Raw genomic sequence first — 54331 nt, forward strand, 5'->3', positions numbered from 1 at the left:
TTTATTCAAAAAATATCATTTTAAGGCTTGACTTTTAATAGTTAGTCTTTCGTGAGTAGTATTTCCATCTATCTTTATTATATGCAAATGTCCGCACAATAGCAATACTAATTTTATGCTCCAATAATCTTATTGAATAACTGTAACAATACATCTTTTACGCCGGACGCATTGAATACAAGACCAACGGCTACTAAGGCAACTACCAAGAATCCGATAAGTTTGGAAAACTCACGCTTACAGGATAATCGAACTACTGCATACTAACCGCCACAGGGAACTCCTAATCCCTTGCTCATGAGGGGAAGAATAGTTTATCATATTGTAAAAAAATATAAAAAAATATAAAAAGTTTTTGTGTTTTTAAATGATTTGTTAAACATCGGTGTACAAGGGGTACAAACAAGATAAAATAGAAATGAGGGGCGATAGAGCGGAAATGTCAGATTTTCCACTCTATCAGAACACGGTCGCTGGTGGCCTTGATCGTAGAGATCAAACCATCGGCGGCTTTTCTTTTGTCGTCAAAATCTATGCTGTCCCAGTTGTCGAGATAATAGGATAACTTCTTTATCTGCTGGGGAGATATGGTTTCAACGCTCAATTCGGCGATTGCCTTTGAAATGGTCTGGCGTCGGGTGTCCAGTTCTTCAATTTTTTTGTTGGCGTAGGCAAGCAAGGTCGCATTGGCTCCGGTCAGCATATCCAGCAGCTTTTCAATTTCTGCCTCCACCTGTGCCAGCTCCACTTGATAGGCGGTCAGCTTCGGATTGACTTTTTCCTCCCTGCCGTGGAGTATCTGAAAGTCTTTGAACTTCTCCTGCATGGCCGAGAAAATGAATTGCTCAAATTCTTCTTTGCGGATTTTCCCGCAGCCCGGACAGCCTTTGTTTTCCGTCCGTTTGGTACAGCGGAAATATCCGGTGCTGTTTGGTACATGGGTGGCTTTCAGAGCATACCCACAATGCCCGCATTTGACTTTTCCGGCCAGCCAAGTATTTTTCGGTTTCCGTCCCTGCTGGAAGGTGGTATTTGCCATAAGTTTTTTCCGGCATTTCAGCCATGTGTCAGAGGAAATGAGTGCTTCATGGGGAGCGATAACAAGTATCTGGTCTTTTAAGCACCTGTCCTTGTCCTCCTTCACATCCCGCCCCTGATAGAGATAGCAGCCGTTTGTTCCGGCAAAGTCGGAAGCATCATTGACAATCGCTGCGCCCTGGCTCTTGAAAAATTCGTACAGCTCCAAATCGGCCTGTGCGTAAACGGGGTTTCTTAAAAGCTGGGAAAGAAATGTACGGAACATGGATTTGCCATAAATTTTTATGTCATGTTCCTCGAAGTATCGGGTAATATCTCCGAAGGAGGTTTCCGGTTCAGCGTACATTTCAAACATCAGCCGAACATGGTCGGCGGCTACGGGGTCGGCAACCATTTTCTTTGTGCGGATACCCTCTACCACAGTAGGCTCTAACTGATAACCGTATGGCGCCTGCCCGCTCATGTGGAAGCCTTTCAGACACCGGGAATAGTAGGCGTCTGTGACACGCTTCTGAATTGTCTCACGTTCAAGCTGGGCGAATACAATGCAGATATTCAGCATGGCCCGGCCCATCGGGGTCGAAGTATCAAACTTTTCCGTGGATGATACAAACTCCACATCGTACTCTTGAAACAGCTCCATCATCGTTGCAAAGTCCAGAATAGAGCGGCTTATACGGTCCAGCTTGTACACGATGACCCGCCGGACCTTTCCTTTGCGGATCTCGCCCAGCAGCTTTTGAAACTCCGGTCTGTCCGTATTCTTACCGGAATAGCCTTTGTCCTTAAATACCCGGCAGCTCCCGCCTTTCAATTCATACTTGCAAAAGTCGATCTGACTTTCAATGCTGATACTGTCCTTGCGGTCTACTGACTGTCTTGCGTAAATACAATCTTCTCTGATAAATTCCATATTGGGCTCCTTTCCTTGCTGGAATGGAGCTACCAACCTTACAACTATATTATACCATCAGCAGCCCCGGACAACAATGTTGCGAATGATTAGGGAAATCTGTCCCCATATTTGCGGAACACCTCAAAAAGGCAGCGCTCAATTTCTTTTTTGCGCTGTTCTTTCTCCTTCGGTGGAAGCACCGGCGTGAGGCTTTCCAGCACAATGATCTTCCCTTGAAATGCGACAGACTTTGTTTCTCGTTCATAAGTGACAGCTTGCGTCATTGAAAACCTCCTTTGCGAAAGTGCGTGTATATGCCTGCCTTTCCCACTTGTCCCGTGGGGAAATGTCAAAAGACGGCACCCAGCAGGTGCCGCCCTTTGAGCTTTCTCCACTTCGGGTCGATGTGACCCGAGGTCAGTAAGGACTGGAATGGTACTTTTCTTTGGCGTCCTCCACGCTGTTGAGGTCAAATACTTCATAAAGCTGCCCCACAACACGCCGTATATCCTTCTTTGAAAATCCGCAGTCCTCCATTGCCATAATGACATAACCGCGGCAGGCGTCATTGCTCCATTCGTCCGTTTCCAAGCCGGGGATCATTCCAAACGCATTTCCCATAAAGTGCTCCTTTTTTGAAAAGATGGGGAGCCACGCCGGATCGGTTGGCCTATCATCAGACAGCATTGCCGGGGGCTCCCCATAGGTTTTCACTTCATTTCAGACACACCGGACGGGCATAGGCTTCATGCCCCATAGTATTTCAACTCTCCCCATTCTGATGGCAAGGCGTTCTCATTGCCTGCGACGGCTCACGGCTTGCAAGACCGCTTCAACGCTCGGACTGTGACTAAACGCAAGTATCCGGGTTCTGCGCCTGTTCCGGTGGAGCCAGCCTTGCCCCACCTATGGCATGGACCTGTTCGCTCGCTCAGTTTTACAAAGACTGTATTCTCTGAAATCCGAGGTCATGGCGGGTCTGTCACACAGCGCGTTTCCCTTCGTATCCGGGTGTCTTTTTATTCAATTTTCAATCTGCATGAGGCTTGTCTGAACCTCGGGCCATTGTGACCCGAAGTGTTTTGCCTCTCATAAGCCATTTCATTTTCCGGCCTAAATCGGTACGCCTTACAAAGAATTTTTCAAAATTATTTCTAAGCGTCGCAGACCTCGCTCGATTGCGACACGAACCACTTTTTCATGGACGCCCTCTGCCCGGGCAATATCCTGTTTGGTCATGCCGAGAATGAAATGAGCGTAAATCCGTTTTGCCTGTTTGTTCGGCAGACTGGCAATCGCCGCATGAAGCTCCTGCATGGTCACTTTCCGCTCATACAGTTCATGGGGAGATAAAGCGACAAAGACAGCCTCATGCTCCAGCCCGTCATCCCGATCAAGGGAATAGTAGGCTTTGTGGCGGTATGTACGCAGCCGATAAGCAGCCTCTTTACGATCAAACTCTTTGAACATTTCTGCAACTTCTTCCGATACTTCCATGAAGCAATCCGATGTATAGAATGGGTAATAGTCCCGCAAATTGATAATAGCCATATTGACCTCCGTTTCGGTTGTTGGTTGACGAGTGACCGAAACGAAGGCGGCGGGGAGCGGCACCGGGGAATGACTTCGGGCCAACATGACCCGAAGCAGCCCCATAAGAACACAAAAGCGCCCGGGCGGCATGAAGCCACACGGACGCATGAAATGACATGATAGTTAAGGTTCCAACAAATTTCGCATACATAGCCGGAATAACCCGGAGGGGGAGCTACGCTTTTTTTAGCTGGTGCAGATCATGGGTACTGTGAAAAAAGACAAAAATAGACACGGCGGCAATCCTCCTATATGCCGCCGTGGATTTACACGGTGTTAGGTCGTCGTTGGTTTAGGATAGACGAAAAGAAACGGCGGCTCTGAAAATCAAAGCCGCCGCTTCATAGGCGCGTGAAAATGTGTCTGCTTTACGACGGCTTTTTTTCTTTTGCCGTCGTCCGGCAGATCATTAGATATATTGCATTTATTTAGTCTTGCGGTTCAATCCTTTCAAAATTAACAATGACAAAATCACACAAACCATCAGAATTACAACGCCGATTAAAACCTGAAACATATTTGCATTATAATAACCAGAGATATTGAAAACGGCTGTCATGGGATATACCGTCTTTAACTGCTGGGACATACTCGCAAATAATCCAGCAAACGAATAAATTTCTGCAAATACCAGAGCCAGCCAATACCCCTTTTTCATCCGCGCTACCAGAGCGACAATAGGCGAAATTGCAAAGAATACGCCTACCCCATCCAGAAAATATATTTTCAGATTTTCTAACACAAGGCCAACGGAAAGTGCTTCTAAATGCAAAACTGCCTCGACAAGAAAGGTAATTGCAAAAAGTAAAAGGTAAATCAGAACGCTGAACACAAAGGCAAGTATCATTTTGGCAAGTGTCAGTTTCACTTCATCTACGGGAATGAGCCGCAGAGATTTTAAGGTATCCTCCTGTTCCTCCCGGCAAATCATATAACTTCCCAATAGGGCAATTACAGCAGGCAGAACATAAAAGGTAGCAAGGGATTGGGCCGCTGTCATAAACCATCCAGCCCCGTCAATATATCGGCGGTCATAGAATGTAAACTGTCCCTGTGCAAAGACGATCAACCCTACCATGACTGTTGCAAACCCAGCAATCCAGAGTATTTTGGAACGGTGGAGTTTCTGGCTCTCCGCCCAAAGCAAATCTTTCATCATTTTTTGCACCTCACTTTCTCCGAACCAATGCCACATTCGCCAATACAGCCGAAGCAGCAGCCCATACACCAATACACAGAAATGCGGCTGGAATATTTAATGGCTGATCGAATACAACACCCGGAATATCATACATAACAATAGCGGTCATACTGGACAGCGGATGTAGGTACATATTCACCATCAAGAGGATAAAGCCGAGGAATGTATAAATCAGCGTCAGGCAAACAGGGAGAATATAGCCCTTTTGCGCTGCGGCAACCGCCAGTACTGGTAACACCGCAAAGGCGGTCAACAGAGAAATTTCCATACACTTCCGCAAAAGATAAAGGACACTTTCACTGTCAAAGGGAATATAACCGGATAGTATGCCGGTCAGAATGGACGCCGTTGCGGTAACTAGCATAAAGCAAATGGAATACACCAGCACCACAGCAAACTTGCTGAAAAAGTATGCCATTTTATTGACCGGTACAATCCAAAGCTGTTTGAGCATATCATACTGGTTTTCGTTATACATCAGCATGGTACACAACATCCCCAGCACTACCGGTAGGATGATCCACGGGGTATAGCTGAACGCTGTCCATTTGTAAAACATAATGGGGTCCACACCGGTTCCTTTGACACTTGAAAAGTAAAATACGGCAGCCAGTGGCATAAAGAGCGCCGCCAGCAGCATGAGCCAGATAAACTTTCTCCGGCGCAGTTTTAGAAATTCAACTTGTATCAGTTTAAGCAATTCCCTCTCCCCCTGTGATCTGTTTGAAATAATCCTCAAGGGTATCATTGCAGATTTGGGAGCTGATAACAGCTACATCCTGCACCACAAGGGCCTTGTTGATTGCCGCCATATCCAGTGCGGTGTCATAAAGCCGCAGGTTGTGTTCGTCCTGCACCGCATAATCGGTCACATGGAATTGCCTTTCCAAAATTAAAGAGGCTTTTGGAATATCCGACACTTGAAGCTGGATGTATTTCCGATTTTTCTTTTCTAATTCTTCCATGCTGCTTTCTTCCAGCAGAACCCCGTGGTCGATAATGCCTATGTCATCTGCCAACAGTGAAATTTCGGAAAGTATATGGCTGGAAATTAGGATGGTTTTGCCACGCTCCACACTTAAATTCTTAATAAAGTTCCTCACTTCGGCTATACCGATAGGGTCAAGTCCATTGGTCGGCTCGTCCAAAATCAAAAGCTCCGGGTCATGCAGAATAGTGTTGGCAATACCGAGGCGCTGCTTCATGCCGAGGGAATACTTACTGAACAGCTTTTTGTCCTTGTAGGGCAATCCCACAACTTCCAGCGCGTTCTTGACGGCATTGGGCTGGGGTGTCCCTCGTAACTTCGCAAAAATTTCAAGGTTTTCTGTGCCGGTCAGATTCGGATAAAAACCGGGAGTTTCGATGATGGCTCCAATACGGGGATAAATGCGTTTCTCATGGCCTTTGATGTTCTGTCCGAACACATCTACTTCGCCGGAAGTGATTGGTGTAAGGCCCAAAATCATTTTCATAATTGTGGTTTTACCGGCTCCGTTGCGTCCTAAAAGTCCATAAATCCGGCCCGGTTTTACATGAAGATTCACAGAATTAACGGCAGTTTGTTCCCCGTAAATCTTTGTCAGCTTTTTGGTTTCAATCACAAGATCACTCATAAAAATGCCTCGCTTTCTCATTTTGTTTCGTTCTTCCAGATAACATAGTTGTAAAGGCTGCCATCCGGGAAATAGTTGATGAATACTTTGAAATTGCCTTTGTCACAAGGAATGACAAATTCAACACGGATTTGGTCAGAGTGTTCCGGCACATAGCAGGACACATCCGGGGAAGTGTTCTCCGGCAGCCCGCCCAGCTTATCGACTTCTTCTTCCCATGTTTCCTGTATCGTCTCCGCAGAAATATTGTCCTGTACGCCCTGCGGCAACGCATTGAAGAAAGTTTCAAAATCTCCATCCATCATTTGGTTAAAGTATTCGGTTGCTTCTTCCGTAATGGCCTGTTGGTCGGGAGCCTCGCCGGAAGATGGAGCAGCCTGCTGGCAGGCACAAAGAGAAAAAACAAGCAGAATACCGAGTAATAAACAACTCAATCGTTTCATAGGTCTTTCCTTTCAGTAAGATTGCTTTTTTAGAGCCACTACGGATGCGGCGGCAAATGTAGCACCGATCAAGAGCAGCGAACCGACACAAACAAGCGGCGAAGTATTGAATAAAACGCCTTGCATCAGGCTTTCTACCATAGCTGCGGCCGCTTCGGAAATATGGGGATAAATCCCCATCACGCTTGCCAGCGGGTGTATTCCCGTAAGATAAGCCGGGGCAATGACTACGGGAATCAGATAAAGCAGCGTTGCGCCAATGGGCAGGATATATCCCTTTGACAGCGTGGAAAGAAACACAATCGGAAGCATGGCTATGGGAATCAGAATACCACCTGCCAGATACAAAAGACCAGCGTCCATCAGTGTTTGGGCGTTCAGATCGGGAAAGCCTCCGGCAATCAGCCCACCGACAACACACAAAAGAAAAGTAATCAGGCACAGTCCTACGGACATCAGAATAACCACAGCGACTTTTGAAAAGTATAGCTGTGCTTTTGTAATAGGGATGATAAGCAGTTCTTTCATCGTGTCATTTTTGTGTTCATCGAAAAACAGTGTCGTTGCAAACATTCCCAGCACAATCGGCAGAAACAGGCTGGACAGATTCTTAAAGGCCAGTGTGTAAAGGTCGCCAAAACTATCCATAAAGGGACTGCTCCTTGAAATGCTGCAAGCCCTTTCAATCGCAAACGCTCCAAGCAGAAGTGTTAGAGCCAAAATGCACCAGACAATTTTATTCCGTTTCCATTTCTGGATTTCAGTTGTAATAATCGTCATACGGTTTCCTCCTTTCATGGTTCCAATTATAAAACGCAAACCTTGCCATAACCTTGCCGAGATAAAATTTTTTCAAAAAAAGCTCCGTGGGATCACAGAGCTTTCGGAAGTATGATGATAAAGGTTGTTCCGTTTCCGGGAACACTAGCGGCTGTAATCGTTCCTTTATGAATACTGACTAACTCTTTGGCAATCGAAAGGCCCAGCCCGTTCCCTTTGGCAGAACGGGAGTGATCGCATTGATACATCCGTTCAAAGATATGCGGGAGATCAGAGGCGGCAATCCCGTTGCCGTTATCAGCAACAACGATTTTTGCCTGCTGCTCAGTTTCAGTCACGGTCAGGAAAACTTTGCTTGCATCACTGTGCGTCAGAATATTTTGCAGTAAATTATTGAGAATACGAGTGTAGGCGGTAGAGTCAACCCGTGTCATGTATTCTGTTTCGGGTATCTCAATTTCATAGCTAAGATCGTGGTTTTCCAGCAGCGGCACCCAATCAGCCATGATGTCACGGGAAAGCTCATTCAGGTCGCAGACCTCAAAATGAAAAATCTGTTCCCCGGCATCCAGCTTCACCCATTCAAACAGGGCGGTCACAAAATCTTTCAGGTGGTGGGCTTTTTCCATAGCCACCCGAATGTATTCTTCCTTCTCAGCTCCTGTTACCATCTTGCTTTCCACAGCCTCCAAATATCCAACCAGAGAAGCAAGAGGGGTTTTTACATCATGGGAAAGGCTTGTCATAAGCCGTTTATAAGCCTGTTCGGATTGCTTTTGCTGTATAAGCCGAGATTGGCTGCTCATGGCAATCTCGTTAATATCATAACAGATTTGTTTTGTCAGGTCGCTTTCCCGCGCCAATACACGGCGGTTCAAATTCCCGGCTTTTATATCGTTTAGGGCATCCCTAATAAGAAAAAGCTGACCACGGACGCGGTGAAGTTTTCCCAAAAGATAGCTGATTACCAGCAAAGCAATCAATAAGGACAACAATAGATAAAGGTTAATTTCCATGCTCATGCCTCCTTGTTAAAGCGATACCCTACACCGCGGACAGTCTGAATATAAAAAGGTTGTTCTGGATTTGGCTCGATTTTTTTTCGCAGTTTACTGATAAATGCCATGAGGTTATTGTCGTCAAAATCATATTCTTCTGTCCACACCTGCGTATAAAGCTGTTTTTTAGTAAAGACCCGACCCTTGTTGGACGCCAAAAATAGAAGCAAATCAAACTCTTTGCCGGTCAAGTCTACCGGGAGATTTTGAACCGTTACGGTTCGGTTGATTTTATCAATTACCATATCTTTCAGAAGCATGGTGGCGGCTTCGTTTCCGGTCACAGGGTTTAAGGTGGTATAGCGCCGGATTAGAGAATTGACACGAGCCATCAGTTCGTTAATTCCAAACGGCTTTGTCAGATAATCGTCCGCTCCCAGCCGCAGACCAGAAACCTTATCTTCTTCGTCGCTTTTGGCGGTCAGCATCAGCACCGGCACATTGTTTTTCTCTCGGATTTTCTGCAATACTTGAAACCCGTTCATATCTGGCATCATCACATCCAGAATAATTAGTGAACAGGTATCCTTGTTTTTTTCCAGTAGCCTCAGACCCTCTAAGCCGCCATGTGCTACTACCGCAGATAAATTTTCTTGTTCCACACATTTTTTCATCAAGGCACAAAGTTTCTTGTCATCGTCTATAATCAAAACACTATTCATGTTTCAGCAACCTCCCTTGTTTTGTCCGGCCATCAATCGGCTTTTCCGCAGCTTTAGGGATCAGCCAAACACCAGCCATTTTCACAGCGCCGGGGATACGCCCACCGGCGCAATAATAATTTACCCTACGAGGTGTCACGCCCCACTTTTCGGCGGCCTCTTTCAATGTCATATAGTCCATTTCGCACCTCCACAGGATATATTATAGTTCTCTACCTCGAATAATACAAGTTAGAGCCCACATGGATGCGAAATAAAATACTACTTAATGTAAAATCTAATTACATTCTCATAATTCAACCAGAAATGTAGAATGATATAGGGTGATATGAGAATGAACCAAGATGAAAGAAGGTTTGACTTTCACGGCCTCGGGGCGGCTCTCAAAAGAGCCAGAGAAGAAAAGGGCTGGACACAAGCCTATGTTGCGGAATTAGTAGACCGTGACTCCCGTACCATTATGAATATTGAGAACAAGGGTCAGTATCCCAGCTTTGACCTTTTTGTTAAACTCATTACCATGTTTGACGTTTCAGTTGACCAGTTTATTCATGCGGACGGAGGGGCAAGGTCAAGCTCTTGCAGAAAGCACATTGATGTGCTTCTAAACTCCATGAATGAAAAAGAGCTTGTCGTAATAGAAGCCACAGCCGAGGGCATTAAGAAAGCCAGAGAAACGGAGGTTCCAGAATAAGGGCCTCTGTTTTTTTGCGTCATTTTAGGGGCTGTCGCTAAGTGGCAAGCAATGCCTCTGTGGCCACAAGTGGCACAAAGGCGGCTTGTTGGGGCTCGCCCCAAACCCGTATCTTCGGGCCAACATGGCCCGAAGTGTCAGCGTCGCTTTGCTCCTTATTTTCATAACCTTAACGCTCCTTTTCCTGCTTTCTTCCCGGCTCGGTGTAGCCCATCAGAGTGTCAATGTTCGCCTTGATCGTGACGATCTCCTGCATATCCCGTCGTGCCTTCTGGTATTCTCCATAGAGCTGTTTTTTCTTTGCTGTGAGCTTGCGGCCTTCCTCCTTCAGCACATCCATTTTAGGGAGCTTCGCCCCGCCCAGCAGAGAGCGCATTTCCGCTTGTGCAGCCCGGTACAGTTCAAGGTCGGCCTCATGCTCCGCAAGGAATTTCCGGCTGTACTTCGTCGCCTTATACTGCTCAAAGACTGGGCGGGTTTTGGCATACTGAACCGTTGCGGCCTTTAGCCCGGCATTGGTTTTCATGGCCTGCTCCGTCTGCTTGACCTGTTCGGAAATAACATGGAAACGGTCTGCCGCCTCGGTGGCTTTCTTCGCCAACTGCTCATAATCGGTCAGGTTATTGTCCTGTATATAGGCAAGAGCGGCGGCCATCTGCTTAATGTTAAATACCTTCGCCCAGCGTTCATATCCCGGCCCCTTACCGGCAGCCAGCTTTGCTTGAATATCCACCGCCAGACTGATTTTCCGCTCCGAGCGCCCGGGGCGTTTTTCTTTGCCCTCAATGGCGGACAGAACATCTTGCAAGTCGTAGCCGTCCCCCAGCGTGGAGGCACGCAGACGGGTGAAGCGTTCCTGTCCCTGCCCGGTCAGCCGGAAGCTGATACCGCCGCCCCGAACCGTCTTGACCTCATACCCGGCCCGCTTCATCAAATTGAGAAATTCGTCCAAATCAGCGGGGCGTTCCGCCAACGCAGTATCAACGGCAAGGCGCAGCCTGTCCTGATAGGAAAGCGGCCCTTTCCGGTCTTTCTGCCACTCTCCATAGTTCCGATACTTGCCCTTGCTCCGGGGCTTCGGGTTCTCCACGATGGATAGCCCGTTTTCAAGGCACAGCCTGTCAGAGAGCCGCCGAAGGGCGAAGCTGGAGCCCCAAAAATTTCGGAATTTCCGGGTGCAGTCAAGGGTGGTGGAGTTGTAATAAATGTGACAATGGATGTGCTGCTTATCGGTGTGCGTGGTAACGATAAAAGCGTGCCGCCCCTTTGTCCAGCGCATAGCCAGCTCATAGCCGATACGGTTCGCCTCCTTCGGGGTGATCTCGCCCGGATAGAAGGATTGTCGTATCTGATAGCACAGCACATTATTTTCTTTCTTCTGTTCCCGGCCCGTCATAGCGGCATAGCTGGCCTTTGCCAAAAGGAACTCGTCCGCCACGGTGGCCGGATCACATTCATAAGCGGAGATATACTTTCCGCTTTCTGTTTTCTCCGGGTCCTTGCCATAGTCCAGACAATCCCGGATAGCCTCAGCAATCGTTTCGCCTTCGCCCGCATGGCGCTGTAACAAAGTTGTGGTAGCCAAAAATCATTCCTCCTTTCCATGAGAAAGGGGCGGCCCATTCAGACCGCCCCGACTTCGGGCCAGTATGGCCCGAGGCTGCTTAACTTGCCAGAAACCGGTACAGAGCGGATTTGCCTCCGTCCAGCGCCCAAAGAAGGGAGCCCGCCGCCGCTTGCAGTCCATACGGCGAAAGAAGGAAGGCAAGAAACAGAAATACAATCCCGCCTATGGGCGTCGGCGTGAAAAAGAGAGCGACACCCAGCACCGTCAGGATCACAGAGGCAATCGTCAGCAGGACGGCACAAATATCAAATAGGAACACCAGCAGAGCCGCCAGAAGGGACAACGCTAAAGCAAAGGGAGCAACCAATATTTTCAGCAGTATCTTCATCTTCAAAACCTCCTTTATCTATCCTTCCTACCTCTATTTTATCATGCCTGCCCGGGGACATAAATGTTGCGAAAGATTAGTGAATCCTGTCCCAAACTTTTGGGCCATACTGGCCCGAAGTGGTAAAAAAAGAGCAGGGCGGCAAGCCCCGCAACGGAAGCCTGCCGCCCTCGTCTTACTTTGCCACCAGCTCGGAAAGCTCCCGCAGCACCTTTGACACCTCGCCCCACAGCTTTTCATAGTCCCGCTTCAATCCGTCGATTTCCTCCGGGTACACGCCATAGGTGTGTGCGTGTACGGCGACCTGATTGAGATTGTTGGAACAGCGCCGTTGCAGAGAGATCAGCTCTTTTACGGGCGTAAGGTCGATGTGCAGGATATACCCGTTCAGAGCCATTTTCCGTACATAAGCCCCGGCGTTGGAAATGCCCGCCTCGGCCATCCGCTCATGGATGGCCGCCAGCTCGTCCGGTGTTACCATGACGTGCAGATGGACATTCCGCTTGCGGTTCTCCATCAGCGTTCCAGCTCCCGGCCTTTCCGGCGTTCTTTGGGCTCCTTTACCTTATCCAGCGGTTTTGCGTCCAACTCCGGGGGCGTGGGCGGGATGGGCGTGTTGTTGGGTACGCCGTCGATCATGTTGCAGTTCTGCTCTGTGGAGAGCTCGGCGGTTTTCAGATAGTTGTCTTTTTCGTGCATGGCGATCCTCCTTTATCGTTCCTCATGGTTTTTATGGTTTCGCTTCTGGCCGGGTTCATTCGGGGGTTCCTGCCCTCTGGTTTCATCTTTGAGCCGGGCAGTAATGGATGGGCGCACCCGGTCAGGATTGCCCGGTGCTGGTTTCAGCTCATAATCCTCCATCTGCTTTTCGGTCAGCGGCTTTGCGTAGGTCAGTTCGCCCCATGCCATCAGCCTGCCGTCTGCCACAGGACGCCGCCTGTCATCATCGTAGTTGACGATGGAAAGAGGCTGGTTATCCGGCGGCTTCGGGTAAGTTCCTATGTCCACGGGCCGCTGGGTGGAATAATAGCGGTAAACGCCCTCCGGTCCCAGCTCGGTATGCTTGACCGCCGCATGGTAAAACTGCTGATAGTCGTCCACCCGGCGGTCAAAGTCCCTCTGCGCCCACGCCTGACTGGTTCCATAGCGGCCCCAGTAGTAATCCCGATGGCCGTTTTCCCCCTCGGTAAACTGCCAGGTCACAAAGGGGCTCGGCGCTCCCGGATTATGCCCCAGCGCAAAGCCGTGTCCGGTTTCAAAGGTGGCAGCTTTCAAAATCACATATCCTTGTACTGTCTCCAAGAGATTCCTCCTTTCTGTGCCTCGGGCCAACATGACCCGAAGTGCTGGATGTTACGAAATAAGAGGGCAGACCGGGGAGGAATGTAATAAGATATTCCCACCCCGGAAACACCCTCAAAAAAGCCCGGAATGTCAAGCCTTTGGAGGCGGCAAATCGTAACAGCCGCCCGGCCTTTTCTCCCGCATTTTCCTCATGCGTTCCCGGCTTTTCCGTCGGTTCCCTTCGGCCTTGCAGGCGTCGGAGCAGTAGGCTTGACGCCCCTCGGGCAAAAATGCCTTTCCGCAGACCGCACAGGCCCGCAACTCCGGGGAGATGCCTTCCGTTGTCAGCGCCGCTTGAAGCTCCGGGTTAAGGGGCAGGACAGCCTCACGGAAGTAACGGCAGTACGCCCCTGTCCAGCACTTGTGCAGCATATAGCAGGCACAGTCAAGAGGAAGGCACAGGCCGCTTTCCCGGTCATAGTTGGCGCACATCCCCGTGACCAGAGTGCGGATTTTCTTCTTCTCGTCACGGGTCAGCTCCCGGGCGTCCATTTATGACTTCGGGCCACGATGGCCCGAAGGGCGGGGCTCCACGATCAGCGCCCGGAACTTCTTCCGGCACTGTTTTTTCTTTCCTTTGCACTCCTTGTAATAACGGCATCCCTTACAAGGGTCGTCATTGTCCCAGCCGGGGTGCGGTACTTCCTTCATCATTCGTTCAAAAGGGCTGCTTGTAAAATTCATTCTCATTCCTCCGTATCTTCCTCCCATAGCGGGGTATCTTCGTCCTCGGGTTCCTCTGCGATCTCCTCCAGCTCCCCGTCCTCATATTCGCAGTAATCATCTTCCAAATCCGGGGCTTCATGCTTCGGCTTGTAAATCTTGAAATAGTAACCAATTCCACCGCCGGCCAGCACCACCGCACCGATCAGGAGCAGAGAGAGAAGGGGGCTGTCCTTTTTCTCCGGCTTGGGTTCCGGTACTTCCTCCACCGGTTCGGTGGGCTTTGGCTCTGGCTCAGGGGTCACTTCTTTGGGCGGTTCCTTACCCTGTTCAGCAAGAGGCAGAAGGTCGTCTGTGGTAACGGTATTGAGGAAATAGACGTTCTCGCTGGTTTTCTGTTTGTCGATCACCAGATAAAACACGCTCTCGTCTGCTGTGGTGATGGTGTAGAACTCCTTTCCATCCTCGTCGGTGGCGTTGTCCACCACGGTTCCCGTCCCGTCCGGGGTAAAGGGGTTCTGGGTTTCCGGCTCTGCTTCGGTTTCTGCCGGGGAGGGAGCTGTCTCCGGCTGCGGCTCGCTGCTCTGTGCATAAGCCGGGACTGTAAAGATCAGGCAACACAAAAGGCTGGCAGCCATCGCCGCCAGCCTGCGAAATTTAGTTTTCTTCATGGGCCGTGTCCTCCTTTTCGGGTGCCTCCGGCTTCGGGTCAGTATGGCCCGAAGCGGTAAGGCTGTTTTTGGGGTCATTCAGAAAAGCCATAAGCTGGGCGGGCGTCAGTTTGAGGGAGCGCACCGCCTGCACGATCTGGCTGTTTTCTTCCTCCTGTTTCTGCTTTTCCAGCTCCCGGATTTTGGCCTGCCATTCGGCGGCCTTCTCCCGGGCTTTTTCCAGTTCCTTATCGAGCTTGTCGATTTTGTTCATGCAAGGACTCCTTTCCTTTGGCTCACAAACGCCCGAAGGCATAGAAATGTGTCTGCCAGTAGCTTGAATTGATGTTTGCGTATTGGATGGGCGAACCACAATGGAGCATCATCCCGTCGCCCACATAAATCCCCACATGGGATACAGGGCCGGGGCTGTCATAGGTTCCCGTGAAAAAGATAATGTCGCCGGGCTTTGCCTCGGAGGGAGAAATGATAGCACACTGGTTGTAAATGCCCTGCGCCGTGGTACGGGGCAGGTTGTGGACGCCGCTGGCCGTGTACACCCAGCAGACAAAGCCCGAACAGTCAAAGGAGGTGGACGGGCTGGAGCCGCCCCACACATAGGGCCAGCCGATGTACTTTGTGGCTTCTTCCATGAGCGCCGCAAAAGCCGGGTCATCCAGCGCCTCGCCGGGTATCTCATAGCTGGGGCCGGTATCTTCGCCACCGTTGTAAATCCCTTCCCACAGATAGGGTTTGTTGCCTTTGAGCTGCTGCATAACGGTGTAGATTTCCCGCTGCTGTTCGTTAAGCCTCGGCAGGATCACGGCAGGCAGCGTCTTGTTTGTGAGGGTCACATTGAGAATGTAATACTCATAGGGAACTTCCTCGGTGGTGGTTTCCCCGGTCTCCGGGTCGGTGCTGGTTTCGGTGCGGTAGCGTATCTCGACTTCCTCCGTCAAGGTCAGTTCATACTGTGCCTCGAAAATCTCCCGCAGCTCGTCCTGCACCTGTTCACGGAAATACACATGGTACTTTGCCGAGAGATAGGACGCTAACTCATAGGGGTTATGGCCGATCTCGTCCACGGAATAGCGGTACTCGTCATAGCCGGGATGGGTGCTTTCGATGTTCGCTACCGTCTGCGCCAGCTCGTTTTCCAGCGCTGTGTAGTCCTCGTCCACCCCCAGCAGGTCCGTATCCTCCGAGGCGTAGGAGGTGCCGGATAACGCATTGGCGAGGCCGCTGCCAAGCGTGGGGAAGATGGAACTTACCGCCGACACAAGAAAACAGAGCAGCAACAGCAGGAGCAGGACCAGCACCGCCACGGGATGACGGGTCACAAACTGCGCCGCCCGACGGGTCGCAGTTCCCGAAGCGGCAGCGGTTTTCTTTGCGGCCTTTGCGCCCTGTTTTGCAGCCGCCTTTGCTTCTTTGGAATACCGGCGTTTCAGTTTCCATTTCTGCTGCACACGGGAAAGCGGATTGCTGGCAAGTTCCGGGTGCTCGGAGGCCATCTTCTGAAAATCCACATTGGCCCGGGCTTTTATGTCCTTCCGTTCCCACTTTGCCACCTTCCGGGCCGGGTGTTCCTGCCAGCGGCGTTTGGCATAGCGGGTCAGTTTCCGGGTTCCGGCCTCTGCGGCCAGCTCGGATTTATGGGTTCCTTCCACACCCACATTTTCATGCTCGACCTCGTGTATCTTGTTGTGGACATAGAACCATGCTTCTGTACGGGCTCCCCGGACTGCCTTTTTTGCAAGCCCCGGCGGCTTCTTCGCTGCCCGTTTTGCCTCGGTCTTGTCCAGTTTCTCCCGGGCCTTTCCCAGCTTTCCCCCGGCGTGTTCCGCTTTTGCCTGTGCTTTCTGGTACTTGTCCTTTTTGCTCCCGGCCTTCTCGGCGGAGCCCTCCGGCTCCTGTGCCTTGCCGGTATCCTGCGGCCCGCCCGCTTCATCTTCCTGCCTCATGCGGTCAGAGGGACGGCTTTTCCGGCTGTCCTCTTGAAACTTGCCGCTTTTGGACTTCGGGCCATCGTGGCCCGAAGGACTGTCCTGCCCGGTATCCTCGTCCTCAAACCGCAGGCGTCGGGATGGTGCGGGGGAAGGCCCTTCCCGTTCAGCCGGTCCGGGGCGATTGCTCCCGGTATCCTCCGTCGGCCCCGGCCTTTGAAAATTCTGTTTGTCCGGTTTCTTTCCGATGATGTATCCCTCCTTTCCAAACCTCGGGCCATCATGGCCCGAAGTGTGTTATGCCCGGTTCATTTCCTGTTTTTTGTCCTCCGGGCGGGTGGTCATAATGGCGTACAGCTCTGTGTTCTGCGGGAAGCGGTCAACAAACGGGATGGTGGTGTTCCCGAAGAACAGCAGCCCTTCGCCGGAATTGGTATGGGTCACATAGGAAAGCTGATGGGGGCTGATCCCAAGCTGTTTGGCTAAAATCTGCCGGTCGCCCTGTGCCTGCGAGAGAAGCACAAGGAAGTCCGAGTTTTCAAAGATGTTCTCGATCTCCGGGCTTGCCAGAAAATCCTTCACGTTCTGCGTTAAAGCACTGGGAACGCACCCTTTTTTTCGCAGCATTTTCCAGATCGCCACACAGTAGCTTGCCGTCAGCCGGTCACGGAGCAGCACATGGAACTCGTCGAAGTAGCACCATGTAGCGATACCACGCAGGAAATTCATAGACACCTGCGAGTTTACCAAGTCCTGCATAATGAGCATGGCAATCGTCCGAAGCCCGGCCCCCAGCTTTTTCAAGTCAAGGCATACCAGACGGCGGTTCAGGTCCACATTGGTTTCATGGTTGAACACGTTAAGGGAACCCGACACATAGATTTCAAGGGCAGTTGCCAGCCGTACCGCCTCGCCCTCCGGCTGGCAACAGAGCAGGTCATACAGGGTTTGGAGGGTCGGCATTTTGCTTGTTTCTGGGTCCTGCAAGTGTTCCCGGTACATCTGGCGCACACAGCGGTCAATGACGGTACGCTCCACCGGCTGCAAGCCGTCCTTGCCGCCGACGATCAGCTCCATCAGCGACAGGATAAAGTCGGCTTTCAGCGCCATCGGATTTTCCTCGTCGAAGCTCAAATCAATGTCCATCGGATTGATGTGGTGGGGGCTGTCCGGGGCGATCTCGATGACCTGACCGCCCAGCCGCTTGATAAGGGACGAATATTCGCCCATCGGGTCAACCACAATGATCCGGTCACGGGTGGCAAGGAACACGTTCACAAGCTCTCGCTTTGCGGCAAAGGATTTGCCGGAGCCCGGCACGCCGAGGAACAGGCCGTTGGGGTTTTTGAGCTTTTTCCGGTTTGCCATGATGACGTTATGGGAAAGTGCGTTGAGCCCGTAATAGACGGCTTCGCCATCCATGCGGAGCTCCTGCGTCATAAAGGGAACGAAAATGGCCGTGGAGCTGGTCGTCATGCCGCGCTTGATCTCAATGCCGTTATGGCCCAGCGGAAGGCTGGAAAGAAAACCGTCCTCCTGCTGGAAGTCCAGCCGCTTCAAGGTGCAGTTGTATTTCTGGACGATACCGGACACCGTGAACAGGTCATTGTCCAGCTCCCGGCGGGTCGGGGCCATGTTTACCACAAGGAAGGTCAGCAGGAACATTCTTTCATTCCGGCTCTGTAAATCTTCCAGAAGGGTCTTTGCGTCGTTGCTGTACGTTACAAGATCGGGTGGAAGTATGTCCATGTCGTACCCTGACCGGGCTGCCTTCTTTTGTTCCTCCACCTTCATCTTGTCAATGTCGGAGACTTTGGCCTTGATAGATTTTACGGCGGCGGCCTGATCGACGGTTTGGATATGGAGAGTGATGGTCATTTCCGCATCCATTTCCAAAAGCTCTGCCAGCAGCTTGTCCGAGAGCTCCGAGGCCAAAATCTGCAAGTAGGAGGCAGCGCCCCAAGTCGTCCCCACCCGGAACAGACGGCTGAAACGAAAATCGAAACTGTCCGGGGCGATAAAGTCTTTGGTGGAAAGCCCGGTTTTGGGGATCATATCCCATGAAAACCGGAAGGGGGAGCCGCTGCCGGGGTGGAGCTGCCCGTGAAGAAGCTCCAGCCGTTCCAGCCCCGAAAGGGAGCGGCACTTGACGCCCAGCTTTTTGAAGTTCCCGCAAATGTCCGCCTCTACACGTTCCAGCCTTGCCCTGGCGGTGGGAAGGTCGTCCACGTTCACGCCGAAGGTCAGGAGCTTTGTGCGGACAATGCCGTTGTTGCTTTTGGCGATCTGGTTTTCCAGCATTTCCACATACTCACACCGGACGCTGTTGTAATCGTCATCCTGCATGGGGATGTTCACGCTGTACCGGCTGCCCGGGCGGCTTCGGTGGTTGAGGAAGGAAAGCTGGAACGGAAGGCTGCTGTCAAAGTAGTTGAGGCAGGCGCTCCACCCATCAAAGATGGCTGCCTGATCTTCGGACTGTGCGAGCTGGTAGTTGATGTCCTCATATTCAATGGTTTTGGTGTAATAGCGGTCCGCTACCCGGCACACCCCGTCCCGGTACATTTCCCGGTAAGGGAGGGTCTGCTGGGCGGTGGTGGGAATGTTCTTTCCTTTTGTGAACAGGCCGGTAAGGCCCTGCTTTTCAGGCTTTCTGCCTGCGGGCTTTCCGGCCCTTCTGCTGTTTCGCAATCGGCTGCGCCTCCTTTCTGGCGCTAAGCAGCGCATAGAAGTTTTCGGTTTTGTAAGGCCGCACCCGGGGATAGAGGAACCGGGTGCGGATGATGTTTTTCAGCACTTTTTCCAGCGGAAGGCCATCCCGTTCATACATAGCCAGAAAGAAGAACGGGAGCATGAGGCCGATCATCAGGAACATGGCGGCGCTGTTCCCGATACTGCCACGGGAAAACAGGTAGGCCGGGAGGCCCACCGCCGCCGCGCTGGAAAAACAAACAAGCTGGCGCTTCGTCAGATTGAAGGCCAGCTTTGTCTTGATTTTGGAAAGGTCTTTTGGTACTGGTACATAGGCCATTTTGGTACACCTCCTTTATTGCTTCGGGCCAGCATGACCCGAGGTTATCTTGCGGCCTCTTTGGCCGGGGCTGTGCTGCGGGCAGCTTCGGCGGCCTCTCGTCCGCTCTGCCTTGCCCGCCAGTATTCGGGGTGATACTGCCGGATGGACTGATTGAGTTTTTCTTCAAACTGTCCTTTGTCCTTAATGCGGTCAGGGATTTTCCACAGCTTTTTGTCCAGCAGCTCCCGGAGCACTACGCTTTCCTGTGCGTCCTCCTCATAGCAGATATAGCCCTTGTCCTTGAAGCCGCATTTTTTGGCCGCTGGGGAGAGAACGGCGGCTACCTCGTTTGCCACCATCGTTCCGCCGTGGCTGGCGGTAGATACCAGAAACACCCCCGGACAGAGGGTTTCACAATTCTGCACCTCGCCCCACGGGGAGCTTTTCGGCGCATGGAACATTCCGCCCGTCCGGCTCCGGTCCGCCTGCATGAGCGCCGCCTTTTCCAAGATGGCTTTCAGTTCTGGGGAAAAATAGGCATATTCCCGAAGAACGCGGGCAGCCTCCCCGCCGCAGGCGTTCATCAACAGGGTATAGGCGTCGCTGTCCGCTTTGGTACAGCGCCCCAGCAGTTTTCCGTCGTAATAGCAGGCCGCGTCATAGCCCGTCCGTTTGCGTGGCATGGTTCCCGCCTCCTTTCTGCTTCGGGCCAGCATGGCCCGAGGTCAACGCTCTGCGCTGCGGCTGGGCTTTTCCTTCGGAGGCCGTTCTGCCTTTGCCTGTTCGGCAGCCGCTTTTCCGGCTTTGAGCTGGTCGCTGATGGACGCACGCCCCACAGAGCCGCGCTCCGCCATCTGTTCCAGCTTTGCCTCATAGGCTTGCAGAACAGCGGTATTGAGCTGTTCCCGGAACTCCTTTGTGACAGGGTAGGCCATATCCCGATAGCCGCCTTTGCCGTCCGGCTGGCTGGGCATCCCAAGAAAGAGGCCCTTGCTGCCCTGTACGATTTTCAGATTTTCCACTACAAAGCAGTCATTGAATTTCACGCTGGCAAAGCCCATGAGATTTTTCACAGGTTCGATGACCCGCACGCTTACATCCAGCTTCAACGGTGCGGCCGGGGTGGTGTTTGCAACCTTTTCCTGCATGGTTTCCTCCTTTCCGGCGGGAACAAGGTTCCCGTCCTTGTAGTCATAGCCTTCCGCCCGGAGTGCCGCCAGCGTGTCCGCCGATACGCACCCGGACAGTTTCAGATCGGTTTCCACCATAAAGCGCATGGTGTCTGCTTTAGAAAATTCTTCGGGGAGCTTTCCGTAGAAAGCCGGGTGCGGCTGTCCGTCCGCACCCTGTTTGTAACGCCGAGGCATACCGCCTCCTTTCCGCTTCGGGTCAGCATGGCCCGAAGTCTCTTAATGGCAGCCGAAGATGGATTTTGCAAGACTGCCTGTTTTGAATAAGGTAAAACACAGCAGCACCGTATATCCCACACAGCCCCAGATCGCCCCGATGGGGTCGCCGTCGGTGGCGATACTCTGGATCAGCACCGCATAAATGGCGACACAGACTAAGATCAATAGACCTTGAAAGCCCACCGCAAAGAGGGAGCGGAAATAGTTCTGCCCCATGTGTCCGGTTTCCCTGTTGGGGACTGTGGCAAACGGGATAGGAGCTAAACTTGTGAGTAAATAAATTTCAATCATACGGCCATATACGATGACGAAGATCACGATGTTTAAGGCAATCATGGTAAGCTGGATTAGGAAGGATTGTAGCCAGAGTCCGAACAGAGGACCTAACTCCATCGCCTCAAGCTCTGTCCGCAAACTGTCCAGCACATCCGGCGTGATCTCTGTCCCGTTCTGGATAATGCCCGCTGACTGCTGTATCACATGCTGGCTCACATCAAAGACCGCCAGCACGATATTGAAGGTGTTCGTCAGGATCATCACAGCCACAAAGGTTTTGAACACCCACTTAAAAAACATCCATGTGTCAACTTCATGGAGGTTGTTGCGTTCTATGAGCATCTGTATCAGCTCATAAGTCATTACAAAAGTGAGGATGACCCCGGCGATTGGCAGAATGGCAGTTTCGGAGATCTGTCGTATCATGGAAAAGACCCCGGCGTTCCAGTCCGCCGGGGTCGTGCCTACCTGTGTGGCGATTTCGCCAACGCTCTGATTGACGTTATCGAAAAGGCCGTCCAGATTCCCCATGATACCATCGACGAGCAGACCTTTCAGCCATTCAACGATTGCGTCGATGATAAAGTCCATATATCAGCTCCTTTTCTGGAAAAAGGGACAACGGGTGACATTTAGCTGAACAGGCCGGACAGCAGAGGGATAAGCTGAAGGCCGATCAGAACGACACCGCCGCCCGCCATGAGCTGTTTTATCCCTAATTAGGAGTAAAACCTTGCTCGATGGCGGGCGGCGGCGTGTCAAAAAATATATGGAATTGTTTTAGAACCGCCCCAGCGGGAACAGGTCAGCCCTTGACCTGTTCCACCTCCGGGATGGGTTTGAGATTGAAGTGAATTTCGATAGAAATGTGTCGTGTCTTATCGCTGTCGATGTGTTCATGGACAACGATTTCTTTAATCAGGCGGTTTAAGGTGGCTGCGTCCAGCTCCGTGATGTCGGCATATTCCTGAATGGCGTCCACCCATTGTTTGGCGTCCATCGCCAGCCGCATTTCATCAGCCAGCTTCTTGCGCCCCTGTGCAACCCGTTCTTTCAACTCGGCCTGTTCTTTCTGCGTCTTGTCCAGCATGAGATTGAAGTTGGCTTCGCTGATCCGTCCGGCAACCATGTCCTCATAGAGCCGCAGCACCATCTTTTCCAGAACCTCAATCCGTTCCTCGTCTTTTGTCAGGGAACGCTCCAACGCTTCCCGCTGGCCTTTCTGCTCGGCTTCACAGGTGTTGGTCAGCTTCCCGGCAATGGCTTCCCCATCGGTCAGGGCAGCCTTGGCGCACTCCCGGATTTTGTTCAGAACAAGGTGGTAAAGGGTGTCGTACTCCACCCGGTGCTGGGTGCAATGGTTCTTGCCGAACGCCCCATAGGTCTTACAGGCGTAAATCTGCTGCGGGTGCTTGGCGTGGGTGGTGCGGATGGTCAGCGACTTGCCGCACTCGCCGCACTTGATAAGCCCGGCAAACAGGCTGGTTTCCCCATTCTGCCGAGGGCACTGGCGGGATTTCAGCTTGTCTTGTACGATGGCAAAACTTTTGCTGTCAATCAACGGTTCGTGCCGTTCCTCCACCACAATCCAGTCCTGCGGCTTCTTCTCGCCAATGGTGCCGATTTTGAAGCGGTAGTCCTTCTTTTGGGAAGCTATCGCCCCGGTATAAACGGGATTCATCAGGATGTCCTTTATCACGGAGAAATCCCACATATACCGCCCGTTTTCCGGGTCTTTCTTTTCCCATTTGGTGCGGACATTGCGGAAGCCCCGTTCCCGGTTCCACCATGTAGGGCAAGGCACCTTCTGTTCCTCCAGCCTGCGCCGGATGAAGTTGGGGCCGTGTCCTTCCAACGCCCAAAGGAAGATTTGCCGGACAATGGGGGCGGTTTCCTCGTCCACCAACAGGTGGTTTTTGTCCTCCGGGTCTTTCCGATACCCAAAGGGAGCCACACAGCCGGTAAACTGGCCTTGCTGGGCTTTCAGAAGATACGAGGAATGTACCTTCTTGGAAATGTCCTTGCTGTACATCTCGTTCAGGATGTTCTTGAACGGCGCAATGTCGTTGCTGTCCCGCATGGTGTCAATACCGTCATTCATGGCGATATAGCGGACGTTGTGGCGGGGGAAGAAGTCCTCGATCAGTGTGCCGGTCTGCAAGTAATTTCGACCCAACCTCGATAAATCTTTCGTTATCACAAGATTTATCTGCCTGCGCTCGATGGCCTTTAACATTCGTTTCAGGTCGGGGCGCTCCATGTTCAGCCCCGTGTAGCCATCGTCCTGATAGACTGCCACAACCTCCCATCCCTGCTTTTCGCAGTAGCTTTCCAGCATATCCCGCTGGTTGGCAATACTGGCGCTCTCCCCGTCAAGGTCATCGTCTTTGGAAAGCCTGCAATAGATGGCCGCCCGGAAGCTGCCCGCCAGAATTGCGTCCATGCCTGTATATTCGTATCCGTTCATCATAACCGTTTACCCGCACAATCCAGACGGAACACGGTTCTTCTGAACCTCGTCTTTATTATATCGCAAATCTTGTGTTTTCGCAAGATTTTCCTTGCCGGTATTCTGCCCATATTTTTGGGCAATCAGGCTTACAAAGACATCCGCTGCGTCCAGCTCGCCGTCAAAAACTGTGGTAACATGAATCTCTGTTTTCGTTTTTGCCATAGGCAGTTATCCTCCATAATAGAATAGCCAGACAAGGAGAAGGTCGGCAACGAAGTCCGGCAACGGGCTTCAAAAAACCTCAAAACCATCTCTGTCTGGCGGTTTGGTTACAATTTATATTTTCTTTTATTTTTCTGTTGCTTTGGTTGCTGATAGGGGAAAAAGCCCGCAGTTACGGGGCTTTCCCCGGCAACCAGCCCGGCAACGGGAGTGCAACAAAGTCGGCAACGGGGTTGGATTTTCAGAAAGGAAGCTCCATCTGCTCTGTGACCTCCACAAATCCCTCCGGGATTTTTTCGGCTCCGCCCTCGGTATTCGTTGCCGGGGCTTCACGCTCCCAGCCCTTTTGCCTGCCGTATTCCGGGAACATCCGGGGATTGGAAAAGTAGTGCCAGCCTGTGACACAGTGGTTCATAATGTCGTTGACCTCCCGGATTTCCCATTGCTTCGGCTCGTCAAAAGGGTGGTTCAGGGCTTCCCGGAAAAGCTGCTTGGAACACACCATGCTGCCGGTATAGCGGTCAAGGTAGGCTTGGATCATCCCGGCCTTGGTATCCTCCGGCATAAAATCCCGCTGGTGTTCTTTGAGATAGCGTACCATTTCGGGGCTGAAAGACAGCTTAAAATCCCCGCTGCGGTAAATGGTCATGGCTTCCGCCCATAGCTGCTCAATGTAGGCTCTGGAAGCGGCTTCATCATCCAAAATGTGAACTTCCGCCTGTTCCGGGTACACCATGACCGGCAGAAAGCGCCGGTTGCCGGATCGGTCAAGGGGCAGGAAGTCAAGGGCATTGGAAGTGCCGCCGAACACGCATTGCCGCAGCCTGTCCTCCGGGTGGGTTTCGTATGGGATTTTATAGACCTCCTTCTGTCGGCTCAAAAAAGACTTGATTTCCTCAATGCTCTTGGCGTTTGCGGTGGCAATCATCTCCGACATCTCAATAATCCAGTGGCCTTGCAGTTTGCGGTACACATTGTCATCGTCCAGCTTGCGAAGGTCATCGGAAAACCACTCGTCTTTCACGGCCAGCAGCCGGAAAAAGGTGGATTTCCCGGCTCCCTGACCGCCCACCAGACAGAGCATGACCTCAAATTTGCAGCCGGGATGAAACGCCCGGTGGATGGCTCCCAGTAGGAACAGCCGCAGGGCTTCATAGGTGTACTGGTCGCTGTCGGCTCCTAAAAAGTGGTGCAGACAGGTACGGATACGCTCGGTTCCGTCCCATGAAAGGCCGTTCAGGTAGTCCCGGATGGGGTGATAGCCGTTTTCATTGGCAGCGATCCCGATGGCGGCTGCAATCTTCTTTTCGCTGGTCAGCCCATAGGTTTCTTCCAGATACAGGAGCAGATAATTCATATCCGTGTCCGTGATGGCGGTGCCGGTACGGTGGTAGCCGATGGGCTTAATGATGTCGGTACGCTCGGTCAGCAGATTTTTGGCGATTGCTCCGGAAAGCAGTGGGTCATTCTGAAAGACGGTCAGGCAGTTGCGGATACTGTTACGGATGCCGCCTTTCTCGGTGCTTTCCAGCATGGCCTTAACTTCCTCAACGCTCCGGGGCGGCGGTGCTTCTTGTATGGTCTGTTCTGCGGCCTGCCGTATCTTCGGCGGCAAGCTCTGCCATTCGTCTTTCAAGATTGCTCACTTCCTTTCCACAGTCGATGATAAGGGCTGCCCGTTCCTCCATGTCCGGGGAGAGCAGCACATCCAGCAGATAGTCCACATAGTCCTGCTTTTGCAGGGCTTCCACAAATAAAGGGTGGAAATCCTCGTCTGGCGTCTTGGGGGCATAGTCCCGTTTCCAGCGGCACAGCAGGTTTCGGTAATCACACAGCACCCGGAAGCAGTAACGCTCCATACGGCGGAACCGCTGTTCCGGGGTTTCCTGCCGGGGCTTCCTCTGGCTTCTGTGGGATAGCTCCTTGTCCTCATAGGGGACGGAAAACGCCTGTGCCAGCATGAGGGCGGCTTCCTTTGGGCTGACAGCTTCCAGACGGGAAACAAAGTCGATCACATCCCCGTCTGCCTGACAGCCGAAACAGTGAAAGCGCCGGTCAACCTTCATACTTGGGTTTTTGTCGGCATGAAAGGGACAGACGCACATCCCGTTCCGTCCCACCCGGATTCCGAAATGCTCAGCAGCCTGCCGGGTGGTAACAGACTGCTTGACAGCTTCAAATACATTCAACTAAATCCTCCTGAAAATAAGAAAAGCGCCTGTCATTCTCGAAAAGAAAATGGCAAGCGCCTGTTAGAGTTCCATATCCTGTTTTTTCTCTGTGTGGGGCTGCTGGCGTTTCTCGGCCTGTTCCTCCCGGATACGCTGTGCCCGGCCTTTGACTGCCTGCTGGATGGATGGTTTCTTGCCCGGCTCGGCAGTCTGGCGGTACTGCTCGGACGGAAGCACCTGATTAAGCCAGTGGCGCACATCCCGGAGAATCTTCACATCCTCCTGCACCGCTGACAGGCGTTCCCTGTACTCGGCCACCTCTCCGGCAAGCTGCGTCCGTTCTTCGTTCAGCTTTTTGGTGCTGTACTTGGTTCCCTCCAAATGCACCTTGAAATAGCGGACAGCGGCATTGTAGGCGTCCAGCTCGTCCCGATGGGCGGCGGCAAACTGTTCCTTTGGTTTCTTAAACCGGATAGCGGCATATTCCGCATGAACCGGCTTGTGAGCTTCAAAGTTAGCGATATGGGAAAGCATGGTGTCAATCTCCTTCATACGCTTTTCCTTCGGCTTCATCTCTGCCCGGATGGAAACGGCCTGCTCACTGACGGTATCCAGATAGGTGTCAAGGCTCTCCACGGTGGACAGCTCCTTTTCCCGCAGATAGCGGATGGCGTCCATAACCTTGTTGAAGTCGTTCACAGTGCCTTTGAGCTGGCCTTTGCTCGTCCAGCCGGTGCGCTCCTCCCGGCGCAAATCCAGATATTTGCCCAGCAGCTCCGGTAGGGTGGGTTCCTTCGCTTCCTGCAAGGCTTCCAGCAGGGCGGCCTTTTTCTCCTTCAGGTCTGCAATCCAGCCTTTCAGGTGGCGCACCATCTGGCGGATTGACTGCATGAGCCGGTTGGCAGCGGTAATGTCCCGGTTCAGGTTGCCGATGTTGGTCTGTATCCCTCGTTTTTCCATCTGGCTGACCGCTGGCCCCATGTGGACGGTGGGGATTTTATCAAGCCCCTGCCGCTCATAGGAACGAAGGTCGAGGCGTTCTGGGCGGTCATTGGCTTCCAGATAGCGGTTGGCGGCAGCCGCCCAGCCCTGCCGCCACATCTCGCCGTACTTCTGGTCGTTCCAGTCTACAGTGTCCTCCTTGTGGCTTTTCCAGTTCCCGGACGGGAGCCGGATACGCTCGCCGTTCTCGTCAAGGTCATAAACCTTCCGGCTCTTGGAAAGCCATTTCCCGGTTTCGTCCATTGCCCGCATGGTCAGCAGGATGTGGGCGTGGGGATTCCCATCCTCCTTATCGTGAATGGCAAAATCGGCAATCATGCCTTTGGAAACGAAAAACTCCCGGCAATAGTCCCGGAGCAGGTCGGCGTGCTGCTCCGGGGGAATTTCCCTCGGTATGGCAAGCACGATTCTCCGGGCAAGCTGGGAGTTCCATTGTTTCTCAATCGCTTCGGCGGCGTTCCACAAGGTATTGCGGTCTGCGTACTCCGGCGGGGCATGGGGCGGCAGCATGATTTCTGTATGGACGATCCCTCGTTTCTCGGCATAGTATTTCTGCTTCTGGTCGTACTCGGAAAACAGCCGTTCGCCGCTCTGGTAAGCTGCGGCGGCTACGGCTGACTGGCGGTTGCTGCGCTGGACGATCTTTATATCATGGTGGGGACAGGGCATAACGGCTTCCTCCTTCCTGTGGCTGATTGGATGGGGTGGTGGTTTGCCACCTCATTTTGGGCAAAAGAAAAGCAGGAAACCGTTTCTGATTTCCTGCTCGGTGGTGCCGCCGGTGGGCGGCTGGTATTCAGTTTTGAAAGTTCGGGTCAGGTTGGCCCGATGATGGAGAGATTGGCAAACTGGAATTTGTAAACTAATTAGTACAAATCACCTTTGAAGATTCATCATTCACAATAATTGCCTGATGATTGCTAATTGGGCAAATGTTCAAATCTGAAAACTCAGCTAATATCTTTTCAGTAACTTTCTTAAATGGTGCGGTAAGATAATGTGGGAGGATATAATAATCAACAAAACTGAGTCCCTTATCATCTTCTTGTGAATAATCTTCTGGTTTCTTATCCATTTGTTCAATATATGTAATTGTAGGAGAACATATAATTGCCCCAGCCGACTCACCAATCATCAGTTTTCCATTCATAATTTCTTTCTTCAGCAACTCATCAATACCCGTTTTTCGTAATTGGTCAATCAGAAAAAATGAATTACCACCAGTAAAATAAATAACATCCGCTTCTTCAAAAGCAGATTTTATCGTCAAATACTCCTCCTTTGAAATATCCATTTCTGTTAAGATTGCTCCTAATTTCTTGAATAATTTCCTGGCAGAATTCACATAACCCGTATAACCTTCGTGAATTGAAGCTGTCGGAACAAATACGACCTTCTTATTTTCAACTTCTTCTTTTATCAGATTTCCTACACTTGAAAAGTGTGAACATAAAAATAATTTCATTTGTAATCTCCTTTATAAATTCTGATTTGTCATTGCTTTCATTATACTTCATCAAGCCGGGTAAGTATAGGATGATTTTGTAAACTTGTCGGACGGGAACAGCCTACCCCGCAAGGTGTTCCCGGGCGGCAAGTCCACAAAGGGGTAGCTGGCGGCAGCCAGCGCAGGGGAAGCGTAGCGTCCCCTGTGATGATTGGAAGCAGCCGCAAGTGTGCTGGCAATCATCCGCTTTCCGCAGGAAGCCCCCGGCAGGGCGCAACGCACCGGCTTGACCGGTGTATAGTTGCGCCCTTACTCCGTAAGGGGTTCCCCGGCTACCCTCCGTTTCACGCTTTCCGCAACAGTTTCCTTCATGCCAGTTTGGGAAAATGCCTGTTTCAGAATGTCCATCACATCATCGTCCGTCAGCACTTCCGGCCTTATCAGAAAACTTTCCAGCATAGCCCCTCTGGTGCAGAGCCGGTGCGTCCGTTCCTTCCGGGTAAGCTGCTTCATTTGGTGTTCCAGTATCTTTTCTTCGTGCTGCGCCCGTCGCAGTCTGGCTTCGCCTTTGGCAAGCTCCCAGTTGAGCTTTTCCAGCTTTTCATTCATCACGGCAGCCCTCCTTCTTGGGGAGCAGCGTGTAAATGCGGTTCGGTTCTCCCACACCCCGGCGCACCCGCAGGATCAGTCCGGCGTCCTCCAATTCTTTCAAGGAACGCTTGACGGTTACGGAGCTTCGGGACAAGGCCGCCGCCAGCTCCACAATGGGGAAACGGACAAACAGTATCCCGTTGGTATCCTCCGTACCCACCGTAAGGGTGGCGTCCAGCAGGCGGGCATACATGACCTTTGCGGTGCTGCTGACCGGCAGCCGCAACATGGCGGGGGGAAGTGGCATACAGGGCGGCAGAACGGTGTCTGCGGTCATAAATTCAAAATCCATTTAAGTGATTTTCTCCTTTCGCTTGGCTCGTTTGGACAGGTAATGGGGGCAGTCGATCACAACAGCCCGGAAGCTCTGTTTGCACTCATGCTGACACTTCCGGCACAGGTCGTTGTAGGCCACACGCCCCCGGTCATTGAGGAAGAAGGACAGCTCCAACTTCCGTTTTTTGCTCATTCTCGGCATGGTGCCTCCTATCATAGAAAATCCGCCCATTTCAGCCGTAACGGTGGAGATGGGCGGATAGCGGTTTTTGGTGTCATGTTTCGGGGCGATTTTCAAGAAAAATACGGCCATAGAGCCGCTTGGAAAAGCCCCATAGTATCACGGACAGGGCAGACTACGCCCTGCCGATTTGTCGTGTTTGGGTAGCGTTTTGGTGTCAGTTCTGCCGGGTTTCCCTGATGTCGTTCCTGCCCCTGAATCTCACAGCAGCGTTTCGTTCCCGTTGGTACGCTCGCTGCGGTCAAGGTTCCTCCAACTCCTTGCCGCAGGTCGTTGCACTACATCGCCAGGGAGCATATCCCATCAGGCCGGTCATTCGATTGGAATAATCCATCGATGAACTGACTTAATCATAGCTCATTTTTGAACCCTTTCCCGTATGTCCAGAAAGTAGGAATACCGCCCCAAAATCGAAAATTTCCACGATTTCGGAACGGTATGGTATAATGACTATATATGCTCGAAAACCACATGGGAAGGGAGTGGCAAACCGATGAAAGACCATGTTTCCTTACAGGAACGCTTGAAAGATTTACGGGTGGAAAAGGGTTTGAAACTGGAAGAACTGGCGGAAAAGACCGGCATTTCAAAATCTGCTTTAGCCAGCTATGAAAATGAAGAAAACCGAAATAAGGAAATCAACCACGGCAACCTTATCACACTGGCAGACTTTTATGAGGTGTCCATCGACTATCTGTTCTGCCGGACGGAAAACCGGGAGCAGATCAACACCCCGCTGTCCGAACTGCATTTGACCGATGAAGCCGTGGCGCTTCTGAAAAGCGGACGGATCAATACCCGGCTGTTGTGCGAGATGATGTCCCACGAAAAATTTACAGAGCTGATGGCTGACGCAGAAATCTATGTGGACGGAATGGCCACCATGCGGTTCCATGACATCAACAGTGCGCTGGCCGCTGTCCGGGCAATGATACTGGAAGAACATCCCGAAGCTGCCGCAGACCGTTCCCTGAAAATTCTGGAAGCCGGTCAGATAGAGGAAGAAGATTTTTTCTGCCATGTGACACACAAAACATGGGACGCTATCCTTCACGATATACGCAAAGCCCATGAGAACGACATGGAGAGTGCGCCGGATACCACGCCCGCCGATGAACTGATAAAGGAAGTCCGAAAGGCCATGCAATCCACCGGCGACAGGGTGCAGGAATTTCTGGAAATCTTCTGCAAGGCGTTCCAGCTAAAATACAAGCGGCTCACAGACGAAGAAAGAACAACCCTGAAAAAGCTGTTCAAAAGATCGCCGCTGATTAAAAATTCCGGAATCAACTTCCGGCGCAGACCGTGGAAATGAAAACAGCCGTTGCGGGATCGGCTCCTGCAACGGCAGCTTTGAATCATACATGAATTTGGAAATCCCGAAACTCAAACAATCCATTTCCCTGTTTGAGTTTTCCAGCTCTCGATAATTTTGCAAATCCGGCTTCAATGTCAGCTATCAAAGAAACAGGAATATCCAACTGGTGGTGTCCGGGCAGAACTTTTTTTATTTTGTATTTCTGTATCCGCCTTATGGATTGATAGAATAACTGCGGGTCGGTAGTTGGGTAAAATGCATCAAGGCTTCCCTTGTATATCAAATCCCCGGAATACAAATAGTTTCGTTTTGGTTCGTAAAAACAACAATGTCCCGGAGAATGTCCCGGCGTGTGAATAACCTGAATTTCTCGCTCGCCTAAATTTAAAAAATCGCCATCATGTAAGATTCTTTGTGGCATACCTTGAAAAATCTGATAAGCGTTAATATCAAAATCTTTTGGGAAATCACAAGGAAGCCTTGTCAAATTATTCTTCACAACTTGCAACGGTATCGGAAACCTGACTGATAACCAGTCCTTTTCCTCTTCATGTACGGCGATATTATCAAAATACTTATGCCCGCCAATGTGATCCCAATGAACATGAGTAGTAACTGCCATAACAGGCAGCTCTGTTAGACTGTCCACAATTTTTCTGATGTTGGAAACGCCTAAGCCTGTATCAATGAGAATAGCGCATTTTTCTCCACATAATAGATAGCAATGTGTTTCTTCCCAGTGTTTGTATTCGCTAATAGAGAATGTATCACGGTCTATTTGCTCAATGGTAAACCAATTATCCATTCTGCATAATTACCTCCAACAACTAAATTTCCCGGCTAAAACCACTTTGCGTTTTCATCTCTGAAATGTGGTATAGTGCCATCTTTATAAGGGTCATATCGATTTTCATTGCAACCAAATTCTTTTAAGAGGGCAATCTTGTCATCTGGTGTCCATTCAATCAGTGATATTCCATCAAACGCTTCTACATTACCGTCGTCCATTTTATTCTTAAAATACCATTCAACGATAGTCTGATTGTCTTTATGGAAAAACTGTTTGATGTCCCATTGTAAGACGGTTCCCCGGGTATTCCATTCCTCAAACCAAAGTATTATCTTCTTTATTTCGTGATATTCCGGCCCCCAGCTTTCAATATAGATGGCATTATTTGAAAAAATATCGGATATACCTAAATCTTTCTTTGTAAGCCACATATCAAACCAAAGTCTGATAATTCTTTCTCTATTGTCCATTTCGCAGAACCTTCCTTGTTAATTTGATATTTCAGCTTCTTCGTCATGCTCTAATTCAATCACATTCAAAATTCCACAGTTCAATGCTTTGCAGATACGCAGTAGTGTTTCCATACTGATATGCTTTCCCTTGCCCATGTTGGCAATCATATTGGTGGTCAGACCGGCGGACAGCCGCAAGTCCTCTTTCCTCATGCCACGTTCTTTCAAAGTGTCCCATAGCGGTTGATAGCTGATGTGCATAGGCTCCCGCCTCTCTTTCCATCGTCAAATGTTCTGTACCCATTATAGCAGAAATCTTGCGTTTCCACAATATTTCTTGACCGCACCGCCGGTTCCGTCTGGATTGTGCTTTTCCTTTCTTCACTTTTATTACATTTAATTAGCCATAAGCTGCTTAATGCCCTGGCTTTTTGCCGCAGGGTTGTCCGACCCGTAACCTTCCAGAAGGTTGATGACGCCCCATACCGCCAGACCAGCGCCAAGAGCCATGACCAGAATTTTAAGAATGTCGATTGCCTGATTGAAAAATTCCATATACGTTCCTCCATTTTGTTTGTTTGATGGTTTTGGGTACAAAAAAAGCCGCCCACATCGGCGGCGCTTCGGGTCATCATGGCCCGAAGTTACACAAACTCGTCGCTGTCCAGATCATCGAAATTCAACAGGTCAGCTTCTTCGTCCGTGTCGGAGCCGTCCACTTCGTACACCGTGTATTCGTCCTCCGGCTTTAGTCTCAATGGCCGGTGGCGGAACAGGCTTTCCAAGCGGAAGGCGTTTTTCTTTTTATCAAATTCGGTTGTGTACTTGTAATTCGGGTGCTTTTTCAAGTCATACTTCGGGGACAGGAAGGGCGGGAGCCCCCGAAGCTGCAAGATACATTTATCCCCGGGCATGGTGGTGATCTCGCTGGTGGTCATCAGCTCCCGGCCAAGCCGCTGCATATTCTGGCTGTAACTTTCAGACTGTCCACGGCTTCGGCCCTCGGTCTGCATAGAGATGGTGGCCTTGCCCAGCCAGTTTTCCGAAATATCCTTTAGGGTGGAAGCCTCCCGGCCTCCGAGGAATACGATACTGTCCATGTTGCCCATGATGGTTTCGGAATGGTCTTTGTACAATGCCTTGCACTGGCTCATTGCCTGATAAAAAAGCGTCAGGCTGATCTCACGGGAGCGGATGACGGCCACGATCTTTTCCAGCCCCGGCACCTGTCCGGTATTGGCTGCCTCGTCCCACAGCACCCGCACATGGTAGGGCAGACGCCCGCCATAGGTGTTGTCAGCCCGTTCACACAGAAGGTTGAACATCTGCGAAAAAGCGAGGGCAACCAAAAAATTGTAGGTGGTGTCCGTGTCGCTGATAAGAAAGAACAGCGCCGATTTTTCATCCCCCAGCTTATCCAGCTCCAGCTCGTCATAAGACATGATCTCCCGAAGTTGGGGAATATCAAAGGGAGCCAGCCTTGCACCGCAGGAAATCAAGATGCTTTTGGCTGTCTTGCCGCTGGCGAGCTTGTATTTCTTATACTGCCTCACGGCGAAGTGCTGGGGGCTGCGGCGTTCCAGCCCGTCAAACATATAGTCCACCGCATTTTTGAAGGTTTCGTCATCCTCCCGGACTTCCATGCTGTTTATCATTTCCACCAGCGTATTCATGTTGCGTTCTTCCTCCGGCCCCTCAAAGACGATGTAGGACACAAGGGCGCAGTACAAGAGGGTTTCTGCTTTTGTCCAGAACTCGTCGCCCTCCTTGCCGTCGCCTTTGGTGTTGGCAATCAGGGCGGTAACAAATTTCAAAACATCGCTTTCTGTCTTGATATAGGCCAGCGGATTGTAGTGCATGGATTTTGAAAAGTCGATACTGTTGAACACCCGCACCCTGTATTTCTCCCGTTGCAGAAACCGCCCGCACTGGTCGAGGGTGCCGCCCTTCGGGTCTACCACCACATACGAGGAATGGGCTTGAAGGAGCTGCGGGGTCAACCAGAACCTTGTCTTTCCCGAGCCGGACGAGCCGATGACACAGGCGTTTAGGTTCCGGGCATTGGCAGGTATCTTCGGACGGGTGTTCATGGTAAGGAACTCCGTCCCGGTCAGAATGACATTGTTCTGAAATTTAGGGTCTACAAACGGCTTTATATCCTCCTTTGTTCCAAAGCGGGCGGTGCCGTATTCCGCATCCCGCCGGAATTTTTTCGCCTGCCTGATCTTTGACTGTATCAGCAGATACACCCCAGCCGCACCGGCAAGGCCCACCAGCAGGTCAATACCGCCCAGCCCCGGCCAGTAGGTTTCAAAGGCTTTGGGGAAGGTATCAAGCATCCCCATGAGCTTTGTCCCGAAGTCTGTGCCGGGGGCGATCCGGTAGGCCGTCCCGATTTTGGAGAAAAACCAGAACACAAAGAGGTACGGCAGGTGTGGGAGCACATATTTTCTGATCTTGTCACTCAACGTCCGTCCTTCACCGCCTCTCTGGTCCGCTGCTTTTCCTTTGCCTGCGTCCTGATTTGCTCCGTGAATTTCCGAAGCTGACCGAGGATGGAAGCCTTGTCCTGCTCTTTGTTCAGCACCTTTGCGCTGTACTTCTGGAAGGCCGCCGTGATAGCGTCCGCCTGATTGGCTTTGAAAAACAGCAGGTAATGACCGGGGCTCACTTTATGGAAAGCGTAGTCCACATGGAACTCCTTCGCGATCCGGTCAAAATCCTTTGGAGCTCCCACATAGGGCATGGCACTTTTGCCGCCATAGTGGTTCATCAGCTTTTTCACGCTCTGGCGTCCCTGCGGGGTCAGCGCCTTCCGGTGGTGCTTTTGCAGCGCCCGAACCACCTTGCCAAGAGCGGCAGCCAGCACTTTTCCTGTGAGCTTCGTTGTCCTGATCGAAAGGGCAACCGTTTTTTGGTTTACTTCTTCCTGCATAAAACCTCCTTTCCGTCGGGGTTCCCGCTATCCGGGAGGCCCCCGTACAATCTCGGGGAACAGAAAACCTCGGGCCAATGTGGCCCGAGGCTTACCGCTCGGCATCTCTGCCGGACGGAGCTTTCTTTTCCGGCTCCGTCTGGACTTTTTCGTCCTGTTCCCGCATGGTCTGCAAGATAGAGGGCTTCTTTTGAAGTTGGGAGGGCTTTTCGCCGGACAGCGGCTTGATACATTCCAGACGGTCAGCCGCCCGAATGGCGTTGTCCGTGAGCTGCCTCTGCCATGCGCCCACGCTGGGAGCCCAACGAAAGCCGCTGCTTTTCAGCTCGGCCCGGGTGTCCGCGTCAGGCTTTCCGTCAAAGAACACCTGCAAGCGGTTGTCCTCCCGGTTCATTTCCACACGACCCCCATCGAACTCCCAGCCGGAAAATTCCTGCTGTGCCTGTTTGGAAAGCTGTTCGATACGGGCCTTTACCCGGCGGATCTCCGCATTGTTGTTGGTTAGCTGGTAACTTTCAAAGGGCCTCGGGTCGCTTCGCCAACTTGACGCCATGCTTGCTTTCAGCTTTTCAATCTGGTCCGGCGACAGCAGCGCACAGCCGTCCAGCTTGCCATGCTTGCGGTAATAGGCGTTGACCTCCTTCATAATGAGCTGGGAGCGTTCCAGCCCGTCCAGCTTCTTCTGGAGCTTTTCAATCGCTGCCGGGTCATCGGCGCTGATCCCGCCCATGCCGGTGCTGCGTATCTTATCCAGCAGCCCTTGAATATGCCGCCATTCCTCCATGTTGCTGTCCCGCGCCCGGTTCTGTTTTTCCTTCTTTCCCACCGGGAAATTGGAAGGCCCGGCGATCAGCACAGAGGGAACCCTCGCGTCAATGGCAAAGCCTTGGTTCATGTTTTCGGCCAGCTTGCGGGCGTAGGTGTCTAACAGATGGTCGATCTTCTCATGGTACATGGGGTCCACCCGGGATTTCTGCTTTCCCGCTATGGCGGCGGCCTTGTCCACCATTGCCCGGTATTCCGCCGTTGCGCTCCCTTCCTTGTAGTCGGAAAAGCTGTTCATTTCTTTTGCCCGGCGGGCGGCTCCTTCATTGATAGGGTAATAGTTGATGGTATGCACCTCCTTTATGCTTCGGGCCATGCTGGCCCGAAGTCTTACCGTTCTTCATGAGAAGGCCCCGCCTTGTCCTTTTTCGGAGCGGGTGGGGCTTCTTGAAACCGTTTGAGTGTAGCGAGAATGGAGTGGACAGGCTCGGCCTTTTCAGGATAGGCAAATATCCGGTGTTCCGGCGGAATGTCCTGCGGCCCGTGGTAATACTCCTTGAAGCCCTCCGGGACTGCCGACACATACCCACCGGGAGCAAATACGCCGCCCTCGTTGATACGCACATCCCGTCCGTATGCTTCATAATCGAAGTAGTTCTGAATGTGCTCCGGTATGTCGATGGTCCCAAGCTCGTCGGCGTACAGACGGCCCAGCCCTTCATCATCGGAAATATCCGGGTAAAAGCGGTAAAGGTCAAGGTTCTGCGTCAGGTTTATCAAATCCTTCACGCTCCTTGTGTGGTTTCCCAAGACAAGAGCGGCTTCAAAGGTTTCCAGTCCGCCCTTATCCCGTACTTCCAGCAGGGCGTGGCCCAGCTCGTTCAGCTCGTCGATGTTCTCACATTCGTAGAGATAATCGTAGAGCCCCAGCACATCACTGTCAAAGCTGGTAAAGAACACTTCGCTGTACCGTTTCCCGTCTATCCCGATTTTGGCAAGGGCGGCCTGCAACTCCTGTGTCGTCATGGGGAAATGTACCGTTGTCCCTACCTCAATCCCCATTAAGGGGTATAGGGTTGTATTGGTTATATAGGCTTCAAACATGGGCTCATTCCTCCTTTCCGGCCCGGTCAGCCAGCACCTCATAAATCCCGGCCATAATGTAATCGGCGCAAGGGAGGGCAATCGCGTTTCCCAGTGCCTTGTAGCGTTGCAGAGGCCGGATCTCCACGCCGTCCGCCCCGTACTTTGTCCAGCCCTCTGGCAGCCCCATCAGCCGTTCGCTTTCCGTTTCCGTCAGAAAACGGATACAACCGCCCTTCGGGTCGCCCTCATACCAGAAGGCAAAGGGCGTTACATCACTGGCTAAAAGAGTGGGAAAAGGGTCAGTTGGTAATCCGAAGCTGTTTCGGAAGGCCGTTTCTTCCTGCCTTTTTGCCGCTCCCCGCATACGGAAGCACTGAAAGGGGTGGATGACTGGTATCTGCCGCCCTGTTTCAAAAGAAGCTGTTCGATCTCCTTCGGCGGCGGCCCACCCGCCCTCTCCGCAAGGCGGAGGAAGTGGGAGCATTGGACGGGGCTTAAATAGTATGTCTGCGGCACGTCTGCCTCCAAAATCCGCCACGACGAAAATCCGCTGCCTTCGTGCCAGCCTTCGGGAGCCTGCCCAATACTGGGCGTCCATGAGTCGCCAGCACACATCAGGCGTTCCCCCTCGCACCATTCCGGCGTTTCCCCATCTTCCCGAAGGAGGCATTGGAACTTCGGTGTCCGAGAAGGCGGATAAGACGGCTCTAAAGTCCATCCGGTCATTTGTAGAAAACGCTCCCATGACGTTTTCCCAAACAGCGATAGCTGGATATAGGTTATCAGTAGCATCCCTCATTTCCTGTATGATACGAAACGCCTGATAGAACAGGCTTGATTTTGCCCCGGCAAGGCCGGAGCGGTTGCCGATCAGAGAAAGGTTCTGACAGGGGGAACCGAAGGTAATTACATGAACCGGCGGGATTTTCCCGCCGTCCACCTTCGTAATATCCCCCAAATGCACCATGTCGGGAAAGTGCCTTTTGGTTATGGAGATGGGCGCTTTTTCAATCTCACTGGCCCATACCGGACGGATACCGCACCGGGAAGCAGCCAGAGGGAACACGCCAATCCCGTCGAAAAGGCTTCCCAGCTTAATGTCCGGCATGGCCCGGGGTGCCGTGTCCCTTCACGGCAAGCACCCCTTCCAGTGTGGTCGCCGCAATGCCCAGCCGCCCGGCAACCGCAATATCATTTTTTACATCCTCGTCCACAGCGCTGCCGCAGACAATCAGGGTGTGGGAGCGCCGCAGCATATCCCGGCGCATATCAATCCCGGCCTTGTGTTCCTCGGGAACGCTGTCATTCAAAAACAGCGGCAGATACAAGAGCGGGCAGATTGGGGAAAAGCCCGCCTCATAAGCAAGACGGCAGTAGTGGGCCGCCAGCTCCATATCAACATCCGGCTCGCCGCTCCATGCGGCGGTCAGGTATGCTAAAGGTCGTTTCATTGGTTGAGCCTCCATTTCTGTTTTGATTTAGGGAAAAGCAAGAGTTCGCCCACCCCCTCCGCCCCTTCCCCCGGGAAGGGGAACGGCTCTGGAGAATTTATATCCCCGTCGCTTGACCGGGAAAAAGCATAACCGGGAGAAATCCGTCAAGGGTGCCTCTGGCACCGCCTGCGGCGGCGCTGCCCTTGACTGATTTTCCCGGCTATGCTACGGAATAACTGGCGACGGGGAATAATTTATATCTCCAGAGCTTCGGGGCGCGGGGCAGAGCCCCGCAATCCTCGGGCCATGCTGACCCGAAGTTTGGGCTTACTTTTCCTGTTCGGTTTTCTTCTCCGGCTTTTCATGTTCCTTCTGCTGACCCTTCCAGTCGTCCAGCAGCTTGATGATCTGGTCCTTCATTTCCCTCGGCGTAGTTTCCTTGCCGAAATACTTGCTCAGTTCCGCACCTGTCAAAATCACTTTGTCTACCTCCTTTTTGTCCTCCATCATAATGCCGTCGATCACATCCCCGTTGAGCAGCTTCTTTTCGTCCAGCTCACGCATACGCTTTGCCTGCGCCTGTGAAGGCGAGGACTGCTGGCTGTCAATGGCGACGGCGATATAGTTCTGGTTCTTCTTGCCGATATAGGAAAGCTCCACCGCCGTAGTAAAGCCCAGCTTTTTTTCATCCATCAGCTTCATCAGGTCGGGAACCAGCTCATTGAGCCGGATATACCGCTGCACCTGCTTGACCGCCATCTTATTGCGCTCGGCTACAATTTCGTTGGAGCGTTTTCCTGCGTCCTTCGGGTCAATCTGGCCCGAAGTGCGGGAGCCCTGGTGCTTGATGGCTTCAAGCTGCATTTTCAAGGCTTTGGCCCGCTCACTGGGGAGGATTTCTTCACGCTGGTTGAGATTGTCCTCGACCATCTGCGTGATGGCTTCATCGTCCGTCAGATTGCGAACAATACAGGGCATATCCGCATATCCGGCAAGCTCGCTGGCCTTCTGGCGGCGGTGGCCGGACACGATCTCATAGCCGCCATCCTCACGGGGACGGACGATAGCGGGCTGGGTCACGCCCTTGTCCTTGACGCTGGACACCATAGCCCGCATTTCTTCATCATCCCGAACCTCAAAGGGATGGTTCTTGAAGGCGTGAAGCTCGTTCAGCTTGATATAGACGATCTGTTCCTTGCCCCGGCGTGGTGCATCCTTCGGTTTTTCGGGTTCCTTCGGAGCGGGAGCGGCCTGTACCGTTGGCGCCGTTTTTTTCTCCGGTTCCTTTTTGACCGCATTTTCCGGTTTCTGTGCGGGAGCTTCGGGCTTCGGGGTTGCGGCCTTGTCCTTATCTGCTTTCGGGGGACGGCCCCGGCGCTTCGGCTGTTCCGGCTCTTTGGGTTTTTCCTCCGCTTTTTTCGGAGCCTCCGGCTGCTTTTCCGGTTTTTCCGTTTTTGCCGGGGCAGACTTTTCCCCGCTGGGAGCTGCCGCCCGTTCCTCGACCTTCTTTTCCTTCATAATTTCAGCGAAGTTATAGACGGAAACCTGCGGGTTCTTTACCTCCGGTTCCGTCTTTTTTTCCGGCTCTGGAGAAACGGAAACCTTCTCCGGCTCTTTTGGGGGAGCGGGAGGCGTTTCCTTGCCCGGCCCGCTATCCGTTACCGGCTGTTCCGGCGTTTTTGTGGTTTTATCATCTGCCATAAGCATTTACCTCCTGTTTTTTGGCATGAAAAAAGAGGCTCAACTTTTCAGTCAAGCCCCCGTGGGAAGTTCCTCCTTTCTCCGCCATGATACAAAAATACCGCCCGTAGTCTCGTTTGGGCGGTACTTTGTGTAAGATTGGCAGTCCATTATTAAGTTTTTTATTATGTTCCCTTTGTACACCGTTGCAAGGTTAGTTGTTTATATATAGAGAAGAATAATTAAGAGAAAAGTGATGGATATGATACAAGACTGGATGATAATAAACAAAATTAAGATGGGAGATCCTGATGCATGGGATATTTTAGTACATAAATATTATGATAGTGTGTATTTTTATTGTGTTCGCAGATGTTATGGAGACTGCGATATAGCTTCTGATTTAACACAGGATATTTTTTTAAAATTGGTAGAAAGTTTACCTAGATACCGATTCATAGGAAAATTTCAAAATTATCTATACACTATGGCTGTCAATACTTGCAATAATTATTTGAAAAAAAGACATATTGAGCAAATAGAACTCACAGATAATTTTACAACTGATTTAGACACTTCATTGATTGATGAAATATTACATGATGAGAGAAAAGAAACGGTTCAAAAAGCACTTGATTTACTTCCTGAAATACAACGAGAGGTTGTGATACTACGGTATTATCACGATTTAAAGGTAAAAGATATTGCGACAATTACTGGCGTGGGGGTATCTACTGTACAGTCACGTATTTATCAAGGCCTTAGAAAATTAGAAAAAGTTTTAGAAAGAGAGGAATTTTATGATGGATAAAAAAGATATTATATCGAAATTGGCTGGTTATAAATTAGAAGGTGATATAGAAGGACGTGAAAAAACCATCGAATTAGGATATGAAATAATGATTAGACTTGGAATGAGTCGACATTCTTACTTTGAGCTATTCCTGTCAACTTTTCGCTTCATACATGTTCATACTTGGATAATTCAATTATTCATCTTTCTATCAGGGATAACTATGGCATTAAATTTTAAAAATTTACAGCCGATAAGTGAAATAATGTTATGCATTACAGGTGTAATATTCATTTCGGCTTTATTTTTTTTAGATGAATTATTCAAAAGTTTTACTACAGGAATGTGGGAATTGGAACAGACATTCAAATATGATTTGCGACAACATATTATGATGAAATTATTGATTTTTGGCATTATTGATATGGTAATTGTTATTTTGCTTTCTCTTATGACTAAATCTATAGTATCTTTGCCTTTGTATCAGATATTAGTCTATGTACTTGTTCCATACAATATTGTTTGCATTATTTTATTTTCGCTTATAACTATATGGAGAAAGCAATTACATAATTATTTCCTATGGTGTATATCGGGAAGTATTTGTGTCGCAGTTATTTTAATTGCAAATATCTTTAAAATATATGAAATCCGAATGCTTTATTGGGGAATAGCATATTTCATTACAACGACAATATTAGGGATTATCTTATATTCTCAAACTAAAATAATCAAATGGGAGGTAGCTTCAGTATGGAATTAACTATTAATAATATAACAAAACAATATGGGAATGTAACTGTGCTTGATGATGTGTCGTATCGATTTACTCCTGGAATTTACGGAATATTAGGTGCTAATGGGGCGGGTAAAACAACTTTATTTCGTATTATTTGTGGACTGATGAGAGCAAATTGTGGAAATATACAATATGACCATAAAGATATTGCTCTGCAAGCAGAATATTATCGCTCGATTCTTGGATTCTTACCACAAGATTTTCGATACTATCCTGATTTTACAGGATTAAATTTTATGATGTATATCGCTTCATTGAAAGGCTTAAATGGGAAAATAGCAAAAAAGAGATGTTTAGATTTATTGATTCAGGTTGGCTTAGATGATGTGAAAAATAAAAAAATCAGAAAGTATTCTGGCGGAATGAAACAGAGACTAGGTATCGCTCAAGCAATGATTAATAATCCGGAAATTTTAATATTAGATGAACCTACGGTAGGGCTCGATCCCAAAGAGCGAGTTAAATTTAGAAAACTGATAAGTTCGTTTGCATCAGAAAAAATAGTATTATTGTCTACACATATTGTATCAGATATAGAATATATAGCAGATGAAATCATTATTCTAAAAAAAGGTAGAATTGAAAATACAGGCACAATAAGATATTTGTTGAAAGATATTAACAAGTGTGTATGGGAATGCCTGGTTCCAGAAAAAGAAGTAAATCGAATTGAGCAAGTATATACAGTAAGTAATCGTAAATATGGAGAAGACGGAGTTGTTCTTCGACTTATTTCAAGGGAAAAACCTTTTGCAAATGCGAAACAAGTTGATCCGGTTTTAGAAGATTTGTATTTGTTTTATTTTAGAGAGGGGGAATGAGAGTATGACATCGCTAATTAAGTTTGAACTTGGGAAAATATTGAGAAACCGAACTGTATTTGGTGGGATTGTTGTAGGATGCTTAGTCCTTCTGGGGATTTTTTTTGTTGGGTATCACTATTCACAGCTATCAATGAGTGAAGCGAGTAATAAGAAAAAGGGGTTTGAAAAGAGCCTCGATGTAATAATAGATGAAAAATATTCTGGAGAGTTTACAGATGAAAAAGTTAAAATGATTCTGTCTGATTCTATGAATAATTTCCAAGAGAATGAAGAGCAAAAAGTTGTTAATAAGCCTTTTTATCCATTTTATTGGGAAATGGGAGATACTTTTTTTTCAAAAGATGCCGAAAATGTTTATTCAGAAATGATTGAACAGGTTAATAAAGGCCAAAGATTAACAATAGAAGACGTGGATTTATATTCATTGGACGAGGTTGGATTTAAAAAATTTGATACTCCTTTGACATTAGGAAATTATGTTCCATGGACAGACTTATATCGAGTACTTGGATATATATATGCTCTTTTGTCCATAATTACAATATTGGTATCTTCCATAGTGTTTTCAGATGATAATTCTAAAAATATCAATCAGATTCTGTTAGTTACAAAATATGGAAGAAACAAAATGATATTTGCTAAATTGATTGCGACAAGTATTATTACAGTGAGTTTATTTATTATTTTTCAATTGGTCAACATAGGTGTTTTCTCTACAATGTATGATATGAGCGGATGGAATTCAGACATACAAACAAATTTGTCGTTGGGATTATTTGACTTCCCTTTGCAATATAACCATATTCAAATATACTTTTTAATTCTTGTCATGCAATTAGTTGGTATTGGATTTGTTGAGAGTGTAACATTGTTAATATCAGCTCTTATGCATTCATCTATGTCAGTATTAGCTGTTTCATTAGGGGTATATATATTACCATTATTGCTGGTGCAAATGATAAAAACAGGGGTAGGTAACAAAATTTTGTATTTGTTTCCAATAAATAATTTGAATGTACAAAATATATTAGGTATTCTATATTCAAAAGATGCTTTTTTCTTCCATTCCTTCTTCATTAATATAGGATTTATATTTATTTTTCAGCTCTTAATACGAGTAGGGATGCAACTATATTGCTTTATTTATATTAAACATTGGAAGTTTTAATGATTTTTTCAATGAAAATGCAATTGAAGAAAAAATATGATATCATGTGAGTAACAAATCGGAATTTATAAAGGAGAATATTGATGAAACTATTTTTATGTTCGCACTTTTCAAGTGTGGGAAGTCTGATAAAGGAAGAAATTGAAAATAAGAAAGTCGCATTTATTCCAACAGCTTCACTGCGTGAAGGCTACACCGGTTATGTCGGCTCGGCTCGAAAATTATTCAAAAAGTTGGGAGCAATCGTAACTGAAATTGATATTTCAACGGAGGCTTATTCAACGATACAGTCTGTTTTTGAAGAAGCAGATGTGATATATTTTACCGGCGGAAATTCTTTCTTTCTTATGGACCAGCTCCGTAAAACGGGAGCTGATGGGCTACTGAAAAAGGAATTGGCAAATGGAAAATTGATGATCGGCGAGTCGGCAGGCGCAATTATATGCGCTCCAAGCATCCAATATATCGAGCAAATGGATAAAAAGCCAGAGGACTACTCACAAGAAGATGATGCAGGGCTTGATTTGATTGATTTCTATGTTCTTCCGCATTATCTTACAGCACCATTTAAGAAAGTTACCGAGAAAATAATGACTGAGTTTTCGGATTTGAATCTATGCCCAATTAACAACCGTCAGGGAATTGTAATTGATGGTGAAGGTTCAAAGGTTATTTGCAAAGACTAATTTGAAAATTCAAGTTTGTAGAATTAAGAAAATCGAAACTTGCACAATTCTTGAACTCAACACAAACTGCCGTCAGTGTTGTTCCGTTACTCGTTCTTTGCTGGTATCATAGAACCATCAAATGAAGGAGGAAACAAGCCATGAATACAGATAAAATCTATGCAGAACAACTCGCAAACGAATATGCACCCAAGGACACTTCCAAGGTGGTCGCTCTTCGCAAGCTGGATGCAAAAGCCAAGCTTCCCGCAAACGTTTTTACCTACACCTTCGGTATTATCACAGCGTTGGTAGCCGGTGTCGGGATGTGCCTTTCCATGAAGGTTATCGGCAACGGTAGTACTGCTATGTTTGTTCTCGGCGTGATTGTCGGCATTATCGGGCTGCTGGGTATGGGCGTTAATTACCCCATCTACAAAAAATTGCTGGCTCAGGGCAAGCAGAAATACGCTTTTGAAATCATAGAACTGGCAAAAGAAATCAGTGAGAAGTAAACAAAAACACGAAAGAAGGTGGGAATGATTGAATAGATCAGAAAGCAGATATTTTGCTACTGCAGCCAGAATGGACGAAGCCTTTCTGACACTTCTGGCAAAAAAAGATTTTGAGTATATTACAGTCAAAGAAATCTGTGAAGTAGCAGAGGTCAATCGTTCCACCTTCTATCTTCACTATGAAACGATGTCAGACTTGCTCTCGGAGAGTGTCAGTCGTATGAACGAGCAATTTCTTGCTTGCATGGAGAAAGATTCAGATGCCTTTTCTGCAAAGCTGCGGAATTGCCCGAGAGATGAATTATATCTAATTACGCCGGATTATTTAACACCTTACCTCTGCTACATTAAGAACAACAAGCGACTGTTCCGCACAGCAACAGAAAATGCGGCGGTGTTGGGGATGGATAAAAGCTATGATAAGATGTTCCGTTATGTGTTTACGCCAATTCTTGACCGTTATGGTGTACTACCACAGGATCGACCTTATATCATGGCCTTTTATATTCGGGGATTGATGGCGATTATCTCAGAATGGCTCAAGAACGACTGCACCGATTCCATTACGTATGTTACAGGTGTGATTCAGCAGTGTGTAAAAATGCCACAAAGCGAAACAACGAACGCTGTTTGACAACTTCCAGTTTGTTGAATTAAAAATGAAATAAAGTTCCAGTAATCATAGAGTGTATGGATTCAATTCCATATGCTCTTTTTCTTTACTTAATTTCATGAAAAATGTAAAAATCTAATGTTACGAGTTGCATTAAAGAAAACTCGTAAGAAAAAAGTAAAAAAATTTGCTTTTGACCACTGTAAAACATGCTCTGAGCGTTTCGTTATATGAAGGGATAATTTTTCTTTCATATTTCAAAGAAAAGAGGATAAAGAAATGTCAGAAAAAAGATGTTATACAGTTCAAGAGTTACAGGAAATCTTAGGAGTCAGCAGACCTACTATTTATAACCTTTTAAAGAAAAAGGAATTCCGGTGGATCCAGTTGGATGGCGGAAAGTATCGCATCTCTAAGAAGAGTTTCGATGACTGGCTCGATAACTTGGAACAATAAAAAACAGGGTGTTGATCAGGCAGATTTTGTCTGCAATCGACATCCTAAATTTTTATCTGGATTTGAGATATGATATAAGAAAAAAAACTAACACTAAAAAAGACAGGAAGTGAAGAATAAATGGCAACAGCAATTATGAAACAAAAAGAAGTTCCGGAAATGGACGATGTTGAAGAGATCATTTCAAAGATATCAGAAGACAGTCCTTACAAACGGCGTCCGACACAAAAGAGAACCTGGATGACCGTGCCGGAAATGGGAAAGCTGCTGGGATTAAAAAAGACAGATCGATACTGGCTGGTGCATAAAAATGTTTTTGAATCTAAAGAGATTGCTGGAAAGATACGAATCAATATTGCCAGCTTTGAAAAATGGTACGCCAATCAGATTAAATACCATAAAGTTACCGGAGAAGAACCAGGGAAAGAATTGAAATCCTGGTCCTATTCCGTTAAGGAAGTTGCGGATCTGTTGGGTGTTGATGAGTATCTTGTTTATGATTTACTCAAGAAAAATCAAATGGAAGCTGTTATTGTCGATTACTGGAAACGAATACCAAAAGAATCTTTTCAGAACTGGTATAAAAGCCAGTCCCGGTATCGAACAAAGGAAGACAGAAAAAAAGACGCTCTTCTGGAAGATGCAACAATTACGATGCCTGAGATGGCACAGCTGCTTGGAACAACCAGAAGCGCAGTATATACAATTCTTGATAATCCAAAGTATAGTCATTTTTTTGAATTCATTGTGATTGCAGAAAAGAAAAGGATCACAAAAGAGAGTTTTCGAAAATTCCTGGAAGGTCAGGATCGGTATAAGCTGGATCCATCGAATGATTATGAAGAACTTGCACAGGAACAAAATATTGCCCTGGCTAATTTCCGGCGGAAGAAATTATCACAGACCGGAATACGAGGAAGCAATGGAAATATAAAGTATCTTACTTTTGATGAAGCTTCCTATCTGGCAAAGGTCAGCAGAAGCATGATCAACAAGTGGGCGGATAAAGGAAAGTTCACAGTAATAAAAGTTGGCAGTCGAGTTAGGATCCGTCGGGATGAATTTGAGGACTGGATGGAGCAAAGAGATTTGGAAAGGAGTATGCAATAATATGGCATCTATAAGAGAACGAAACGGAAAATTTAATGTAATCTATTCTTATACGAATGAAAAAGGTGAGAGGAAACAGAAGTGGGAAACCTATGAAACGAAAGCCGAAGCAAAGAGAAGAAAAAAAGAAATTGAATATAAAAAAGAGATGGGATCATTTGTCGTCCGTAAATGCAAAACACTGGACGAGCTTATTACAGAATATGTTGCACTTTATGGCAAAGAAAACTGGGCGCTTTCTACATATGAAGGAAATGTCTCTCTTATCAATAACTATATTCTTCCGATCATTGGTGATACGAAACTCTCAGAGATCAATACCCGTTTCATCGAAAGATATTATCAGAGTCTTTTGAAGAGACGTGCAGTTATCAATCCATTGAATAAAACCAGTCGAAATGAATTTGTATCTTCCAGTACGGTCAGGGATATTAATAAGCTGCTTAGAAACTGTTTTGAACAGGCAGTGAAATGGGAGTTGATGGAGAAGAATCCTTGCACCCATGCGACTGTACCAAAACATAAATCACAAAAAAGAGACATCTGGACAGCGGATACATTGATGTATGCGCTCAGTGTCTGTGAAGATGAACGATTAAAGCTCGCAATTAATCTATCTTTCTCATGTTCCCTGCGACTTGGTGAGCTGCTTGGTCTTACCTGGGATTGTGTAGATATTTCTCATGAGGCAATTGAAGAAAACCGTGCATATGTCTTCATCAACAAAGAATCACAGCGTATAAGAAAAGAATCTTTAAATGCATTGGATGGAAAAGATGTGTTGTTGGTATTTCCGACAAATCATAAGAAGAATTCTACGGTCCGTATTCTGAAAACACCGAAGACAGAAAGTAGTGTACGTAAGATATTCTTACCGAAGAGCGTTGCTAATATGCTTGTAGACTGGAAAGCTGAGCAGGATGAAATGAAAGAAATCCTGGGTGACGAATATATGGACTATAACCTGGTTATGGCAAGTACCTTTGGTCTTCCTCTTGGTGATGGAGCAATCCGTGGCCCTTTAAAGAAATTGATCGAGGACTATAATCTCCCACCGGTTGTATTTCACAGTTTTCGTCATAGCAGTGTTACTTATAAGCTGAAACTGAATGGTGGAGACATCAAGGCGGTACAGGGTGATTCTGGCCATGCTCAGGTCAATATGGTTACAGATGTGTACTCTCATATTCTGGATGATGACAGAAGGAAAAATGCAGAGCTTTTTGAAGAAGCATTTTATGAGAAAAAGAATCTGGATCCACAGATGCATGTACAGCAGGAAAATAATAATACTACTGTTGCTGATGAAGTCGATCCGGAACTTCTGGCAAAAGTATTGGCGAATCCAGAGATGCGGGCATTGCTCAATTCACTGGCGAAGACGATGAAGTAATGAAAAATAGTGAAAAAATAGTGTAATTTTAGTGAAAAAACGATTCATAAAACGATATAATATATGGATGAAATGAGGATATTTATTGTGTATATGGATATTCTATCTCCATCATTTGATGATAGAATGACGGAGATAAATCTGAAATGAAGGAGATTCCTATGAGAGACTTTGATTTTATTGTAAGTCCTGCGAAGTTGTTAACACCTGAAATTGTTCAGATGGTTAGCAGCATCCATGAACATAAAGGCAAACAGGAATTATTTCTCGAAGCCAATGTAGATGAATTGAAAACACTCTTAGAAGTTGCATTGATTCAGAGTACGGGAGCATCCAACCGAATCGAAGGTATATCTACTGGTTATGTCCGTGTTTAAAAATATGAAAGCAGCTTATAAATTTGCCAGTCAAAAACGCATGGACAAACCGTCTCGTATGCGTTATATTATTTATAGACAAGAAAATATCTTGTACTTATGATAGGAAAGTTTAATTGAATACTGTTTACCATGATCGAACGTACGAAGCATGGTGGTCATATAACAGATGTCGATGGTAATATCAAGGCATTCCCCGATTATTAGCTGGGGCAAACAATCAGCTAACTTTCAGAGCTTTACAGAGCTTGACAGAGGGGGTATTCAGAATAACTCGAATTGAATCGGAAACAGTTTTATATAGTGTCCCATATGGGTTTACCTTACCTCAGATTGACAGAGAGTGACAATAGGTTGGAGCTCTCCTAAGCGAGGGGTCGGAGGTTCAAATCCTCTTGGCGACGGGCTTCAAAGCGCTCGAAAATGTTAGCTGGATTAGCTGACAACGAACGCTTTTTTTGTTTTCTAATCACGTTCGTGACATGATTTTCCATTCAAAATGATCAATTACCAGCTAACGCAATCCGATTTTTGTTAGCTGACGGCTAATCAAAATCACCTGTTTGCAAACATGGGTTTCAGGAAGTCCAGCTAACATTTGGGTTTCGCTCTGTTGTCACCCCTTATTTGGGGATGGATACCTGGTTTGAAAAACTGATGGAGAAATAATCTGGGAAAATAGTTTAAAGTTTACATGTTATGATCATGTATGAAGTTGGAACAAAATAAAAGAATTGTGCTATACTATTGTTCAAGAAAAAACTCATTGACATATTTCAATCTATTTAGGAGGATAACAGCATGATATTAAAGTTATTGAAATAAAAGATTATATAAAAAATCCAAAATCGAATGGTTATCGAAGCTATCATATGATTGTTGAAATACCAGTATTTTTTGCTAAGGGTAAAACACCTATGCGTGTAGAATTACAGATTCGAACCAATGGTATGGATTTCTGGGCAACATTGGAACATCAACTTCGCTATAAAAAAGGAATTGAAGAAATGCCTGGCTATGATGAGATAAGTGAAGAATTACTTCATTCTGCAAGAGCTATCCTTGAAGCAGATAATGAAATGCAGAGAATAAAAGACAAAATTGGTATGTTACACGAAATTTAGGGAGAAAACTGAGCAAGTAGGAAGGTGGAATATATATGAAACAAGATACTTTAGAGGGCAAAGCAAAAACAAAAAATGGGGTAAAACGGCTGTGCTTTTCCATAATCTGCATTCTTCTGGAAGTGATTTTTATTATTACTATCGTAACACGCTTGAATGAATATGCAGAAATCATAAATTTATTTACAAGGATTTTGAGTGGGATCTTGGTTTTGGGATTGTACGCATCAAATAAGACATCCTCTATGAAAATGCCTTGGGTCATCTTAATTCTAATTTTCCCAATTATGGGTGTAGGCCTGTATTTGTTGATTGGTTTGAATGGTGGCACACATAAAATGCGTGAGCGATATGCAGAAATTGATAGCAAATTGTTACCAATGCTCCCGGGCAGTCAGGAGTGTTTGAGCAGAATAAAAGAAACAATTCCGAAAGCAGGAAATATAGCAAGTTACATACAAAGAAATTCGCAGTATCCAATCTATCAGAATACGGATATTGTGTATTTTGATGAAGCAGTGAAAGGATTAGAGGCACAGCTTAAGGATTTGGGGAAAGCACAGAAGTTTATCTTTATGGAATATCATGCGATAGAAGACGCTGAAGCATGGCATAAGATTCAAGATGTTCTGGAAGAGCGAGTAAAAGCAGGTGTGAAAGTTAGAGTATTCTACGATGATATGGGTTCTATAGGCTTTATTAACACAGATTTTGTGAAAAAGATGGAGGCAATAGGAATTCATTGCCGTGTATTCAATCCGTTTATGCCAGGTTTAAATCTGTTTTTGAACAATCGTGATCATAGAAAAATAACAGTTATTGATGGAAAAGTCGGATTTACAGGTGGATATAATCTAGCAAACGAATATTTTAATTACACACACCCGTATGGACAGTGGAAAGATACAGGTATTCGTTTAGAAGGAGATGCTGTTCAGTCGCTTACGGTGACATTTTTGGAAATGTGGAATGCAGTAAGTGATAAGGATGCTAATGATTCTGATTTTAGTAAATACCTTTTCCACTATGATTATGCGGCACAGCAAACTGGGTTTGTTCAACCTTATGCAGACAGCCCTATGGATAATGAGCAAGTAGGAGAAGAAGTTTATATCAGTATGATAAATAAAGCTGAAAAATATTGTTGGTTTATGACTCCATATCTAATCATAACAGATGAAATGACGCATGCGTTATGTCTGGCTGCTAAGCGAGGGGTAGACGTAAGAATTATCACACCTGGTATCCCTGATAAAAAATTCATTTATAATATAACTCGTTCTTTTTATCATGGATTGGTTAAACATGGTGTTCGTGTTTATGAGTGGACTCCTGGTTTCTGTCATGCAAAAATGAGTGTGGCAGATGACTGTATGGCAACTTGTGGAACAATTAATCTGGATTATCGAAGTTTATATCACCATTTTGAAAACGGCTGTTTTATGGCAGATTGTCAGGCAGTTGTGGAAATAAAAAATGATCTGATAAGAACGATGGGAGAATGTCGTGATGTGACAGGCCAATATCAAACCGGACGAAGTGCATATTTGCGACTGGGACAATTATTTATGAGATTATTTGCTGGATTGCTATAAGAATCTGATGAAACGACCTTTCAAAAAACAGTTGATTTAGAAGTTAACTGTTTTTGAAAGGCCGTTTTTGCTATATCTAACAGTCTGTTGTACAAAGAAGATTTTGCATGGATGAAAAAACAAACCTTGTTGAGGTTAAATTGAGATTGACTTTGTATTGTATAAGTATGAAATAAAAAGGAATCAGGTGATGTACAATGAAAAAGTATAAAATATGTAAAATCCTTCTTGTTATACTGGCAGTTTTTTTATGTGTGGCTTTTTATGAATTGCTCGGAATCCACGTTGCATATAAAAAGCAGCCGGAAGTGTCCAATACAACCAAAAAAGAAACAAAAAATGGGTCATGGAACGAATGCAGTGAAAATACAGAACGGGCAGTAATCATAGAAAAGAATCCAGAAGCGCTTTTACAAAGAGTGCGTTTGATCAAAAATGCAAAAAAGGAAATTATTCTTTCTACTTTTGCATTTCAATCCGATGAAAGTGGAAAATTGATTTTAGGAGCACTGCATGATGCGGCAGACAGGGGTGTACATATTCGTCTGTTAGTAGATGGAATGGAGAGCTGGATTGATATGGAAGGAAATCCGTATTTCTATGGATTATCTTCCCATGAGAATGTTGAAATTAAACTATATAATAAGGCCAATCCGTTGAAACCGTGGAAAATGATGGGTAGAATGCATGATAAATATTTGATTGCAGATGGAAAGAGATATATTCTTGGGGGAAGAAATACATACAATTATTTCCTGGGTGATTTTCCGGGACATAAGAACTATGACAGAGACGTGTTAGTGGTTTGCGATGAACCTGAGAAAGAAAATTCAGTTAACCAGTTGTTAGAGTATTTTGAAACGATATGGGAACAAGAAGACAGTGGTTATTTTCATGACAATAAAAAACTGGCAAATAGAAAATCTGTAAAGAACGCAGTTTTAGAGCTGCAGAACGGCTATCAGAAATATTTTGAAGAGAATAAGGAAAGAATCTGCGATACCGATTACACGGACGAAACTTTTGAGACAGAAAAGATTGCATTAGTGTCAAATCCTATCCACACAGGTTCCAAGGAACCAGTAGTCTGGTATCAACTGGGAGAACTAATGAAAAATGCAAAAGAGCGCGTGAAAATTCATACACCATATATTATTTGCAATGATATGATGTATAATACATGGAAAGAGATTGCGGAGAGAGTTCCGGATTTTTCTATCATGACCAATTCGGTTGCCAACAATGGAAATCCGTTTGGTTCTGCTGATTATGCGAGAAACAGAAACAGAATTTTAAATACAGGAATTGATATCTGGGAGTATGAAGGCGGCTATTCTTACCACGGAAAAAGCATCCTGATTGATGATGATCTATCCGTAATCGGTTCCTTTAACATGGATATGAGAAGCACGTATCTGGATACGGAACTGATGCTTGTAATACGTAGCAAAGAGATTAATAAACAGTTGGAAGAAGGCATGATGGAATATGAAAGAGTGTCCCGACAGGTATTGGAAGATGGAACCTATCGTGATCCATATCATGTAGAGCCAATCGAATTAACAAAGAAACGTCAGAGAAAAATATTTTTGGTACAGCATCTGCTTGGATGGGCAAGGTATCTGTTTTAATAAGGAGGAAGGAAAACGTGTTTCAAATATTGATTGTAGAAGATGATAAAGAATTAAGCCAGCTATTCCAAAAAGTGCTTGAGAAGAATGGATATCAGGTCAAAAGTGCATCGGATGGAGCACTGGCATTAGAAATATTGGATAAAGAGTATATTGATCTGATCATTTCCGATATTATGATGCCGGTTATGGATGGTTATGAACTGGTGTCGGAACTCCGTTCAGCAGGATATCAGATACCGGTACTTATGATCACTGCGAAAGGTTCCTTTGATGATATGCGCCAGGGATTTCTTTCGGGAAGTGACGATTATATGGTAAAACCGGTAAATGTGAATGAAATGGTTTTAAGAGTTGGAGCACTGCTTCGCCGTGCACAGATACTGAATGAACACAAAATTGTGATCGGTTCAACAGAGTTTGATTATGATGCAATGACGGTTACAACTGATAAGGAAAGTCTTGTTTTGCCTAAAAAAGAATTCCTGCTTTTATATAAGCTTGCAGCTTCGCCAGGCAGAACATTTACAAAACAACAGTTGATGGATGAAGTATGGGGATACGAGACGGAGGCAGACCCACATACGATAGAGGTACATATAGGAAGAATCAGAGAGCGTTTTAAAGATAACCCTGATTTTGAAATCGTAACAATGCGTGGAATTGGATACAAGGTGGTGAAAAAATAATGGAACAAAAGAAAGAAAAAGGATTGCGGATCCGATCCTGTCTGACTGGTGCAATCTGGCTGGCACTTGTATTTTCAACAGTCATATCTGCTTTATTATTTGCTTTTTTGAATCATTTTTTTTATCTGCCGGGCAGCATATCTGTGCTTGGCTGGCTTTTGATTTTCAATACATTGATTGCCGGGCTGATCACTTCCTTTATTAATGCAAAGTTACTGGAACCAATTACCAGACTTAGTAAAGCAATGAAGGAAGTTTCTCAGGGAGATTTTGAACAGCATTTGGAAACGAACAGCCGTATAGCAGAAGTTGGAGAATCTTATCAAAGTTTTAACGTTATGACAAAAGAACTTCGTGCAACAGAGGTGCTGCAGATGGATTTTGTATCTGATGTTTCTCATGAGTTTAAGACCCCGATTAAT

The 54331-nt window shown here is 47.8% G+C and carries 66 protein-coding genes and 2 pseudogenes (1 of these 68 cut by a window edge); 19 read left to right on the forward strand and 49 right to left on the reverse strand.

What is annotated here, in order from left to right:
* Positions 1-442: 442 nt before the first annotated feature.
* The 12 genes from DXB83_RS12420 to DXB83_RS12470 form a co-directional block, all read right to left on the reverse strand.
* The gene (locus DXB83_RS12420) at positions 443-1951 is read right to left on the reverse strand and encodes a recombinase family protein (protein ID WP_118697707.1); all 1509 of its coding nucleotides are present in this window, start codon (positions 1949-1951) and stop codon (positions 443-445) included.
* Positions 1952-2040: 89 nt separating this feature from the next.
* Positions 2041-2217 carry a hypothetical protein gene (locus DXB83_RS16695; RefSeq protein WP_199696593.1) on the reverse strand — a complete coding sequence of 59 codons (177 nt, stop codon included), beginning with the start codon at positions 2215-2217 and terminating at the stop codon, positions 2041-2043.
* Positions 2218-2350: 133 nt separating this feature from the next.
* On the reverse strand, positions 2351-2620 hold the full coding sequence (locus DXB83_RS12425) for a hypothetical protein (RefSeq protein ID WP_004064267.1): 270 nt from the start codon (positions 2618-2620) through the stop codon (positions 2351-2353).
* Positions 2621-3061: 441 nt separating this feature from the next.
* Positions 3062-3484 (reverse strand): RNA polymerase sigma factor, encoded by a 423-nt coding sequence (locus tag DXB83_RS12430; protein ID WP_199696594.1) that lies wholly within the window; start codon positions 3482-3484, stop codon positions 3062-3064.
* A 466-nt stretch (positions 3485-3950) separates the two neighbouring features.
* Positions 3951-4685, reverse strand: a complete 735-nt coding sequence (locus tag DXB83_RS12435; protein ID WP_270844310.1) for an ABC transporter permease — start codon at positions 4683-4685, stop codon at positions 3951-3953.
* Positions 4686-4695: 10 nt separating this feature from the next.
* Positions 4696-5427 (reverse strand): ABC transporter permease, encoded by a 732-nt coding sequence (locus DXB83_RS12440; RefSeq protein ID WP_005945158.1) that lies wholly within the window; start codon positions 5425-5427, stop codon positions 4696-4698.
* Complete coding sequence (locus tag DXB83_RS12445; RefSeq protein WP_117719596.1) at positions 5420-6343, reverse strand: ABC transporter ATP-binding protein; 924 nt, start codon at positions 6341-6343, stop codon at positions 5420-5422. Before DXB83_RS12445 ends, DXB83_RS12440 begins: the two co-directional genes overlap by 8 nt.
* A 17-nt stretch (positions 6344-6360) precedes the next feature.
* Positions 6361-6786, reverse strand: coding sequence for a DUF3887 domain-containing protein (locus tag DXB83_RS12450; protein ID WP_085808135.1), 426 nt, complete (start codon positions 6784-6786; stop codon positions 6361-6363).
* A gap of 12 nt (positions 6787-6798) precedes the next feature.
* Complete coding sequence (locus DXB83_RS12455; protein ID WP_005945168.1) at positions 6799-7566, reverse strand: ABC transporter permease; 768 nt, start codon at positions 7564-7566, stop codon at positions 6799-6801.
* A gap of 92 nt (positions 7567-7658) precedes the next feature.
* Complete coding sequence (locus DXB83_RS12460; protein WP_118697709.1) at positions 7659-8582, reverse strand: sensor histidine kinase; 924 nt, start codon at positions 8580-8582, stop codon at positions 7659-7661.
* A 2-nt stretch (positions 8583-8584) separates the two neighbouring features.
* Complete coding sequence (locus DXB83_RS12465) at positions 8585-9286, reverse strand: response regulator transcription factor (RefSeq protein ID WP_005945175.1); 702 nt, start codon at positions 9284-9286, stop codon at positions 8585-8587.
* Positions 9279-9467 carry a helix-turn-helix domain-containing protein gene (locus tag DXB83_RS12470; protein WP_117527352.1) on the reverse strand — a complete coding sequence of 63 codons (189 nt, stop codon included), beginning with the start codon at positions 9465-9467 and terminating at the stop codon, positions 9279-9281. The genes DXB83_RS12465 and DXB83_RS12470 overlap by 8 nt, the downstream gene beginning before the upstream one ends.
* Positions 9468-9620: 153 nt before the next feature.
* On the opposite strand from DXB83_RS12470, the gene DXB83_RS12475 reads away from it, so the two are divergent.
* Complete coding sequence (locus DXB83_RS12475) at positions 9621-9980, forward strand: helix-turn-helix transcriptional regulator (RefSeq protein WP_036626676.1); 360 nt, start codon at positions 9621-9623, stop codon at positions 9978-9980.
* Between the two features lie 169 nt (positions 9981-10149).
* Here the strand turns inward: DXB83_RS12475 and DXB83_RS12480 are convergent, their stop codons facing one another.
* The 21 genes and pseudogenes from DXB83_RS12480 to mobQ all read right to left on the reverse strand — a co-directional run bounded on the left by DXB83_RS12480 (position 10150) and on the right by mobQ (position 27752).
* Positions 10150-11565: a relaxase/mobilization nuclease domain-containing protein gene (locus DXB83_RS12480; RefSeq protein ID WP_118697710.1), complete on the reverse strand. Its 1416-nt coding sequence runs from the start codon at positions 11563-11565 to the stop codon at positions 10150-10152.
* Positions 11566-11644: 79 nt separating this feature from the next.
* Positions 11645-11935: a CD1845 family protein gene (locus tag DXB83_RS12485; protein WP_005927606.1), complete on the reverse strand. Its 291-nt coding sequence runs from the start codon at positions 11933-11935 to the stop codon at positions 11645-11647.
* 175 nt (positions 11936-12110) lie between these two features.
* Positions 12111-12452, reverse strand: a complete 342-nt coding sequence (locus DXB83_RS12490; RefSeq protein WP_005927607.1) for a plasmid mobilization protein — start codon at positions 12450-12452, stop codon at positions 12111-12113.
* Positions 12452-12634, reverse strand: coding sequence for a DUF4316 domain-containing protein (locus DXB83_RS12495; RefSeq protein WP_003500078.1), 183 nt, complete (start codon positions 12632-12634; stop codon positions 12452-12454). The genes DXB83_RS12490 and DXB83_RS12495 overlap by 1 nt, the downstream gene beginning before the upstream one ends.
* A 12-nt stretch (positions 12635-12646) precedes the next feature.
* On the reverse strand, positions 12647-13270 hold the full coding sequence (locus tag DXB83_RS12500) for a hypothetical protein (RefSeq protein WP_118697711.1): 624 nt from the start codon (positions 13268-13270) through the stop codon (positions 12647-12649).
* A 99-nt stretch (positions 13271-13369) separates the two neighbouring features.
* A complete protein-coding gene (locus DXB83_RS12505) occupies positions 13370-13771 on the reverse strand; it encodes a cysteine-rich VLP protein (protein WP_055650129.1) in 402 nt (133 codons plus the stop codon).
* Positions 13772-13963: a hypothetical protein gene (locus DXB83_RS12510; protein WP_003500082.1), complete on the reverse strand. Its 192-nt coding sequence runs from the start codon at positions 13961-13963 to the stop codon at positions 13772-13774.
* A gap of 2 nt (positions 13964-13965) precedes the next feature.
* A complete protein-coding gene (locus tag DXB83_RS12515) occupies positions 13966-14613 on the reverse strand; it encodes a DUF4366 domain-containing protein (RefSeq protein WP_118697712.1) in 648 nt (215 codons plus the stop codon).
* The gene (locus tag DXB83_RS12520) at positions 14600-14866 is read right to left on the reverse strand and encodes a DUF4315 family protein (protein ID WP_005927622.1); all 267 of its coding nucleotides are present in this window, start codon (positions 14864-14866) and stop codon (positions 14600-14602) included. Before DXB83_RS12520 ends, DXB83_RS12515 begins: the two co-directional genes overlap by 14 nt.
* 22 nt (positions 14867-14888) lie before the next feature.
* Positions 14889-16556 carry a C40 family peptidase gene (locus DXB83_RS12525; protein WP_118697713.1) on the reverse strand — a complete coding sequence of 556 codons (1668 nt, stop codon included), beginning with the start codon at positions 16554-16556 and terminating at the stop codon, positions 14889-14891.
* A gap of 279 nt (positions 16557-16835) precedes the next feature.
* Positions 16836-19265, reverse strand: coding sequence for a VirB4-like conjugal transfer ATPase, CD1110 family (locus DXB83_RS12535; RefSeq protein ID WP_442857934.1), 2430 nt, complete (start codon positions 19263-19265; stop codon positions 16836-16838).
* Positions 19183-19569 carry a PrgI family protein gene (locus DXB83_RS12540; protein ID WP_003500106.1) on the reverse strand — a complete coding sequence of 129 codons (387 nt, stop codon included), beginning with the start codon at positions 19567-19569 and terminating at the stop codon, positions 19183-19185. The genes DXB83_RS12535 and DXB83_RS12540 overlap by 83 nt, the downstream gene beginning before the upstream one ends.
* A gap of 44 nt (positions 19570-19613) precedes the next feature.
* Complete coding sequence (locus DXB83_RS12545) at positions 19614-20267, reverse strand: DUF7007 domain-containing protein (RefSeq protein WP_015567065.1); 654 nt, start codon at positions 20265-20267, stop codon at positions 19614-19616.
* A 9-nt stretch (positions 20268-20276) separates the two neighbouring features.
* Positions 20277-20918, reverse strand: coding sequence for a septation protein SpoVG family protein (locus tag DXB83_RS12550; RefSeq protein WP_015567066.1), 642 nt, complete (start codon positions 20916-20918; stop codon positions 20277-20279).
* A 42-nt stretch (positions 20919-20960) separates the two neighbouring features.
* On the reverse strand, positions 20961-21827 hold the full coding sequence (locus tag DXB83_RS12555) for a VirB6/TrbL-like conjugal transfer protein, CD1112 family (protein ID WP_005927637.1): 867 nt from the start codon (positions 21825-21827) through the stop codon (positions 20961-20963).
* A 41-nt stretch (positions 21828-21868) separates the two neighbouring features.
* Positions 21869-21952: pseudogene (locus DXB83_RS12560) on the reverse strand (Maff2 family mobile element protein); the annotation flags it as partial.
* Positions 21953-22041: 89 nt separating this feature from the next.
* The gene (locus DXB83_RS12565; RefSeq protein WP_024738135.1) at positions 22042-23706 is read right to left on the reverse strand and encodes a recombinase family protein; all 1665 of its coding nucleotides are present in this window, start codon (positions 23704-23706) and stop codon (positions 22042-22044) included.
* Positions 23707-23712: 6 nt separating this feature from the next.
* Positions 23713-23910 carry a hypothetical protein gene (locus tag DXB83_RS12570; protein WP_024738134.1) on the reverse strand — a complete coding sequence of 66 codons (198 nt, stop codon included), beginning with the start codon at positions 23908-23910 and terminating at the stop codon, positions 23713-23715.
* A 241-nt stretch (positions 23911-24151) separates the two neighbouring features.
* Positions 24152-25444: a virulence-associated E family protein gene (locus DXB83_RS12580; RefSeq protein ID WP_117570422.1), complete on the reverse strand. Its 1293-nt coding sequence runs from the start codon at positions 25442-25444 to the stop codon at positions 24152-24154.
* 13 nt (positions 25445-25457) lie between these two features.
* Positions 25458-26099 (reverse strand): CHC2 zinc finger domain-containing protein, encoded by a 642-nt coding sequence (locus DXB83_RS12585; protein ID WP_024738133.1) that lies wholly within the window; start codon positions 26097-26099, stop codon positions 25458-25460.
* Between the two features lie 63 nt (positions 26100-26162).
* On the reverse strand, positions 26163-27752 hold the full coding sequence (mobQ, locus tag DXB83_RS12590) for a MobQ family relaxase (protein WP_024738132.1): 1590 nt from the start codon (positions 27750-27752) through the stop codon (positions 26163-26165).
* Here mobQ and DXB83_RS16525 point away from each other — a divergent pair.
* The gene (locus tag DXB83_RS16525; protein WP_117570423.1) at positions 27735-27944 is read left to right on the forward strand and encodes a hypothetical protein; all 210 of its coding nucleotides are present in this window, start codon (positions 27735-27737) and stop codon (positions 27942-27944) included. The genes mobQ and DXB83_RS16525 overlap by 18 nt on opposite strands.
* A 1-nt stretch (position 27945) precedes the next feature.
* On the opposite strand, the gene DXB83_RS12600 is transcribed toward DXB83_RS16525, so the two are convergent.
* From DXB83_RS12600 to DXB83_RS16360, 5 genes are all read right to left on the reverse strand, one after another.
* Complete coding sequence (locus DXB83_RS12600) at positions 27946-28548, reverse strand: Type 1 glutamine amidotransferase-like domain-containing protein (protein WP_024738131.1); 603 nt, start codon at positions 28546-28548, stop codon at positions 27946-27948.
* A gap of 291 nt (positions 28549-28839) precedes the next feature.
* Positions 28840-29139, reverse strand: a complete 300-nt coding sequence (locus DXB83_RS12605) for a DUF3847 domain-containing protein (protein ID WP_024738130.1) — start codon at positions 29137-29139, stop codon at positions 28840-28842.
* Complete coding sequence (locus tag DXB83_RS12610) at positions 29132-29473, reverse strand: hypothetical protein (RefSeq protein ID WP_024738129.1); 342 nt, start codon at positions 29471-29473, stop codon at positions 29132-29134. Before DXB83_RS12610 ends, DXB83_RS12605 begins: the two co-directional genes overlap by 8 nt.
* Positions 29474-29659, reverse strand: a complete 186-nt coding sequence (locus tag DXB83_RS12615) for a hypothetical protein (RefSeq protein WP_024738128.1) — start codon at positions 29657-29659, stop codon at positions 29474-29476. It lies immediately after the preceding gene.
* A 92-nt stretch (positions 29660-29751) separates the two neighbouring features.
* Positions 29752-29943, reverse strand: a complete 192-nt coding sequence (locus DXB83_RS16360; protein WP_133302160.1) for a hypothetical protein — start codon at positions 29941-29943, stop codon at positions 29752-29754.
* A 248-nt stretch (positions 29944-30191) separates the two neighbouring features.
* On the opposite strand from DXB83_RS16360, the gene DXB83_RS12625 reads away from it, so the two are divergent.
* The gene (locus DXB83_RS12625) at positions 30192-31013 is read left to right on the forward strand and encodes a helix-turn-helix domain-containing protein (RefSeq protein WP_024738127.1); all 822 of its coding nucleotides are present in this window, start codon (positions 30192-30194) and stop codon (positions 31011-31013) included.
* A 43-nt stretch (positions 31014-31056) separates the two neighbouring features.
* Here DXB83_RS12625 and DXB83_RS12630 read toward each other — a convergent pair whose 3' ends face one another.
* The 11 genes from DXB83_RS12630 to DXB83_RS12680 all read right to left on the reverse strand — a co-directional run bounded on the left by DXB83_RS12630 (position 31057) and on the right by DXB83_RS12680 (position 40178).
* Entirely contained in the window at positions 31057-31821 is a 765-nt protein-coding gene (locus tag DXB83_RS12630) for an MBL fold metallo-hydrolase (RefSeq protein WP_024738126.1), read from the reverse strand.
* A 35-nt stretch (positions 31822-31856) separates the two neighbouring features.
* Entirely contained in the window at positions 31857-32276 is a 420-nt protein-coding gene (locus tag DXB83_RS12635) for a nuclear transport factor 2 family protein (RefSeq protein WP_024738125.1), read from the reverse strand.
* Between the two features lie 18 nt (positions 32277-32294).
* Entirely contained in the window at positions 32295-32519 is a 225-nt protein-coding gene (locus DXB83_RS12640; RefSeq protein WP_015536482.1) for a helix-turn-helix domain-containing protein, read from the reverse strand.
* Positions 32520-32654: 135 nt separating this feature from the next.
* Positions 32655-32813 carry a Maff2 family mobile element protein gene (locus tag DXB83_RS12645; RefSeq protein ID WP_118697714.1) on the reverse strand — a complete coding sequence of 53 codons (159 nt, stop codon included), beginning with the start codon at positions 32811-32813 and terminating at the stop codon, positions 32655-32657.
* 89 nt (positions 32814-32902) lie between these two features.
* Positions 32903-34726, reverse strand: coding sequence for a VirD4-like conjugal transfer protein, CD1115 family (locus tag DXB83_RS12650; protein WP_118697715.1), 1824 nt, complete (start codon positions 34724-34726; stop codon positions 32903-32905).
* Complete coding sequence (locus tag DXB83_RS12655) at positions 34723-35193, reverse strand: PcfB family protein (RefSeq protein WP_012741698.1); 471 nt, start codon at positions 35191-35193, stop codon at positions 34723-34725. The genes DXB83_RS12650 and DXB83_RS12655 overlap by 4 nt, the downstream gene beginning before the upstream one ends.
* A gap of 91 nt (positions 35194-35284) precedes the next feature.
* Positions 35285-36334 carry a hypothetical protein gene (locus DXB83_RS12660; RefSeq protein WP_118697716.1) on the reverse strand — a complete coding sequence of 350 codons (1050 nt, stop codon included), beginning with the start codon at positions 36332-36334 and terminating at the stop codon, positions 35285-35287.
* 14 nt (positions 36335-36348) lie between these two features.
* Positions 36349-37104, reverse strand: coding sequence for an antirestriction protein ArdA (locus tag DXB83_RS12665; RefSeq protein WP_243108928.1), 756 nt, complete (start codon positions 37102-37104; stop codon positions 36349-36351).
* Positions 37067-38152, reverse strand: coding sequence for a DNA cytosine methyltransferase (locus tag DXB83_RS12670; RefSeq protein WP_055650122.1), 1086 nt, complete (start codon positions 38150-38152; stop codon positions 37067-37069). The genes DXB83_RS12665 and DXB83_RS12670 overlap by 38 nt, the downstream gene beginning before the upstream one ends.
* Positions 38139-38495, reverse strand: coding sequence for a DUF7768 domain-containing protein (locus DXB83_RS12675; protein ID WP_003500157.1), 357 nt, complete (start codon positions 38493-38495; stop codon positions 38139-38141). Before DXB83_RS12675 ends, DXB83_RS12670 begins: the two co-directional genes overlap by 14 nt.
* A 309-nt stretch (positions 38496-38804) precedes the next feature.
* Complete coding sequence (locus tag DXB83_RS12680) at positions 38805-40178, reverse strand: ParB/RepB/Spo0J family partition protein (RefSeq protein ID WP_330426823.1); 1374 nt, start codon at positions 40176-40178, stop codon at positions 38805-38807.
* A 235-nt stretch (positions 40179-40413) separates the two neighbouring features.
* Between DXB83_RS12680 and DXB83_RS12690 the strand changes: the two genes are divergently transcribed.
* The 16 genes and pseudogenes from DXB83_RS12690 to DXB83_RS12770 form a co-directional block, all read left to right on the forward strand.
* Positions 40414-40968, forward strand: coding sequence for an RNA polymerase sigma factor (locus DXB83_RS12690; RefSeq protein ID WP_005334762.1), 555 nt, complete (start codon positions 40414-40416; stop codon positions 40966-40968).
* The gene (locus DXB83_RS12695; protein WP_092073367.1) at positions 40958-41713 is read left to right on the forward strand and encodes a hypothetical protein; all 756 of its coding nucleotides are present in this window, start codon (positions 40958-40960) and stop codon (positions 41711-41713) included. Before DXB83_RS12690 ends, DXB83_RS12695 begins: the two co-directional genes overlap by 11 nt.
* Positions 41704-42570, forward strand: a complete 867-nt coding sequence (locus DXB83_RS12700) for an ABC transporter ATP-binding protein (RefSeq protein ID WP_005334760.1) — start codon at positions 41704-41706, stop codon at positions 42568-42570. The genes DXB83_RS12695 and DXB83_RS12700 overlap by 10 nt, the downstream gene beginning before the upstream one ends.
* Positions 42571-42574: 4 nt before the next feature.
* Entirely contained in the window at positions 42575-43741 is a 1167-nt protein-coding gene (locus DXB83_RS12705; protein ID WP_092073365.1) for an ABC transporter permease subunit, read from the forward strand.
* Positions 43742-43824: 83 nt separating this feature from the next.
* Entirely contained in the window at positions 43825-44427 is a 603-nt protein-coding gene (locus DXB83_RS12710; RefSeq protein ID WP_117805233.1) for a Type 1 glutamine amidotransferase-like domain-containing protein, read from the forward strand.
* Positions 44428-44567: 140 nt separating this feature from the next.
* Positions 44568-44921 (forward strand): dihydropteridine reductase, encoded by a 354-nt coding sequence (locus DXB83_RS12715; RefSeq protein WP_117805234.1) that lies wholly within the window; start codon positions 44568-44570, stop codon positions 44919-44921.
* A gap of 28 nt (positions 44922-44949) precedes the next feature.
* The gene (locus DXB83_RS12720) at positions 44950-45555 is read left to right on the forward strand and encodes a TetR/AcrR family transcriptional regulator (protein WP_117805235.1); all 606 of its coding nucleotides are present in this window, start codon (positions 44950-44952) and stop codon (positions 45553-45555) included.
* A 258-nt stretch (positions 45556-45813) separates the two neighbouring features.
* A complete protein-coding gene (locus tag DXB83_RS12725; RefSeq protein WP_003864535.1) occupies positions 45814-45990 on the forward strand; it encodes a helix-turn-helix domain-containing protein in 177 nt (58 codons plus the stop codon).
* A gap of 120 nt (positions 45991-46110) precedes the next feature.
* Positions 46111-47100, forward strand: a complete 990-nt coding sequence (locus DXB83_RS12730; RefSeq protein ID WP_044954635.1) for a helix-turn-helix domain-containing protein — start codon at positions 46111-46113, stop codon at positions 47098-47100.
* 1 nt (position 47101) lies between these two features.
* Positions 47102-48493, forward strand: a complete 1392-nt coding sequence (locus DXB83_RS12735; RefSeq protein WP_171027973.1) for a tyrosine-type recombinase/integrase — start codon at positions 47102-47104, stop codon at positions 48491-48493.
* 161 nt (positions 48494-48654) lie between these two features.
* On the forward strand, positions 48655-48870 hold the full coding sequence (locus tag DXB83_RS12740; RefSeq protein WP_226977413.1) for a hypothetical protein: 216 nt from the start codon (positions 48655-48657) through the stop codon (positions 48868-48870).
* A gap of 797 nt (positions 48871-49667) precedes the next feature.
* Positions 49668-49994, forward strand: a pseudogene (locus DXB83_RS12750) (GTP pyrophosphokinase); the annotation flags it as partial.
* A 35-nt stretch (positions 49995-50029) separates the two neighbouring features.
* Positions 50030-51589 (forward strand): cardiolipin synthase, encoded by a 1560-nt coding sequence (gene cls / locus DXB83_RS12755; RefSeq protein WP_118697718.1) that lies wholly within the window; start codon positions 50030-50032, stop codon positions 51587-51589.
* Between the two features lie 197 nt (positions 51590-51786).
* On the forward strand, positions 51787-53220 hold the full coding sequence (locus DXB83_RS12760) for a phospholipase D family protein (RefSeq protein WP_055225914.1): 1434 nt from the start codon (positions 51787-51789) through the stop codon (positions 53218-53220).
* Positions 53199-53909, forward strand: a complete 711-nt coding sequence (locus DXB83_RS12765; protein WP_044024695.1) for a response regulator transcription factor — start codon at positions 53199-53201, stop codon at positions 53907-53909. The genes DXB83_RS12760 and DXB83_RS12765 overlap by 22 nt, the downstream gene beginning before the upstream one ends.
* Positions 53909-54331, forward strand: the 5' end (the start) of a protein-coding gene (locus DXB83_RS12770) for a sensor histidine kinase (RefSeq protein WP_118640522.1). 621 nt of this gene lie beyond the right edge of the window; 423 of the gene's 1044 nt are visible here — the first part of the coding sequence; the start codon lies at positions 53909-53911; its stop codon lies beyond the right edge, outside the window. Before DXB83_RS12765 ends, DXB83_RS12770 begins: the two co-directional genes overlap by 1 nt.

This window comes from Blautia sp. OM06-15AC (assembly GCF_003481425.1).
Classification (GTDB): Bacteria; Bacillota; Clostridia; order Lachnospirales; family Lachnospiraceae; genus Fusicatenibacter; species Fusicatenibacter saccharivorans.

What these genes read in the sequence shown, in the direction of transcription:
- DXB83_RS12470 (WP_117527352.1), bottom strand. Translation starts at nt 9,467, where the DNA reads ATGGACTATATGACATTGAAAGAGGCCGCCGAAAAGTGGGGCGTGACA.
- DXB83_RS12760 (WP_055225914.1), top strand. Translation starts at nt 51,787, where the DNA reads ATGAAAAAGTATAAAATATGTAAAATCCTTCTTGTTATACTGGCAGTT.
- DXB83_RS12635 (WP_024738125.1), bottom strand. Translation starts at nt 32,276, where the DNA reads ATGGACAATAGAGAAAGAATTATCAGACTTTGGTTTGATATGTGGCTT.
- DXB83_RS12555 (WP_005927637.1), bottom strand. Translation starts at nt 21,827, where the DNA reads ATGGACTTTATCATCGACGCAATCGTTGAATGGCTGAAAGGTCTGCTC.
- mobQ (WP_024738132.1), bottom strand. Translation starts at nt 27,752, where the DNA reads ATGCCCTGTCCCCACCATGATATAAAGATCGTCCAGCGCAGCAACCGC.
- DXB83_RS12445 (WP_117719596.1), bottom strand. Translation starts at nt 6,343, where the DNA reads ATGAGTGATCTTGTGATTGAAACCAAAAAGCTGACAAAGATTTACGGG.
- DXB83_RS12540 (WP_003500106.1), bottom strand. Translation starts at nt 19,569, where the DNA reads ATGGCCTATGTACCAGTACCAAAAGACCTTTCCAAAATCAAGACAAAG.
- DXB83_RS12600 (WP_024738131.1), bottom strand. Translation starts at nt 28,548, where the DNA reads ATGAAATTATTTTTATGTTCACACTTTTCAAGTGTAGGAAATCTGATA.
- DXB83_RS12675 (WP_003500157.1), bottom strand. Translation starts at nt 38,495, where the DNA reads ATGAAACGACCTTTAGCATACCTGACCGCCGCATGGAGCGGCGAGCCG.
- DXB83_RS12645 (WP_118697714.1), bottom strand. Translation starts at nt 32,813, where the DNA reads ATGGAATTTTTCAATCAGGCAATCGACATTCTTAAAATTCTGGTCATG.
- DXB83_RS12520 (WP_005927622.1), bottom strand. Translation starts at nt 14,866, where the DNA reads ATGAACAAAATCGACAAGCTCGATAAGGAACTGGAAAAAGCCCGGGAG.
- DXB83_RS12725 (WP_003864535.1), top strand. Translation starts at nt 45,814, where the DNA reads ATGTCAGAAAAAAGATGTTATACAGTTCAAGAGTTACAGGAAATCTTA.
- DXB83_RS12665 (WP_243108928.1), bottom strand. Translation starts at nt 37,104, where the DNA reads ATGAGGTGCTGGCTGACCGGGCCGGAAAGGAGGAATGAGCCCATGTTT.
- DXB83_RS16525 (WP_117570423.1), top strand. Translation starts at nt 27,735, where the DNA reads ATGGTGGGGACAGGGCATAACGGCTTCCTCCTTCCTGTGGCTGATTGG.
- DXB83_RS12605 (WP_024738130.1), bottom strand. Translation starts at nt 29,139, where the DNA reads ATGAATGAAAAGCTGGAAAAGCTCAACTGGGAGCTTGCCAAAGGCGAA.
- DXB83_RS12425 (WP_004064267.1), bottom strand. Translation starts at nt 2,620, where the DNA reads ATGCTGTCTGATGATAGGCCAACCGATCCGGCGTGGCTCCCCATCTTT.
- DXB83_RS12735 (WP_171027973.1), top strand. Translation starts at nt 47,102, where the DNA reads ATGGCATCTATAAGAGAACGAAACGGAAAATTTAATGTAATCTATTCT.
- DXB83_RS12475 (WP_036626676.1), top strand. Translation starts at nt 9,621, where the DNA reads ATGAACCAAGATGAAAGAAGGTTTGACTTTCACGGCCTCGGGGCGGCT.
- DXB83_RS12630 (WP_024738126.1), bottom strand. Translation starts at nt 31,821, where the DNA reads ATGGATAATTGGTTTACCATTGAGCAAATAGACCGTGATACATTCTCT.
- DXB83_RS12740 (WP_226977413.1), top strand. Translation starts at nt 48,655, where the DNA reads ATGAGAGACTTTGATTTTATTGTAAGTCCTGCGAAGTTGTTAACACCT.
- DXB83_RS12500 (WP_118697711.1), bottom strand. Translation starts at nt 13,270, where the DNA reads ATGTTGGCCCGAGGCACAGAAAGGAGGAATCTCTTGGAGACAGTACAA.
- DXB83_RS12640 (WP_015536482.1), bottom strand. Translation starts at nt 32,519, where the DNA reads ATGCACATCAGCTATCAACCGCTATGGGACACTTTGAAAGAACGTGGC.
- DXB83_RS12670 (WP_055650122.1), bottom strand. Translation starts at nt 38,152, where the DNA reads ATGCCGGACATTAAGCTGGGAAGCCTTTTCGACGGGATTGGCGTGTTC.
- DXB83_RS12705 (WP_092073365.1), top strand. Translation starts at nt 42,575, where the DNA reads ATGACATCGCTAATTAAGTTTGAACTTGGGAAAATATTGAGAAACCGA.
- DXB83_RS12700 (WP_005334760.1), top strand. Translation starts at nt 41,704, where the DNA reads ATGGAATTAACTATTAATAATATAACAAAACAATATGGGAATGTAACT.
- DXB83_RS12695 (WP_092073367.1), top strand. Translation starts at nt 40,958, where the DNA reads ATGATGGATAAAAAAGATATTATATCGAAATTGGCTGGTTATAAATTA.
- DXB83_RS12715 (WP_117805234.1), top strand. Translation starts at nt 44,568, where the DNA reads ATGAATACAGATAAAATCTATGCAGAACAACTCGCAAACGAATATGCA.
- DXB83_RS12660 (WP_118697716.1), bottom strand. Translation starts at nt 36,334, where the DNA reads ATGGCCCGAAGCATAAAGGAGGTGCATACCATCAACTATTACCCTATC.
- DXB83_RS12545 (WP_015567065.1), bottom strand. Translation starts at nt 20,267, where the DNA reads ATGCTGGCCCGAAGCAGAAAGGAGGCGGGAACCATGCCACGCAAACGG.
- cls (WP_118697718.1), top strand. Translation starts at nt 50,030, where the DNA reads ATGAAACAAGATACTTTAGAGGGCAAAGCAAAAACAAAAAATGGGGTA.
- DXB83_RS12510 (WP_003500082.1), bottom strand. Translation starts at nt 13,963, where the DNA reads ATGAATTTTACAAGCAGCCCTTTTGAACGAATGATGAAGGAAGTACCG.
- DXB83_RS12450 (WP_085808135.1), bottom strand. Translation starts at nt 6,786, where the DNA reads ATGAAACGATTGAGTTGTTTATTACTCGGTATTCTGCTTGTTTTTTCT.
- DXB83_RS12460 (WP_118697709.1), bottom strand. Translation starts at nt 8,582, where the DNA reads ATGGAAATTAACCTTTATCTATTGTTGTCCTTATTGATTGCTTTGCTG.
- DXB83_RS12690 (WP_005334762.1), top strand. Translation starts at nt 40,414, where the DNA reads ATGGATATGATACAAGACTGGATGATAATAAACAAAATTAAGATGGGA.
- DXB83_RS12420 (WP_118697707.1), bottom strand. Translation starts at nt 1,951, where the DNA reads ATGGAATTTATCAGAGAAGATTGTATTTACGCAAGACAGTCAGTAGAC.
- DXB83_RS12710 (WP_117805233.1), top strand. Translation starts at nt 43,825, where the DNA reads ATGAAACTATTTTTATGTTCGCACTTTTCAAGTGTGGGAAGTCTGATA.
- DXB83_RS12435 (WP_270844310.1), bottom strand. Translation starts at nt 4,685, where the DNA reads ATGATGAAAGATTTGCTTTGGGCGGAGAGCCAGAAACTCCACCGTTCC.
- DXB83_RS12655 (WP_012741698.1), bottom strand. Translation starts at nt 35,193, where the DNA reads ATGCAGGAAGAAGTAAACCAAAAAACGGTTGCCCTTTCGATCAGGACA.
- DXB83_RS12550 (WP_015567066.1), bottom strand. Translation starts at nt 20,918, where the DNA reads ATGCCTCGGCGTTACAAACAGGGTGCGGACGGACAGCCGCACCCGGCT.
- DXB83_RS12680 (WP_330426823.1), bottom strand. Translation starts at nt 40,178, where the DNA reads ATGGCAGATGATAAAACCACAAAAACGCCGGAACAGCCGGTAACGGAT.
- DXB83_RS12580 (WP_117570422.1), bottom strand. Translation starts at nt 25,444, where the DNA reads ATGCTGGAAAGCACCGAGAAAGGCGGCATCCGTAACAGTATCCGCAAC.
- DXB83_RS12485 (WP_005927606.1), bottom strand. Translation starts at nt 11,935, where the DNA reads ATGAAGATACTGCTGAAAATATTGGTTGCTCCCTTTGCTTTAGCGTTG.
- DXB83_RS12610 (WP_024738129.1), bottom strand. Translation starts at nt 29,473, where the DNA reads ATGGATTTTGAATTTATGACCGCAGACACCGTTCTGCCGCCCTGTATG.
- DXB83_RS12505 (WP_055650129.1), bottom strand. Translation starts at nt 13,771, where the DNA reads ATGGACGCCCGGGAGCTGACCCGTGACGAGAAGAAGAAAATCCGCACT.
- DXB83_RS12490 (WP_005927607.1), bottom strand. Translation starts at nt 12,452, where the DNA reads ATGGAGAACCGCAAGCGGAATGTCCATCTGCACGTCATGGTAACACCG.
- DXB83_RS12455 (WP_005945168.1), bottom strand. Translation starts at nt 7,566, where the DNA reads ATGACGATTATTACAACTGAAATCCAGAAATGGAAACGGAATAAAATT.
- DXB83_RS12515 (WP_118697712.1), bottom strand. Translation starts at nt 14,613, where the DNA reads ATGAAGAAAACTAAATTTCGCAGGCTGGCGGCGATGGCTGCCAGCCTT.
- DXB83_RS12535 (WP_442857934.1), bottom strand. Translation starts at nt 19,265, where the DNA reads ATGCGCTGCTTAGCGCCAGAAAGGAGGCGCAGCCGATTGCGAAACAGC.
- DXB83_RS12765 (WP_044024695.1), top strand. Translation starts at nt 53,199, where the DNA reads ATGGGCAAGGTATCTGTTTTAATAAGGAGGAAGGAAAACGTGTTTCAA.
- DXB83_RS16695 (WP_199696593.1), bottom strand. Translation starts at nt 2,217, where the DNA reads ATGACGCAAGCTGTCACTTATGAACGAGAAACAAAGTCTGTCGCATTT.
- DXB83_RS12430 (WP_199696594.1), bottom strand. Translation starts at nt 3,484, where the DNA reads ATGGCTATTATCAATTTGCGGGACTATTACCCATTCTATACATCGGAT.
- DXB83_RS12730 (WP_044954635.1), top strand. Translation starts at nt 46,111, where the DNA reads ATGGCAACAGCAATTATGAAACAAAAAGAAGTTCCGGAAATGGACGAT.
- DXB83_RS12615 (WP_024738128.1), bottom strand. Translation starts at nt 29,659, where the DNA reads ATGCCGAGAATGAGCAAAAAACGGAAGTTGGAGCTGTCCTTCTTCCTC.
- DXB83_RS12565 (WP_024738135.1), bottom strand. Translation starts at nt 23,706, where the DNA reads ATGATGAACGGATACGAATATACAGGCATGGACGCAATTCTGGCGGGC.
- DXB83_RS12495 (WP_003500078.1), bottom strand. Translation starts at nt 12,634, where the DNA reads ATGCACGAAAAAGACAACTATCTGAAAACCGCCGAGCTCTCCACAGAG.
- DXB83_RS12570 (WP_024738134.1), bottom strand. Translation starts at nt 23,910, where the DNA reads ATGGCAAAAACGAAAACAGAGATTCATGTTACCACAGTTTTTGACGGC.
- DXB83_RS12625 (WP_024738127.1), top strand. Translation starts at nt 30,192, where the DNA reads ATGAAAGACCATGTTTCCTTACAGGAACGCTTGAAAGATTTACGGGTG.
- DXB83_RS12465 (WP_005945175.1), bottom strand. Translation starts at nt 9,286, where the DNA reads ATGAATAGTGTTTTGATTATAGACGATGACAAGAAACTTTGTGCCTTG.
- DXB83_RS12525 (WP_118697713.1), bottom strand. Translation starts at nt 16,556, where the DNA reads ATGAGGCAGGAAGATGAAGCGGGCGGGCCGCAGGATACCGGCAAGGCA.